58 protein-coding genes and 1 tRNA gene (1 of these 59 cut by a window edge) are annotated in these 55,958 nt (G+C 70.1%); 23 read left to right on the plus strand and 36 right to left on the minus strand.

The annotated features are described in order from the left end of the window. The 3 genes from car to ACLBWP_RS03035 all read right to left on the minus strand — a co-directional run. Positions 1–2,430, minus strand: the 5' portion of a protein-coding gene (gene car / locus ACLBWP_RS03025) for a carboxylic acid reductase (RefSeq protein ID WP_447653985.1). 972 nt of this gene lie to the left of the window's left edge; the window shows 2,430 of its 3,402 coding nt (coding positions 1–2,430); its start codon is at positions 2,428–2,430; its stop codon lies off the left edge, out of view. Positions 2,431–2,504: 74 nt separating this feature from the next. Beyond that, positions 2,505–3,164, minus strand: coding sequence for a 4'-phosphopantetheinyl transferase family protein (locus ACLBWP_RS03030; protein ID WP_447653986.1), 660 nt, complete (start codon positions 3,162–3,164; stop codon positions 2,505–2,507). 119 nt (positions 3,165–3,283) lie between these two features. Next, positions 3,284–3,760, minus strand: coding sequence for a MarR family winged helix-turn-helix transcriptional regulator (locus tag ACLBWP_RS03035; protein ID WP_447653987.1), 477 nt, complete (start codon positions 3,758–3,760; stop codon positions 3,284–3,286). 154 nt (positions 3,761–3,914) lie between these two features. Between ACLBWP_RS03035 and ACLBWP_RS03040 the strand changes: the two genes are divergently transcribed. Beyond that, positions 3,915–4,778, plus strand: coding sequence for a bacteriorhodopsin-like (locus tag ACLBWP_RS03040; RefSeq protein WP_447653988.1), 864 nt, complete (start codon positions 3,915–3,917; stop codon positions 4,776–4,778). A gap of 100 nt (positions 4,779–4,878) precedes the next feature. On the opposite strand, the gene ACLBWP_RS03045 is transcribed toward ACLBWP_RS03040, so the two are convergent. After that, on the minus strand, positions 4,879–5,394 hold the full coding sequence (locus tag ACLBWP_RS03045) for a hypothetical protein (RefSeq protein WP_447653989.1): 516 nt from the start codon (positions 5,392–5,394) through the stop codon (positions 4,879–4,881). Between the two features lie 109 nt (positions 5,395–5,503). Beyond that, positions 5,504–6,379 (minus strand): cyclase family protein, encoded by an 876-nt coding sequence (locus tag ACLBWP_RS03050; RefSeq protein ID WP_447653990.1) that lies wholly within the window; start codon positions 6,377–6,379, stop codon positions 5,504–5,506. Positions 6,380–6,502: 123 nt separating this feature from the next. Here ACLBWP_RS03050 and ACLBWP_RS03055 point away from each other — a divergent pair, with 123 nt between their 5' ends. After that, on the plus strand, positions 6,503–6,949 hold the full coding sequence (locus tag ACLBWP_RS03055; RefSeq protein ID WP_447653991.1) for a MarR family winged helix-turn-helix transcriptional regulator: 447 nt from the start codon (positions 6,503–6,505) through the stop codon (positions 6,947–6,949). 57 nt (positions 6,950–7,006) lie between these two features. Here ACLBWP_RS03055 and ACLBWP_RS03060 read toward each other — a convergent pair whose 3' ends face one another. Both ACLBWP_RS03060 and ACLBWP_RS03065 read right to left on the minus strand, forming a co-directional pair. Then, the gene (locus tag ACLBWP_RS03060) at positions 7,007–8,149 is read right to left on the minus strand and encodes an SGNH/GDSL hydrolase family protein (protein WP_447653992.1); all 1,143 of its coding nucleotides are present in this window, start codon (positions 8,147–8,149) and stop codon (positions 7,007–7,009) included. Between the two features lie 186 nt (positions 8,150–8,335). Next, positions 8,336–8,956 carry a DinB family protein gene (locus tag ACLBWP_RS03065; protein WP_447653993.1) on the minus strand — a complete coding sequence of 207 codons (621 nt, stop codon included), beginning with the start codon at positions 8,954–8,956 and terminating at the stop codon, positions 8,336–8,338. Between the two features lie 142 nt (positions 8,957–9,098). On the opposite strand from ACLBWP_RS03065, the gene ACLBWP_RS03070 reads away from it, so the two are divergent. From ACLBWP_RS03070 to ACLBWP_RS03080, 3 genes are all read left to right on the plus strand, one after another. Continuing rightward, on the plus strand, positions 9,099–9,242 hold the full coding sequence (locus ACLBWP_RS03070; protein WP_447653995.1) for a hypothetical protein: 144 nt from the start codon (positions 9,099–9,101) through the stop codon (positions 9,240–9,242). 2 nt (positions 9,243–9,244) lie between these two features. Then, positions 9,245–10,111 (plus strand): DUF2303 family protein, encoded by an 867-nt coding sequence (locus ACLBWP_RS03075; protein WP_447653996.1) that lies wholly within the window; start codon positions 9,245–9,247, stop codon positions 10,109–10,111. Between the two features lie 74 nt (positions 10,112–10,185). Next, positions 10,186–10,572, plus strand: coding sequence for a hypothetical protein (locus ACLBWP_RS03080; RefSeq protein ID WP_447653997.1), 387 nt, complete (start codon positions 10,186–10,188; stop codon positions 10,570–10,572). A 20-nt stretch (positions 10,573–10,592) separates the two neighbouring features. On the opposite strand, the gene ACLBWP_RS03085 is transcribed toward ACLBWP_RS03080, so the two are convergent. Then, positions 10,593–10,895, minus strand: a complete 303-nt coding sequence (locus ACLBWP_RS03085) for a hypothetical protein (RefSeq protein WP_447653998.1) — start codon at positions 10,893–10,895, stop codon at positions 10,593–10,595. A gap of 820 nt (positions 10,896–11,715) precedes the next feature. Between ACLBWP_RS03085 and ACLBWP_RS03090 the strand changes: the two genes are divergently transcribed. Beyond that, the gene (locus ACLBWP_RS03090) at positions 11,716–11,874 is read left to right on the plus strand and encodes a hypothetical protein (RefSeq protein ID WP_447653999.1); all 159 of its coding nucleotides are present in this window, start codon (positions 11,716–11,718) and stop codon (positions 11,872–11,874) included. A gap of 115 nt (positions 11,875–11,989) precedes the next feature. On the opposite strand, the gene ACLBWP_RS03095 is transcribed toward ACLBWP_RS03090, so the two are convergent. From ACLBWP_RS03095 to ACLBWP_RS03105, 3 genes are all read right to left on the minus strand, one after another. Continuing rightward, the gene (locus ACLBWP_RS03095) at positions 11,990–12,460 is read right to left on the minus strand and encodes a COG4315 family predicted lipoprotein (protein WP_447654000.1); all 471 of its coding nucleotides are present in this window, start codon (positions 12,458–12,460) and stop codon (positions 11,990–11,992) included. 17 nt (positions 12,461–12,477) lie between these two features. Continuing rightward, complete coding sequence (locus ACLBWP_RS03100; RefSeq protein ID WP_447654001.1) at positions 12,478–12,942, minus strand: hypothetical protein; 465 nt, start codon at positions 12,940–12,942, stop codon at positions 12,478–12,480. A 191-nt stretch (positions 12,943–13,133) separates the two neighbouring features. Continuing rightward, positions 13,134–15,032, minus strand: a complete 1,899-nt coding sequence (locus ACLBWP_RS03105) for an ABC transporter ATP-binding protein (protein ID WP_447654002.1) — start codon at positions 15,030–15,032, stop codon at positions 13,134–13,136. 188 nt (positions 15,033–15,220) lie between these two features. Between ACLBWP_RS03105 and ACLBWP_RS03110 the strand changes: the two genes are divergently transcribed. From ACLBWP_RS03110 to ACLBWP_RS03140, 7 genes are all read left to right on the plus strand, one after another. Beyond that, positions 15,221–16,213, plus strand: a complete 993-nt coding sequence (locus ACLBWP_RS03110; RefSeq protein WP_447654003.1) for a squalene cyclase — start codon at positions 15,221–15,223, stop codon at positions 16,211–16,213. Between the two features lie 4 nt (positions 16,214–16,217). Further along, complete coding sequence (locus tag ACLBWP_RS03115) at positions 16,218–16,595, plus strand: holo-ACP synthase (protein ID WP_447654004.1); 378 nt, start codon at positions 16,218–16,220, stop codon at positions 16,593–16,595. A gap of 114 nt (positions 16,596–16,709) precedes the next feature. Beyond that, the gene (locus ACLBWP_RS03120) at positions 16,710–17,000 is read left to right on the plus strand and encodes an acyl carrier protein (protein ID WP_447654005.1); all 291 of its coding nucleotides are present in this window, start codon (positions 16,710–16,712) and stop codon (positions 16,998–17,000) included. Beyond that, complete coding sequence (locus ACLBWP_RS03125; RefSeq protein WP_447654006.1) at positions 16,997–18,235, plus strand: acyl-CoA dehydrogenase family protein; 1,239 nt, start codon at positions 16,997–16,999, stop codon at positions 18,233–18,235. Before ACLBWP_RS03120 ends, ACLBWP_RS03125 begins: the two co-directional genes overlap by 4 nt. Continuing rightward, on the plus strand, positions 18,232–19,188 hold the full coding sequence (locus tag ACLBWP_RS03130; protein WP_447654007.1) for an amino acid--[acyl-carrier-protein] ligase: 957 nt from the start codon (positions 18,232–18,234) through the stop codon (positions 19,186–19,188). The genes ACLBWP_RS03125 and ACLBWP_RS03130 overlap by 4 nt, the downstream gene beginning before the upstream one ends. Continuing rightward, the gene (locus ACLBWP_RS03135) at positions 19,185–20,771 is read left to right on the plus strand and encodes an alpha/beta hydrolase (protein WP_447654008.1); all 1,587 of its coding nucleotides are present in this window, start codon (positions 19,185–19,187) and stop codon (positions 20,769–20,771) included. Before ACLBWP_RS03130 ends, ACLBWP_RS03135 begins: the two co-directional genes overlap by 4 nt. Before the next feature lie 17 nt (positions 20,772–20,788). Then, the gene (locus ACLBWP_RS03140; protein ID WP_447654009.1) at positions 20,789–21,328 is read left to right on the plus strand and encodes a hypothetical protein; all 540 of its coding nucleotides are present in this window, start codon (positions 20,789–20,791) and stop codon (positions 21,326–21,328) included. On the opposite strand, the gene ACLBWP_RS03145 is transcribed toward ACLBWP_RS03140, so the two are convergent. After that, a complete protein-coding gene (locus tag ACLBWP_RS03145; RefSeq protein WP_447654010.1) occupies positions 21,264–22,259 on the minus strand; it encodes an alpha/beta fold hydrolase in 996 nt (331 codons plus the stop codon). The genes ACLBWP_RS03140 and ACLBWP_RS03145 overlap by 65 nt on opposite strands. 65 nt (positions 22,260–22,324) lie before the next feature. Further along, complete coding sequence (locus ACLBWP_RS03150) at positions 22,325–22,813, minus strand: peroxiredoxin (protein ID WP_243560505.1); 489 nt, start codon at positions 22,811–22,813, stop codon at positions 22,325–22,327. 244 nt (positions 22,814–23,057) lie between these two features. Here ACLBWP_RS03150 and aceE point away from each other — a divergent pair, with 244 nt between their 5' ends. The 6 genes from aceE (at position 23,058) to ACLBWP_RS03180 (ending at position 30,813) form a co-directional block, all read left to right on the plus strand. Continuing rightward, complete coding sequence (gene aceE / locus ACLBWP_RS03155; protein ID WP_447654011.1) at positions 23,058–25,802, plus strand: pyruvate dehydrogenase (acetyl-transferring), homodimeric type; 2,745 nt, start codon at positions 23,058–23,060, stop codon at positions 25,800–25,802. 8 nt (positions 25,803–25,810) lie between these two features. Then, the gene (locus tag ACLBWP_RS03160) at positions 25,811–27,037 is read left to right on the plus strand and encodes a PucR family transcriptional regulator (protein WP_447654012.1); all 1,227 of its coding nucleotides are present in this window, start codon (positions 25,811–25,813) and stop codon (positions 27,035–27,037) included. A gap of 78 nt (positions 27,038–27,115) precedes the next feature. Further along, positions 27,116–28,063, plus strand: coding sequence for an ACP S-malonyltransferase (locus tag ACLBWP_RS03165; protein ID WP_447654013.1), 948 nt, complete (start codon positions 27,116–27,118; stop codon positions 28,061–28,063). A 104-nt stretch (positions 28,064–28,167) separates the two neighbouring features. Continuing rightward, positions 28,168–29,121 (plus strand): beta-ketoacyl-ACP synthase III, encoded by a 954-nt coding sequence (locus ACLBWP_RS03170; RefSeq protein ID WP_447654248.1) that lies wholly within the window; start codon positions 28,168–28,170, stop codon positions 29,119–29,121. A 105-nt stretch (positions 29,122–29,226) separates the two neighbouring features. Beyond that, the gene (locus ACLBWP_RS03175; protein WP_056125310.1) at positions 29,227–29,475 is read left to right on the plus strand and encodes an acyl carrier protein; all 249 of its coding nucleotides are present in this window, start codon (positions 29,227–29,229) and stop codon (positions 29,473–29,475) included. Positions 29,476–29,568: 93 nt separating this feature from the next. Continuing rightward, the gene (locus ACLBWP_RS03180; RefSeq protein WP_447654014.1) at positions 29,569–30,813 is read left to right on the plus strand and encodes a beta-ketoacyl-[acyl-carrier-protein] synthase family protein; all 1,245 of its coding nucleotides are present in this window, start codon (positions 29,569–29,571) and stop codon (positions 30,811–30,813) included. A gap of 991 nt (positions 30,814–31,804) precedes the next feature. Here ACLBWP_RS03180 and ACLBWP_RS03185 read toward each other — a convergent pair. From ACLBWP_RS03185 to ACLBWP_RS03210, 6 genes are all read right to left on the minus strand, one after another. Continuing rightward, positions 31,805–32,305, minus strand: a complete 501-nt coding sequence (locus tag ACLBWP_RS03185; protein ID WP_243560510.1) for a DUF3145 domain-containing protein — start codon at positions 32,303–32,305, stop codon at positions 31,805–31,807. 185 nt (positions 32,306–32,490) lie between these two features. Beyond that, complete coding sequence (locus ACLBWP_RS03190) at positions 32,491–33,306, minus strand: DUF1684 domain-containing protein (protein ID WP_447654015.1); 816 nt, start codon at positions 33,304–33,306, stop codon at positions 32,491–32,493. Further along, positions 33,303–34,406 (minus strand): AI-2E family transporter, encoded by a 1,104-nt coding sequence (locus ACLBWP_RS03195; RefSeq protein WP_447654016.1) that lies wholly within the window; start codon positions 34,404–34,406, stop codon positions 33,303–33,305. The genes ACLBWP_RS03190 and ACLBWP_RS03195 overlap by 4 nt, the downstream gene beginning before the upstream one ends. Before the next feature lie 40 nt (positions 34,407–34,446). Continuing rightward, positions 34,447–34,521: transfer RNA gene (locus tag ACLBWP_RS03200), tRNA-Ile, on the minus strand. A 12-nt stretch (positions 34,522–34,533) separates the two neighbouring features. Beyond that, a complete protein-coding gene (locus tag ACLBWP_RS03205) occupies positions 34,534–35,736 on the minus strand; it encodes a glycosyltransferase (RefSeq protein WP_447654017.1) in 1,203 nt (400 codons plus the stop codon). 173 nt (positions 35,737–35,909) lie between these two features. Next, the gene (locus ACLBWP_RS03210) at positions 35,910–36,827 is read right to left on the minus strand and encodes a multidrug DMT transporter permease (protein ID WP_243560516.1); all 918 of its coding nucleotides are present in this window, start codon (positions 36,825–36,827) and stop codon (positions 35,910–35,912) included. A gap of 39 nt (positions 36,828–36,866) precedes the next feature. On the opposite strand from ACLBWP_RS03210, the gene def reads away from it, so the two are divergent. Continuing rightward, positions 36,867–37,442 (plus strand): peptide deformylase, encoded by a 576-nt coding sequence (def, locus tag ACLBWP_RS03215; RefSeq protein WP_447654018.1) that lies wholly within the window; start codon positions 36,867–36,869, stop codon positions 37,440–37,442. A 127-nt stretch (positions 37,443–37,569) separates the two neighbouring features. Here def and ACLBWP_RS03220 read toward each other — a convergent pair whose 3' ends face one another. Then, the gene (locus tag ACLBWP_RS03220; protein WP_243560520.1) at positions 37,570–38,061 is read right to left on the minus strand and encodes a hypothetical protein; all 492 of its coding nucleotides are present in this window, start codon (positions 38,059–38,061) and stop codon (positions 37,570–37,572) included. Between the two features lie 398 nt (positions 38,062–38,459). Here ACLBWP_RS03220 and ACLBWP_RS03225 point away from each other — a divergent pair, with 398 nt between their 5' ends. Further along, positions 38,460–39,314 (plus strand): tyrosine-type recombinase/integrase, encoded by an 855-nt coding sequence (locus ACLBWP_RS03225; RefSeq protein WP_447654019.1) that lies wholly within the window; start codon positions 38,460–38,462, stop codon positions 39,312–39,314. A 66-nt stretch (positions 39,315–39,380) separates the two neighbouring features. Here ACLBWP_RS03225 and ACLBWP_RS03230 read toward each other — a convergent pair whose 3' ends face one another. Next, positions 39,381–39,632 (minus strand): DUF3263 domain-containing protein, encoded by a 252-nt coding sequence (locus ACLBWP_RS03230; RefSeq protein ID WP_447654020.1) that lies wholly within the window; start codon positions 39,630–39,632, stop codon positions 39,381–39,383. Positions 39,633–39,790: 158 nt separating this feature from the next. Here ACLBWP_RS03230 and ACLBWP_RS03235 point away from each other — a divergent pair, with 158 nt between their 5' ends. Together ACLBWP_RS03235 and ACLBWP_RS03240 are read left to right on the plus strand one after the other, a co-directional pair. Further along, positions 39,791–40,066, plus strand: a complete 276-nt coding sequence (locus tag ACLBWP_RS03235) for a hypothetical protein (RefSeq protein WP_447654021.1) — start codon at positions 39,791–39,793, stop codon at positions 40,064–40,066. 78 nt (positions 40,067–40,144) lie between these two features. Then, positions 40,145–40,510: a hypothetical protein gene (locus ACLBWP_RS03240; RefSeq protein WP_447654022.1), complete on the plus strand. Its 366-nt coding sequence runs from the start codon at positions 40,145–40,147 to the stop codon at positions 40,508–40,510. On the opposite strand, the gene ACLBWP_RS03245 is transcribed toward ACLBWP_RS03240, so the two are convergent. The 15 genes from ACLBWP_RS03245 to ACLBWP_RS03315 all read right to left on the minus strand — a co-directional run bounded on the left by ACLBWP_RS03245 (position 40,488) and on the right by ACLBWP_RS03315 (position 55,952). After that, the gene (locus ACLBWP_RS03245; protein ID WP_447654249.1) at positions 40,488–41,720 is read right to left on the minus strand and encodes an O-antigen ligase family protein; all 1,233 of its coding nucleotides are present in this window, start codon (positions 41,718–41,720) and stop codon (positions 40,488–40,490) included. The two genes, ACLBWP_RS03240 and ACLBWP_RS03245, sit on opposite strands and share 23 nt — an antisense overlap. Before the next feature lie 200 nt (positions 41,721–41,920). Next, positions 41,921–43,354 (minus strand): SGNH/GDSL hydrolase family protein, encoded by a 1,434-nt coding sequence (locus ACLBWP_RS03250; protein WP_447654023.1) that lies wholly within the window; start codon positions 43,352–43,354, stop codon positions 41,921–41,923. 13 nt (positions 43,355–43,367) lie between these two features. Then, the gene (locus ACLBWP_RS03255) at positions 43,368–43,769 is read right to left on the minus strand and encodes a hypothetical protein (protein ID WP_447654024.1); all 402 of its coding nucleotides are present in this window, start codon (positions 43,767–43,769) and stop codon (positions 43,368–43,370) included. Between the two features lie 50 nt (positions 43,770–43,819). After that, the gene (locus tag ACLBWP_RS03260; protein ID WP_447654025.1) at positions 43,820–44,266 is read right to left on the minus strand and encodes a hypothetical protein; all 447 of its coding nucleotides are present in this window, start codon (positions 44,264–44,266) and stop codon (positions 43,820–43,822) included. Next, complete coding sequence (locus tag ACLBWP_RS03265; protein ID WP_447654026.1) at positions 44,263–44,763, minus strand: hypothetical protein; 501 nt, start codon at positions 44,761–44,763, stop codon at positions 44,263–44,265. The genes ACLBWP_RS03260 and ACLBWP_RS03265 overlap by 4 nt, the downstream gene beginning before the upstream one ends. Next, on the minus strand, positions 44,763–45,209 hold the full coding sequence (locus ACLBWP_RS03270) for a hypothetical protein (protein ID WP_447654028.1): 447 nt from the start codon (positions 45,207–45,209) through the stop codon (positions 44,763–44,765). The genes ACLBWP_RS03265 and ACLBWP_RS03270 overlap by 1 nt, the downstream gene beginning before the upstream one ends. Before the next feature lie 18 nt (positions 45,210–45,227). Continuing rightward, positions 45,228–46,331: a M15 family metallopeptidase gene (locus ACLBWP_RS03275; RefSeq protein ID WP_447654029.1), complete on the minus strand. Its 1,104-nt coding sequence runs from the start codon at positions 46,329–46,331 to the stop codon at positions 45,228–45,230. Further along, positions 46,328–46,522, minus strand: coding sequence for a hypothetical protein (locus ACLBWP_RS03280; RefSeq protein WP_447654030.1), 195 nt, complete (start codon positions 46,520–46,522; stop codon positions 46,328–46,330). Before ACLBWP_RS03280 ends, ACLBWP_RS03275 begins: the two co-directional genes overlap by 4 nt. 66 nt (positions 46,523–46,588) lie before the next feature. Next, positions 46,589–47,572, minus strand: coding sequence for a hypothetical protein (locus ACLBWP_RS03285; protein WP_447654031.1), 984 nt, complete (start codon positions 47,570–47,572; stop codon positions 46,589–46,591). Positions 47,573–47,581: 9 nt separating this feature from the next. After that, the gene (locus tag ACLBWP_RS03290) at positions 47,582–48,733 is read right to left on the minus strand and encodes a Gp37-like protein (protein WP_447654032.1); all 1,152 of its coding nucleotides are present in this window, start codon (positions 48,731–48,733) and stop codon (positions 47,582–47,584) included. An 18-nt stretch (positions 48,734–48,751) separates the two neighbouring features. Beyond that, positions 48,752–49,804, minus strand: a complete 1,053-nt coding sequence (locus tag ACLBWP_RS03295; RefSeq protein ID WP_447654033.1) for a phage distal tail protein — start codon at positions 49,802–49,804, stop codon at positions 48,752–48,754. A 22-nt stretch (positions 49,805–49,826) separates the two neighbouring features. Continuing rightward, on the minus strand, positions 49,827–54,392 hold the full coding sequence (locus ACLBWP_RS03300) for a phage tail tape measure protein (protein WP_447654034.1): 4,566 nt from the start codon (positions 54,390–54,392) through the stop codon (positions 49,827–49,829). Positions 54,393–54,407: 15 nt separating this feature from the next. Further along, positions 54,408–54,833 carry a hypothetical protein gene (locus ACLBWP_RS03305; RefSeq protein ID WP_447654035.1) on the minus strand — a complete coding sequence of 142 codons (426 nt, stop codon included), beginning with the start codon at positions 54,831–54,833 and terminating at the stop codon, positions 54,408–54,410. Positions 54,834–54,898: 65 nt separating this feature from the next. Then, positions 54,899–55,228, minus strand: a complete 330-nt coding sequence (locus ACLBWP_RS03310) for a hypothetical protein (RefSeq protein WP_447654036.1) — start codon at positions 55,226–55,228, stop codon at positions 54,899–54,901. A gap of 91 nt (positions 55,229–55,319) precedes the next feature. Beyond that, positions 55,320–55,952, minus strand: a complete 633-nt coding sequence (locus ACLBWP_RS03315) for a hypothetical protein (RefSeq protein WP_447654037.1) — start codon at positions 55,950–55,952, stop codon at positions 55,320–55,322. Positions 55,953–55,958: the final 6 nt, after the last annotated feature.

Genomic DNA, 55,958 nt, shown 5'->3' on the forward strand with positions numbered 1-55,958 from the left:
CAGGTCGAGCCACCGCTGGTCGTCGAGGCCGAGGTGGTGTTCGCTGACGTCGCCGGCCAGCACCTCGAGCGACCCCGACAGGTCGGCGAAGCGCGCGGCGAACGCCGGATCGGCAGCGAACGCGGCCGACAGGCGGCGCCGGGCGTCGGCATCGTCCGCGCCACGCACGATGCACACCAGCGTTCCCCCGACCGGGGCGAGTCGTTCGAGCCAGTCGATGGCCATGAACCGGCCGAGGTAGCCGTTGGCTCCGGTGAGCAGGACGGTGCGGAGTCGCGACGGCGCTGCCGTGGCGCGGGCGACCGGTGTCGGTGCGCCGCCGAGCATCCGCTCGAGCCGCAGGTCGCTGGCGTGGAGCGTCGACGGGCTGGCACCGTGCACGCGGGTCACGGTCGGCCGGTCGTCGGAGGCGGAGCGCTCGACGAACGCGGCGACGGCGGCCAGGTCGTTCGTCGGGTCGGTGATCACGCCGACGGGGACGTCGGTGTCGAACACGTCCTCGAGGATCCCGGAGAAGGTCAGCGCCGAGAGCGAGTCCCCGCCGAGGTCCGAGAAGCGGGCAGCGGCGGCGGTCGCCGGCGGCACTTCTGCGCCGAGGAACTCGCGGGCCGCTCGGACCACGGTGTCGACCGTCGGCTCGTCGTCGGCGCGTTCGCGCAGGGCGGCGACGAGTGTGCCGCTCTGCTGCGCGTCGATGGCGTCGTACAGGGCGGTGACGCGCTCGCCGTACCGCTCGGTGATGCGCGGGCGCAGGAGCTTCCGGGCGTCGGAGTGCAGCCCGTTCTCGATGGTGAAGGGCTCTGGTTCGACGATCACGCCGCGGGGCACCTCGTAGGGGGCGAGACCGTGCTCGCGGGCGGTGCGCTGCAGGGCCGCGAGGACCTCGCGCTCCGACGACCCGGCGACCGACGGCACCACGACCGCGACCAGGAACGCGTGTCGGCTGTCGCCGTGCAGTGCGATCTGGTGCACCTCGGGAGTCCCGCCGTACGTCGCCTCGAGTGCGGCCACGGCGACGAACTCCCCTTGGGAGAGCTTGATGACGTTGTTCCGGCGGTCCAGGTACTCGTACGTGTCGGGTCCGGTCTGCGCCATGATGTCGCCGGTCCGGTAGAAGCCGTCCTGGTCGAAGACCGTGGCGGTGACGTCGGGCCGCTGGAAGTACCCCGCGATCACGGCGGTGCTCTTCACGAGCAGTTCACCGCGCGGGTGCGGGCGGTCGGTGACGTGGTACCCGAGCTCGGGGACGTCGACGAGCTTGTGTTCGGTGACGGGAGGCTGCTGGACGACTCCGTCCCGCAGGATGCTGCCCGCCTCGGTCGAGCCGTACAGGTCGTGCAGCGGGGTCCCGAGGCACTGCTCGATGTACGTGCGGAGCTCCGGGGTCAGCGGGGCGCTGGCGCAGATCGCCTGCCGGATCCGGCCGCCGAACGCCCGCTCGCGCAGGTCGGCCTGCACAGCGGCCCGGATCGCCGCCGTGTCCGTGCCGCCGGCTGCGAGTCTGCGCTGTTCCTCGCGGTCGCCCTCCTGCCGGACCATCTCCGCAACGCGGGGCACGAAGACGAACTCCGTCGGCGAGAAGGTCCGGAGGTCCTCGAAGAGCGTGGACAGGTCGGTCGAGGTCGCGAGTGCGACCGTTCCACCGCGGCCGAGGGTGGCGAGCACCGCGGCGCGGCCGGTGAGGTGGCTCATGGGGAGGTACGCGTAGCCGACGGTGTCCGCGGCCGCGGCCGTGTTCGTGGCCGTGTCACCGTTCTCGGCGGGGTCGGGCCGGAGCGCGTGCCACAGCCGCTCGACCATGGAGCGCGTGTACATCGCCCCCTTCGGCGTGCCGGTGCTGCCGGACGTGTAGAGCAGGAGTGCCAGGGGGTCCTCACCGCGCGCGGGGTGCCACGGCGTCGGACGCGGCAGCTCGGCACCCTGGGTGACGAGGTCCTCGAGCGTCAGGTCCATCCCGGAGCCGTCGCCGGTGCCGGTGCCGGCGCCGGTGCCGGTGCCGGTGCCGGTGCCGGTGCCGGTGCCGAGCAGCATCGTCCGCACGGAGCCGTCCGAGGTCGCGGCGACCGCCTGCGCCGTCGCAGACAGTTCCGCGGTCGCGGCGATCCAGACCGGCGCCGTCTCGTCGACGATCGACTGCAGTGCCCCGACGGGTGCGCTCGCCTGCAGCGGAACGCTCACCGCACCGAGGATCCACGACGCCAGGTCGAGTGTGATGACCTCGGCCGTCGCCGCACCGAGCACCGCGATCCGGTCCCCCGCCGACACGGTTCCCCCCAGCGCCGCTGCGAGCGCGGCGGCCCGGTCCCACAGCTCGCGGAAGCTCGTGTCCGTGACGGTCGCTCCGGACCGCTCCCGCAGCGCCGTGTGGTTCGCGTGCTGTACGAACACCGTCTCGATCGACGTGTCCTGTTGCTGCTGCTGACCCACCATGGTCGTCCTCTCCTCGTTCCTGTCGGCGCGCTCTTGCACACCGACTCCTGCGCACCGGCTTCAGCGCACCGGCGTCAGCGCTCGGCGAGCACGATGCCCGCCAGGGCCTTCCCCCGATCCAGCACCCACCTGCCGGTCCCCGTGAACTGCGGCCCGCGGCGCGCACGGGCGGTGAACGAACCGTCTGGCCGAAGCGCGACGTCCGCGCCGTCGATGCCGTACCACCCGCCGTGCGCCGACGTCCGTGCCTTCGCGACGGCTTCGGCGGCGGCGAACAGCACGCTGTCCGGACTCTCAACCCCGGAACGCCAGAGCGCTCCGAGGCCTGCGACGACGGGCGCGTTCCCCAGGTCCGCCACACGCGCGAGCACCCCGTCCGGCAGGGGCCGGGCAGGAGTTGCATCGATGCCGATCCCGGCATGGTCCGCACGTCGTCCCACCGCACACGCGCGGAGTCCGGCGCAGTGCGTGATGCTGCCGACGACTCCAGCCGGCCAGACCGGCGCTCCGCTCCGTGCGACCGGGATCGAAGCCCGTCGGAAGCCCATGACCGCCAGGGCCTGACGTCCGAGCACCCGTCCCGTCACGAACTCCGCGCGCCGCTCGGGCAGCGCGGTCGCGACCGCGTCACGCTCGTCGACGGCGAGGGGCCCGTCCAGATCGTCGTCGGCAGTCGTGACGACTACCGAGGCCGGGAGGACGGTCCTCCAGGGAGACCGCGCAACTAGTTGCATGATGCAATTAGATTCCCGTCACCTCGACGTTCCCCGGGTCCCCGGCGTGGAGCAGTCACGGTGGCCCCGTCGGCCATGCGGTGAACGCAGCGGGAGGCCCGACTCGGGCAGACCTGGGCTCAGTGCGCGGGCGCACCACCTGCACGAGCGCGCTCGGCCAGGCGTCGTTCGAGGGCGTCGAGGACCCGGCGCGCGGTCTCGAGCTCGTCATCGTCGATGGCGGTGCCCGCGGCTGACAGCATCACGCGGAAGTCGTCGTGCGCCACGCGCATCGCCTCGTGGCCCGCGCGCGTCAGCTCGAGGTGCAGGCTGCGGCGGTCGGCGGGGTGTTCGGCCCGGCGGACGAACCCGGCGTCGACGAGCCTGGTCGAGAGACCGGTGATGGCCGCCTTGGTGACCGCGAGCTCGACGGCGAGCTGCTTCGGGGTCATCGAACCGACTGCCGAGATGCGGAAGAGGGCACGGAGATCGAACTCGGACAGGCCGTGCCGCGCGGCCACGCGAGCGCGTTCGGCCTCGAGCGCCCGGAAGAAGCGCAGCGCGCTGTCGGGGAAGCCGTCGAGGACGTGTCGTTCGACGTCGTTGCGGTCGTTCATGGTCGTTCCGTCATCTACTTCGGTGATGCACCGACGATACCGGGAGGAAGATCGCGGGAAACCCTTTCGTACACGAGCTTGACAGTTTAGCATCTGTACCAAACGGGTCGAAGCCGGGGTACCCCTCCCCGACCGCCCGGATCAGGAGGACATCGTGATCCCCGACGCACTCACCCAAGGCCAGTTCGACACCGTCTACAACTTCCTGTCGCTGGTCATCGCCGCGCAGCTGTTCACGGCCGTGTTCCTGCTGGTCTCCCTTCCGCGGATACTCCCCCGCTACCGGCAGGCGATCACGGTGGCGATCGTCGTCTGCGGCATCGCCGCCTACCACTACTTCCGCATCTTCGACTCGTTCAAGGAGGCGTTCGTCACCAAGTCCGTCGGCGGCACCGGCACGTACACGCAGGCCGTCGGTGCCGGCTTCAACGAGGGCTACCGGTACGTCGACTGGCTGCTGACCGTCCCGCTGCTGCTGGTCGAGCTGGTGGCCATCCTTGCCCTCGCCCGCAAGGTCGAAGCCGGGCTGCTCCTGCGGCTCGTCCCCGCCTCGGCACTGATGATCCTGCTGGGGTACCCCGGCGAGATCAGCGGCGACAACGGGCTGCGCGGACTGTTCGGCGCCCTGTCGACGATCCCGTTCGCCTACATCCTGTTCATCCTGTTCTCGCAGCTCAGCAAGTCGCTCGCGACCCAGCCCGTGGCGGTGCGCGGCACACTCAGCCGTCTGCGGTTCCTGCTGCTGCTGAGTTGGGGCGTGTACCCGATCGCCTACCTCCTGCCCCTGCTCAACATCTCCGGGGCCGACGCCTGGGTCGCGAAGCAGGCGGGGTACTCCATCGCCGACATCGTCGCGAAGGCCGTCTACGCGCTCATCATCTTCCACGTCGCCAAGCTCAAGTCCTACGACGACGAGCCAGACTTCCGAGCGGTCGAGGGATCGAAGGCCGACGCCGTCGCGGGGAGATCAGCGCGACACGATGCGGACGTGCAGCACGACCACCCGGTGGACGCCTGACGCGCACGCGACTGACGATCTGTCCGCACCACCGTGACGGACGGGAGGCCCGGTGCCAGCTGCCACCGGGCCTCCCGTCCGGCGGTGGTCGCGAGCAGCGTCAGTGCTCGGATCCCCGCGTCACGACGAACGTGTCGAACAACGCCCGGCCGGAGGTGTCCCGGGTGCTCGCGTCGAGCATGATCCCGTCGCGACCAGCAGGAACGTCGATCGGGATGCGCACGGTGGTGCCGCAGCGCACGTCGGCTGCACCGATCTCCGAGCGGGGGTCGAGGGAGTCACCGTGCCCGCTGTGCTTCGCGGTGAAGTCGCGGATCGTGACGTGCACGGTCGTCGTGGACCGGCACACGACGAGCACGTCGTACGGGCCGGCGAGCTCGTCCTGCAGCGCGATGGCTGCTCGCGCTTCCTTCGCGTCCGCGTCGTCCACCTCGAGGCGTCCCCCGCCACCACCGTTGTCACCACTGAACCGTGTCGACATCTGGTCGAGCCAGTCGTGCCCGTAGTCCTTCGGGAGTCCGTCGTCGTGTCCGCCACTGCCGGTGCAGCCGCCGAGCAGGAGTGCAGCGCCCACGGCGAGTGCGGCGGTCGTCAGTTGACGGCGGGTGTTCTGCATGTGCCGATCATCCCGTGCAGGGCGCGCACCCTGCCACCCCGTCATCGCGGGGTCCAGCCTGCGGGGACGTCGACCAGGGCGCTGGTCGCGCCGACCCGAGGAACCCCGCCTAGAAGACCGCGATCGGGTTGACCGGGACGCCCGTCAGCCCCGGCAGGCGAGGTGGCGCGACGCTCAGCAGGAAGTGGAACCGCTGCAGCCGGTCGCACGTCGCGGCGAGGCCGTCGACGGCGGCGCTGTCGACCAGGGGCATCCCCAGCCGCGCCAGTCCCACCATGTGCAGTGGCATCGGGACGGTCGGGTCCACCGGGGGGAAGCTGTCGCTGACGTCACCGGCGTAGAGCGCGACGCCGTGGTCGTGCATCCAGGTGACCGCGTCGACGGTCATCCCGGGGCCGGGCTCGCCGTGGCCCCACGAGAACGTCCAGCCGCTCCGGACCACGAGGGCGTCCCCGGGTTCGACGGTGACGCCTTGCCGTGCGGCTGCCGCGTCGAGGTCGGCACCGGTGATCGGGTGCGAGGACGGCAGCGTGCCCTCCGGCGCCAGGTCGAGGAACACCCCGCGGGTGACGATCCCCTCCGCGAACGCCGACGTGGATCCGTGCTGGACCCCGCCCGCCGTCACGGCATCGCCGATCGGTCGGTTCGGGTACACGTGCCCGTCCACCGGCATGTGCGCCACCGCGTCCAGGTGCGTCAGCCCGGGGTGGTGGGGCGTCACGACGAGCACCTCCGACATCCCCATCGGCGGTGTGCCCGTGTGGAGCAGGGCCTGCTGCACCGGGGGCGACGGGGGTGCGGGTGCGGCGAACGGCCCGCCGAGCATCGACGCGGGTTCGGTGGCGAGCGCGAGCGACACCCACTCGCCGGTGTGCACTGCGGCGGCTGCGCGTGCGCGTGATGCGTCGTCGATCAGGTTGAGCGTGCCGAGTTCGTCGTCGGCACCCCACCGTCCACGGTTGTCGGGGAGGTCGGTGTGGGTCATGAGGTGGTCCGTCGTCTCGGTTCCGGCCCGCGAGCGCGAGCGCTCCGGGTACGATGAAGTAACAGGAACCTGCAACCTACTCCAAGTAACAGGAACCTGTTTGTGACGAACGGGAGGCGCAGCATGAGTGACGGTCACCAGCACGGTCTGGACGCGATCCTGGGGTGGAACGCCGTCAAGGTCGCACGGCTCATCGGCGCACAGATCACGTCGTCCTTGGCCGAGCAGGACCTGTCGCTCGTGCAGTTCGGTGTCCTGTCGACGCTGGCCAGCGGCGACGAACCGCTCACGACCGCGGAGATCGCCCGGGCGGTGTTCGTCCGGCCGCAGACGATGGCCGAGGTGTTGGACGGCATGGAGCGCCGCGCACTGATCAGCCGGCTCGGCACCCGCGCGCGCGGTCGGCGGAACCCCGTCGTCATCACCGACACGGGGCGATCCGCCTTCGACCAGGCGTACGCGATCGCCCTGCGCACCAACGACCTCAGCGGGTTCGGCCTGACTCCCGACGACAGCCGGAGGCTCAACGCGCTGCTCACGTCCGTCATCGACGGGGACACGTCCCGGTAGCCCACGCCACCAACGGGCGGGGACGGTTCCCCGGTGTTGCCCGTTAGCGGTTGTGTGTCACGACGGAGGCACCGACCTCACTCCGCCGATCGGCCACGTGTGGCAGTGCGCCCGGACGATCGCCTGGACGGTCTGGTCGCGCAGGTACGCCACACCAGCAGCGTTCGGGTGCAGCGCCCCGAACCTCAGCCCGTACGTCGTCCCGGTGACCGGCGTGCTACTCCCCGGCGTCACGTGATCCGTCAGGGTCAGCCCGGCGATCCAGGCCGATCCACCCGGAGCGCAGGCCGTGTGCGCCGCCGAGCCCGCAAGCGTCGGGACGTACGTGAACCCCCGGGCCCGTGCGGCTGCCTGGATCGCTGTGTCGAGCTCGACCTGGGTCGTGTTGAAGTAGGCGGTGTCGACGGCCGTGAACGGGAAGGCATTCTGTGGGAAGGGCGGCTCGAGCCCGGAGTCACCGATGATGCTCGAGAAACACCCCTTCGGCGACTGCGCCGAGCTCGGCGCGATCATCGGGTACCCGACCACGAACACCTTCGCTCGCGGCGCACGCTGGGCGATCAGCCGGAACGTCTGCGCGAGCCGAGGCGCGACCGTGTCGTGGATGCGCGCGGCGAGACCGTCCCGCTCGACGCCGTCGACCACCGGCGCGTAGTGGTCCTTGCAGTGGTCGTAGCTGACGCCGTCGATGTCCGACAGCAGCGGGCCGTCCGCGCCCAACGCGAGACACTTCGTGATCACGTCGGTGAACCCGAGGTCGTTCCCACCGATCGAGATCGTGACGACGTCGGTGCTGGCCGACAGCGCGTCGACCTGCGCGGGCGCGATCCCGGCACCGGTCGGCTGCGGCACGTGCGTGACGTTGTCCGTCGTGGCGCCGGCGCAGGCTCGGTCGTCGAGTTCGAGCCCCAGCGATGCCGCCACCTGGTGCGGGTAGTCAGTCGTGGACTGGTAGCAGCCGACCGCCGGGCCCGCGGTGTACGGCGCGACACCGAAGCCGCCCGCGTACGAGTCCCCGAGCGCCACGTAGTGCAGGCCACGGGACGACGGCGCAGATGCCACCGACGGGCCGTTGCCAGCGGAGTCGGCAACAGCCGCGGCAACCGGCCCGGTCACCCCGAGGGCGAGCGACGCAGCCGTGAGGATCCAGCCGGTGACCAACAACACCCTGGTCGGATGCAGACGAGGAGCGTGGCGCATGAGGAGTATCCTTCCGAGTTCCACTTCCGCCAGACGATCGTCTGACGTGGTCACGGTACGGACGGCGTGTCTCCCAGCGCAATGAGAGCCCCACAAGCTTCGGTAGCCCCATGACGGACGGGAGGCCCGGTGCCAGCTGGCACCGGGCCTCCCGTCCGTCATGGGGTGGAACGCCGGCGGCCAGGCTCAGGTGAGCGACGCGCGGTGCGCGTACAGATCGCGCAGCAGCGCGATCTCGGCACCGTGGTGCAGCACCTCCTGGTTCTGCCACCAGACGTTGCCGAGGAACAGTTCGTCGGCATCACTGCCGTAGGGGTAGCTGCTCAGGCCCGTCCGGTCGTAGTCGGACTCGTCGACGCCGAGCATCGCCAGCCGCCACGCAGCAGCGGCCTGGCGGAACTGCTCGACGGCACCGACCGCGTCGGCCCGAGACTCGTACTCGGCGCGGGCGAAGCTCCGGCTGCCGCCGAGGTGGTCAGCACGGCCCAGCAGGGTCTCGGACAGGTGGTCGAGACGCCAGGCGATGGTCGTGATGGGTGGCGGGGACGGCGCCTTCGGTGCCGCGTCCCTGCCCCACGCCCCTGCGCCCAACAGCTTCAGCGCCCCGCGACCCGGACCGTCGGCTCGGCTCCGGACGGACCAGCACCCGTCCACCGGTTCCCAGAGGTGCTCCGCGTCCGTCAGTGGTGGCACCTCGACCGCGTCGCCGTCCCCGGAGTCCACGGTCGGGCCGGTGAGCCGCTCGAGCAGCCGCTGGACCGCGAGGTCGTACTGCTCGAGGAGTGGTTGCAGGCGGCTGTTCGTCACGGCATGACGGTAGCTCAGCATCGAGCTCCGCGGAACCGGAATCGGAACCGACTCCGGATCCCGCACCATTCCCGATCTGTCCCGTGCAGCGCCTGGGTATCGGCGTCCAGGTCCGCCTGGCCAGCGTGCTGGGCCCGGACCCGTGTGCATCAGTGTGTGGACCGCCGACTGCGACCACACCCTGTCCCGTCGTGACCCGTCGTCGATGCCCTTGTTCGACGACGACGACATCCGCAACGCACCCGCCCACGACCCCGCCACCGGGGAGATCAAGGAGCTCGACTGAGCATGACTGACTACACCGACACCCCCGAAGCGGCCGTCGTCGCTGACCTCGCCCGCCAGGCCGCCGAGCCGCATGCTGTCGACGTCGGCGAAGTGCTCGCCCTGCCGGGCTCTGATGGCTCCTCCCGGATCGTCGACAGCGACCCCTGGGCTGACAGCCCTCGTCACATCGCGGCGGCTCGCACCGTCGGCGATGCTGAGTCGTTCGTCCGGTACGTCACGAAGCACGCCATCGACGGGCACTCCGAGGTCTACGCCGACACCCCCTCGTCGGCCGTCGTCGCCGTGCTCGACTCGCAAGACGCCGGCCAGGGCGGGTGGCAGAAGCACACCGCCCGCCTCGAGCTGCGGCACACGAAGTCCTGGGAGGCATGGAGCAAGGCCGACGGGAAGCTCCTCGAGCAGACCGACTTCGCCGAGTTCATCGAGCAGCAGGCCCTCGACGTCCGCACGCCGGACACCGCGGTCCTCATCGAGCTGGCGCAGTCGTTCCAGGCGAAGACGTCCGTCGACTTCGAGGGCGACGAGCGGCTCGACTCCGGGCAGGTGCGCCTCAACTACAAGGAGACCGTCACCGCGCGGGCCGGGCAGAAGGGCCACATCGAGATCCCGACGGAGCTCGAGCTGCTCCTCCGCCCGTACATCGGCGGCCCGGTCTACCTCGTCGTCGCGCGGTTCCGCTACCGGCTCCGTGGGTCGCAGCTCGGTCTCGGCATCGTGCTGCAGCGCCCGCAGGAGATCCTCGACGCCGCGTTCGCCGACATCGTCACCGAGATCCGCGACGGGAAGACCGTCACGAAGGACGGCGAGTCGACCCAGGTGCACGACGGCATCCCCGCGAGCGTCCCAATCTTCTCGGGCCGCCCGTAACTCAGCCGGGGCGGTGGCCGACTGCAACGGCCACCGCCCCACCCACACTCGATCCCCTTGCGAGAGACACCAGCATGGAACCCCAGACTCCCACGTCGCGGCCCCGCCGCTCGAACAGCAGCGCTCGGAAGGCCGGGCAGATGTTCGAGCGCAGCGTCGCGAATTACCTCCGCGACGAGCTCGACGACCGCATCGACACCCGTCCGAAGAACGGCCGCGACGACCGCGGCGACATCGGAGGCGTCCGCACCCCTCGCGGTGAGCGCGTTGTCCTCGAGTGTAAGAACCACCAGTCGATGAGCCTGGGGTCCTGGCTCGCCGAGGCCGAGCGCGAGCGCGGCAACGACAACGCCCGGATCGGTCTCGTCGTCCATAAGCGTTGCGGCGTCGGCGACCCGGGCGAACAGTTCGTGACGATGACGCTCGCCGACCTCGTGCTTCTCCTGGACGGCACAGCATGAACGCGACGGCACGGCGCCGACTAACTGTCGTTGAGGTGCCCGCCTCGCTCGTGTTCGCGCAGTCGACCTATGAGAGCAGTCAGCTCCGACTCTGCCTCGTTGAGTCGCTTGATCAGCGGCCCCCGAAGATCTTCGTATGCGGAACCAACACGCACCCATCCGGCTATAAGCGAGAATGCGTGCGTAGCGCCCTGCGAGAGCAGCGCTTCGCGGGTTCGCGGCAGCTCGTCCTCATCTACATTCATCGCTGCCTGGACATCTTGAACGACGAGCGCCGCCTTGTTCGCATCGTTCGGATCGATACGACTGATGAGCTCGGCCACCATTCGGCTGCGCGCGATGTCTGCTGGACCGCGACCGATGGAGACGGGGCACCCCGGGTCGGTGTGCCAAGCAGCCTCGATGAACTCGCGGACCGCCAGGGCGAACGTGCGACGATCCTCCACCTCACGGAGGTCCCGCTCGGAGGCAACACGAGCCGCATCTGCATCCGCAACGGTTTCGCGATGGCATTGGACCGAATTGCAGCTCGGGATGCTGCCTCTGCGAATCGATTGGAACGGAAGGCGACGATCACGGCCGCTACTGCAACTGCAACGGAGCCAACACCAACGAGAGCAGGAAGTCCAATATCACGCCACCAGGCGTACATATCGGGGGGTTGCCGGTTTGCCCGCTGCAAGCAAGATATCGATCACTGCCGAAGCGTATCTCGCTCAACGGGAACACCGTGATTATCCCAAAGATCGCGAAGCCATCGGCTGCGGAAGAGGCTCGCGCCTACGGGATCGCGACAGAGCGGGACAGCGAGCTGTGCCAGCGGTGTCTGCGCGCTCGGGACACGGTACGGACGGCCCGTCTTGCAGCGCAATGAGAGCACCACCAGGTTCGGAGACCCCACGCCGGTCGCACTCGTGGGGGATCCGTCGGATGCCATCCCGGGTGGCGGCGAGGACCCCGGGGCGCGAGGATGCTGGTGTGAGCACCGCACCGGATCCAGGCCCCCCACGAGGCGCCTGGGTCCTCATCGGGCGCTCCGAGCCCCGAACGGCGCTCCGAGGCCTCCACGGCAGGGTCGTCGACGACCCACCACCGACCGGAGTCGCATCCAGAGCGGTCACGCTCGACGAGGTGCATGGTCACGTGGCACGACAGCTCCAGAAGCTCCGCGAAACGGAAACGGGATCCCACACCGCGAGTGCCAGCATCCGCGACGGCTGGGTGATCGAGAGCACGCACCTCGTCCCGGTCGTCCCGGGCGGTGCCGGCGGTTCGACGGCCGGGATGTTCCTGCCGTTCTGACCGGGCACTGACGGGGGCACTGACACGGCCGCGCGCTGCGGACCGCTCTTGACGCCGCCAGAGCACCGGACAGGAGGCGCGGTTCCAGCTGACACCGCGCCTCCCGTCCGTCACGTCACTTGTGCTCGGACCCGTCGGGGTCGACCACGTACCAGACGCCCTTGTCGCCCTGACCGGTCACGTCGCCGGGCCGGTGGTCACCCACGAAGGTGTAGATCGGGCGACCGTCGATCGTGACCTGGGGCTTGCCGTCCACGCCGGTGATCGTGCCGACCGTGCCGGTGACACCCGACACGCTCGGCGTGCTGGACGACGACTCGATCGCCGGCCACGCGGTGGCGCAGGCGTCCGTGCAGGCGCTCGTGCCGGACCCCTTAGTGTCGGCGTCGAAGTAGTACGCCGTCATGCCCGCGCCGTCGACGACGACCGTGCCGAGCGAGGTCGATCCGGTCGTGACGTCGACCTTCGGGGTGGCAGCGGACTTGGCGGCCGCTCCGGTCGGAGCGGGCGACGGGGACGGCGTCGCCTGCTGCGTCGCGCACCCGGTCACACCGAGACCGACGAACAGCAGCACTCCGGCCGTCATCGACCTCGTGGTCGCGGTCACAGGGCACGCTCGCCGTTGATGCGGGCGATCACCGAGAGCGTGTCGGGATCCACCAGGCGCGCGTGCCACCGCAGGGTCGTCGTCCCGCGGGGCAGGTCGGGGAAGTCGGCGGTGAAGGAGAAGTTCCCGTGCGCGCTGACGTCCGGGTCACCGTCCCGCACCTGCGCGATGTGCAGCGTGAGCGGGCCGTGTGCGCGTCCCGGAGCGTCGTAGTAGACGATCACGAGCGCGCCGGGCTTCGCGGTGCCGGCGAACCGCAGTCCGGCGAACGATCCCTTGTCGGTCCCGCCGTAGGTCCTGACGGTGAACTCCGGCGCGGTCGACGCCGTGGCGGTCACGGAGGACGCGCGTGTGACCGTGTGCGGTGTCGGAGTCGACGCGTGGGCGGGCACGGCGGAACCGACGACGAGGGCGACGCCGACGGCACAGGCCGACAACGTGGTGCTGGTGAGGGTGCGCATGGAGGTCCTTCGTTCGTGCGTGACGGCCGGGGGGCCGATCACCTGTGGAGATCCGTCGGAAGCACCGTAGGTCGCAGCCCAGACGATCGTCTAGCGAAACCACCAAGCTGTGCCATGTCTCAGCCCCATGACGGACTGGAGGCGCGGTGCCAGCCGGCACCGCGCCTCCAGTCCTCCCGGGGTCGGGACCGTCAGATGCCGCTGAGCGCCGCGTCGTCGGCTGCGGCCTTCTGCACCGCGAACTGGGTGCGGTGCAGCTCCTCGTACCGGCCGCCCGCGGCCAGCAGTTCCTCGTGCGTCCCGCGCTCGACGATCGAGCCGTCCTCGACGACCAGGATCATGTCGGCGCTGCGGATGGTCGACAGGCGGTGCGCGATGACCATCGCGGTCCGGCCCTCGAGCGCCTCGCTGAGTGCCGCTTGCACCGCCGCCTCGGACGTCGAGTCCAGCGCGGCGGTCGCCTCGTCGAGGATGACCACGCGCGGCTGCGCGAGCAGCAGCCGGGCGATCGTCATCCGCTGGCGCTCCCCGCCGGACAGCCGGTAGCCGCGCTCCCCCACCATCGTGTCGAGCTGGTCCGGCAGCGAGCGGATGAGCGGCTCGAGCCGGGCCCGCCGCACGGCGTCCCAGACCTCGTCGATCGACGCCTCGGGCCGGGCCAGGCGCAGGTTCGACAGGATCGTCTCGTGGAACAGGTGGCCGTCCTGCGTCACCATGCCCAGCGTGTGCCGCATCGAGGCGAAGGTGACGTCACGGACGTCCGTGCCGCCCAGACGCACGGCACCGCTGTCCACGTCGTACAGGCGCGACAGCAGTTGGGCGACGGTGGACTTGCCCGCGCCGGACGTCCCGACCAGGGCGACGGTCTGCCCGGGCTCGATCCGGAACGACACCCCGTGCAGCACCTCGTCGCCCCCGCGGGTGTCGAGCGTGGAGACCTCCTCGAGCGACGCCAGGGACACCTTGTCCGCTGACGGGTAGGCGAAGCGGACGTCGTCGAACTCGACCGCGACCGGGCCGTCGGGCACGGTGCCCGCAACCGGCTTCTCCTGGATCAGCGGCTTCAGGTCGAGCACCTCGAAGACCCGCTCGAAGCTCACGACGGCGCTCATGATCTCGACCCGAGCGTTCGCCAGGCTGGTCAGCGGCGCGTACAGACGGGTGAGCAGCAGCGCCAGGGTGACCACGTCGCCGGTGTTCAGCCCGCCACCGAGCGCGAGCGACCCGCCGACCCCGTAGACCAGCGCGAGTGCGAGCGCGGAGACCAGGGTGAGCGCGGTGACGAAGACGAACTGCAGCAGTGCGCTCCGGACCCCGATGTCCCGGACGCGGGCGGCGCGGACACGGAACTCCTCGGCCTCCTCGTCGGGACGGCCGAACAGCTTGACCAGGGTGGCGCCGGGTGCCGAGAACCGCTCGGTCATCTGCGTGCTCATCGCCGAGTTGTGGTCGGCGGCCTCACGGCGCAGTGCAGCGAGACGGCTGCCCATCCGGCGTGCGGGGATCAGGAAGACGGGGAGCATGACCACCGCGAGCACCGTCACGAGCCACGAGGTGCTGAGCATGACGACCAGGGTGAGGACCAACGCCACGATGTTCGTGACCACGCCGGACAGCGTGCCGCTGAAGGCCTGCTGCGCGCCGATCACGTCGTTGTTGAGCCGGCTGACGAGCGCACCGGTGCGGGTGCGGGTGAAGAACGCGATCGGCATCTTCTGCACGTGGTTGAACACGGCGGTGCGCAGGTCGAGGATGACGCCCTCACCGATCCGTGCCGAGTACCAGCGGGTCACCAGTGACGTGGCGGCGTCGGCGACGGCGACCAGGGCGATGACGACCGCCAGCCAGACGATCGTGCCGACCGCGCCCCGGGCCGCGATGACGTCGACCACCTGGCCGGCGAGCACCGGCGTCGCGACCGCCAGGAACGCGCCCACGACCGACAGGACGATGAAGACCACCAGCTTGGCCCGGTAGGGCACCGCGAACGTCATGATCCGCCGAACGGACTCGCGGGAGATGCCGTGCTTGCCGTCCCGGGCGGTGGAGATCTTGTAGAGCGAGCTCCAGGCCACGCCTTCCATGCTCATTGCGGTTCCTTCCGTGGGCACCAGGTCGCGCTCAGGCGGTGTGGTGCCCGGGCTCGGGCTCCGTCGCGGTGACGGCGAGCCGGGAGCAAGGATACGGCGCGGTCGGCGCCGCCGACGGGCCGGTGTCCGCAACGGGTCGGCGGCGGCGCGGTTCCGCCGTGGGCCCGCCGCGGGTAGTCTGGCGCGCCATGACGGACGACACGGTGGTCGCATGGCTGCTCGACTCGGATCCGGCCCTGCGCTGGCAGGTCGAGCGGGACCTGCTGGGCGCCCCGGCCACGACGTGGCAGGCCACCCGGGCGCGAGTCGCGACCGAGGGCTTCGGCGCAGCGCTGCTGGCCCACCAGGACCCGGACGGCCAGTGGGCCGGCGGCGCGTACTTCCCCGCCGACCCCGAACCCGAGGGTACGGCGGGCCAGCCGTACACGGCGACGACCTGGTCGCTCAACACGCTGCGCGACTGGGGGCTCGACGCCGCCGTGCTCGGGGACACCGCGGCGCGCCTCGACGCGAACAGCCGATGGGAGTACGACGACCTGCCGTACTGGGGCGGCGAGGTGGACTGCTGCATCAACGCCTTCACCCTGGCCAACGGCGCCTGGCTCGGCGCGGACGTGGACGGCGTCGCCGACTGGGTGCTCGAGCACCAGCTCACCGACGGCGGGTGGAACTGCGAGTGGGTCGACGGGTCGACGGTGTCGTCGTTCCACTCCACCCTCAACGTGCTCGACGGGCTGCTGCAGCACGAGCAACTGACCGGCGGCACGCACCCCCGTGCCGCGGAACTCCGCGCGGCGCGACACCGTGGGGCCGAGTACCTGCTCGAGCGCCGACTGCTGTACCGGAAGTCCGACGGCGAGCTCGTCGGGCCGTGGGTGCGCCGCTTCGCGTACCCGTCACGATGGGTCTTCACGGCGCTGCGCGCGACCGATCACCTGCGAGCCGCCTGGTTGCAGGACGGCACACCACCGGACCCGCGTGCCGCCGACGCGGTCGAGCTGGTCCGGGGTGCCCGGAACCCGGACGGCACCTGGACCCAGGGCGAGCGACCACCCGGCCGGCAGTGGTTCGAGGCCGACGTGCCACCCGGTCAGCCCTCGAAGTGGCTCACGCTCATGGGCACCCGCGTGCTGCGGTGGTGGGACGACGCAGCACTGCCGGACGGTGCCGCCGTACGCTGACGCCATGACCCAGATCCGCACCGGCTGCGACCTGGCCTCGGCGGACGACGTCCGCGCGGGCATCACCGCCCACGGCGAGCGCTACCTGTCCCGCGTGTTCACGCCGCGGGAGCGTGCCGACACGGGGGACGACCCGGAGCGCCTGGCGGCGCGGTTCGCCGGCAAGGAGGCGGTGGTCAAGCTCCTGCGTCCGTCGCCGTCCGACGCGGTGCCGTTGCAGGACGTCGCGATCGTCCTCGACGAGCACGGTGCGCCCGTCGTCGAGCTCTCCGGCGCAGCCGCCGACCTGGCCGGATCGGTGGGCATCTCGTCCATCGACGTCTCGTTGTCCCACGAACGGGGGCTGGCGCTCGCGACGGCCGTTGCCCTCTCGCAACGCTGATCCGCCGAGGCCCCGGCGAGCCTGTGGTCCCGCTCAGGGACGCGTCCCGACAGTGCGGGTTCCCGCACCCGCACGGCGGTTTCCCGAGGCACCCCGCTCCCTATCGTTGCTGCCATGCACCAGGACCAGAACACCGCAACGACCTCGGATGCCGTCACTGACCCGTCTGTCGAACGGGCCGTCCGCCAGGCCCTCGCCGACCACGGACGCCTGACCGTCGACGCCGCGGAGGTCGCACCGACCGCCGACCTGTACACGCTCGGGCTCACCTCGCACGCCACGGTGAACGTCATGCTCGCGGTCGAGAACGACCTCGACGCGGAGTTCCCGGACAGCGTGCTGAACCGCGCGACCTTCGCCTCGGTGGACGCCATCGTCGCCGCTGCCGCGCTGGCGACCTCGTGACCATCACGCAGGCGGACGGCGCGGTGCTGGCGCCCGTGACGGTCACCGCCGACCGGTTCGCCGAGCGCACCGCGGCGGTCGCCGCGATCGCCGCGCAGCACGCGGACGAGGTCGACCGCGACGCCCGACCCCCGCGCGAGGCCATCGCCGCGATGCGCGAGTACGGCCTGCTCGCCGCAGCCGTGCCGACCGACCTGGGTGGCGAGGGCGCGACCGTGACGGAGCTGTCGACGATCGCGACCGAGCTCGGGCGTGCCTGCGCCGCGACCGGCATGGTGTTCGCGATGCACCAGGGCCAGGTCATGGCGCTCTGGCGACACGGTGGCGACGGCGCCGGCGTGCTCGCGATGGTCGCAGCAGTCCGCGACGGTGCCCTGGTGGCCTCGTCGACGACCGAGAAGGGCGTCGGCGGTGACGCACGTCGTTCCACCTGCGCCATCGAGGCGGTCACGTCGACCGACGCACACGAGCTCGGCACGCACCGCGACGACCTGGTCCAGAAGATCCGCCTGCGCAAGGACGCGCCGGTGATCTCCTACGCCACCGAGGCCGACGTCGTCCTGGTCACCGCACGCCGTGGCCCCGACGCCGCGGGTTCCGACCAACGCCTGGTGGGGTGCTGGACGAAGGACACCGTCCTGACCCAGACGTCGACGTGGGACACCATGGGCCTGCGCGGCACGTGCAGCAACGGGTGGGTGCTCGACGCCGAGACCACCTCGGACGCCGTGTTCCGCGACGACTACGCCGCGATCTCCGCGCAGACCGTGCTCCCCGTCTCCCACGTGCTGTGGGCGTCGGTGTGGCTCGGCATCGCCGCGTCCGCAGCCGAGCGTGCCCGGGCCGCGGTCCGCAAGCAGGCCCGCGCGTCGGTCGGCACCACGCCGCCGAGCGCCCTGCGCCTGGCCGAGCTGCTGGTCGACCTGCAGTCCCTCGCCGACACCGTGCGCCACGCCGCGGAGCGCTTCGACGGCGTCGCCGACGACCCGCAGGCGCTGGAGTCGAGCGCGTACGCCCTCGCCGCGAACGCGCTGAAGATCGGCGCCTCGGAACGGGTGACCGACCTCGTCACCAAGGCGCTGCGCATCGTGGGGATCGCCGGGTACGCCGCGTCCGGCCCGATGAGCATCTCCCGACACCTCCGAGACGCCCACGGTGCCGCCGTCATGGTGAGCAACGACCGTCTCCTGCAGAACGACGCCGGACTGGCGCTCATGACCGGAGTGATCCTGTGACCATCACCGAACCCACCACCCGCACCGGGTCGACGAGCACCCCGCTCGACGCCGCCCGTGCGGACCTGCGCGGGCGGCTGCTCGCCGACCGGGTGCTCTTCGACCTCGGCTCCCCCGGGCTGTACGGGCGCAGCGCCGTGTTCGAGCGGGTGTACGCGGGCATCGACGCCGCCGGGGTCCGCGCGATGGCGGACCTCGACCTCGAGGTCGTCCGCTTCCCGCCCGTCGAGCCGCTCGCCGCGTTCGAGCGCACCGACTACATCGCGTCGTTCCCCGACCTGGCCGCGTCGATCTCCGGGTTCACCGGCGACGACCGCAAGCACCGTGCGCTGCTGGCCGCCCGCGAGCGCGGCGACCGGTGGGAGGACTTCCTCGACCCCGTTGACCTGATGCTGACGCCCGCCGTCTGCCACCCGCTGTACGGCACGCTGACCGGCACGATCCCGCAGCAGGGGCGCACGTTCGACGTCCTCGGCGACTCGTTCCGCCGCGAACCGTCGCTCGACCCGATGCGCCTGCAGGCGTTCCACATGCACGAGTTCGTGCACGTGGGGACGCCGGCGTCGGCCCGCACACACCGCGACGACCGGATCCCCGTGATCCGTGACCTGCTGACGTCCTTCGGCCTCGAGATCGACGTGGTCGCCGCGAACGACCCGTTCTTCGGCCGCGTCGGCACGATGCTCGCCCGCAACCAGGTCGAGCAGTCGCTCAAGTACGAGTTCGTGACCCCGGTCTACGGCGACGCCGGCGAACCGACTGCGATCGGCTCGGCGAACCTGCACGAGGACCACTTCGGCACCTCGTTCGACATCCGGACCGCCGACGCCCAGGTCGCCCACAGCGCCTGCGTCGCCTGGGGTCTGGAACGCGTCACGATCGCCCTCTTCGCCGCGCACGGCACCGACCCGGCATCGTGGCCGGCCGACGCCCGCCGCGCGCTGGACCTGTGACCACGACGCACGGGTGGTCGGGTTCCCCGGCCGTCCGTGTCGCGGTGCAGACGCCGCCGTCAGCCCGCGCCGGCGTCGTCCTGTGCACCCCGCTCGGCCAGGAGGGCGTGATCGCGTACCGCACGCTGCGCCTGCTGGCAGACCGTCTGGAGGCCCGTGGCATCGCCTCGGTGCGCTACGACCCGTCCGGACGTGGGGACTCCGACACCGACACCGACCCCGACGCGCTGGTGCGGTCCGCACAGCACGCGGCGGCCGTGCTCCGCACGACCGGCATCGCGCAGGTCGTCTTCGTCGGGCTGGCCTCGGCGGCGCTCGTCGCGTCGGCTGCGGCCACGGACGACGACGCCCTGGTGCTCTGGGACGCGCCTGAGTCCGGCCGCGCCTGGCTCCGCCGTCAGCGGGCGCTCGCGACCATGACGATCGGCCCCGACCGCACGGTCGACGGGGTCGAGACCCTGATCGGCATCGACCTCGACACCGACCAGGTCGCTGCCGTCGCTGCGCTGCGCCACGGCCCGCGTGCCGACCGCACCCTCGTGCTCGTGCGCCCCGGTGCCCGTGCGCCGAAGGGCCTGGGCGACGTCCCGGTGGTCCAGGTCCCCGGCAGCGCCGAACTGCTCGACGCCACGAGCATCCACGCCCGCATCCCCGCGGCAGCCGTCGACACGGTGGTCGCCTGGGTCGACGAGCTCGTACCGGACACCGCGGTGCCGACGTCCACGCCCGACGTCGCAGCCGTCCTCGACCTGGACGGCGGCGTGTCCGAACACGTCGTGCGGCTGGGACCCGACCAGCTCTTCGCGGTGGAGACCGTGCCGGCCGGCGTCGGCGAGGACGCCCCCGTCGTCGTCCTGCACAACGGCGGCGCCGAACACCGTGTCGGTGCCGCGGACTACCAGGTCGCCCTCGCACGCGCACTGGCGCGCGACGGAGCCCGTGTCGTGCGGGTGGACCGCCGTGGGACGGGCGAGAGCAGCCCGGTGGCGGCCGACGAACGCGACTTCCTGTTCGCGCAGGAGTGGGTGGACGACCAGTCCGCCGTCGTCGCGGCGCTCGATGCCCCGCACGACCGACTCGCCCTGGTCGGGATGTGCTCCGGCGCCTGGGTGGCCGGCCGGTCTGCCACCGAATCCCCGCGGCTCGTGGTCGAGATCAGCCCGAACGACTACCGGCGACGTCCCGCGCAGCCGGGCAGTCACAGTGACGCGGTCCGCGCGGTGGACTCCCCCTCGCCCGCGCGGCAGTGGGTGCGCGACCGGTACAACGTCGTCGTGCCGAAGGCGGTCCGCGAACGCATCGCCCGTCGTGACCGGGTCGGCGGGGTGCTCGAGCACGTCCGACCGCTCGTGACCAACGGCACCGACGTCGTGCTGATCGCCGCCGACGAGGACGCGGCGCTGTTCGCCCGGCTCGGCGGTCCCGCCGCGCTGCAGCGCTACGCGCCCGGTGGCCGGGCGGGTTCGGTCACGATGGTGCACGTCCCCGGTGGCGACCACGCCCTGTTCTCACCCGGCATGCGGCGGGCCGTGGTGTCCGAAGTCCGCGCACGGGTCGCGGCGACGTTCCCGGTGCGCGCCTGAGCGTGTAGGCACGAGGGGTGCGACGAGCGACGGTGACGGTGATGGCGGCGGCGCTCGTGGTGCTGCTGACGGGGTGCTCGGCACCGCAGGGCGCTCCGCCGTGGCCGCGTCCGACCGACCTGGCTGCTCGCGCCGAGGCCGCCGGCCTGCACGACGTCTGGGGGCAGCGGCTCGCGGAGCACATCCACACGCACCTGACGATCACCGACGGTGACGACCCCGTCGTGGTGCCGGGCAACATCGGGCACTCGGAGTCCTTGAAGTTCGCCGCCGAGATCCACACGCACGACACGTCGGGCATCATCCACGTCGAGTCCCCCGAGCGACGGCAGTTCACACTCGGGCAGTTCTTCGACGAGTGGGGCGTGTCCCTGGGCCCGGACCACGTCGGTGGACTGCACGGGGACGTGACGATCTGGGTCGACGGCGACCGGTTCTACGCCAACCCGCGGTCGATCCCGCTGCGCGACCTCGAGCAGGTCGACATCGTCGTCACGACGTTCGGGCAGGCGCCGCACCGACCTGCGGCGTTCGACTGGCCGCCGCAGTACCACTGACCCCTCCGGGTCCGGTGAGGGCGTCGACGACCGCCTGCGGGTGCTCGACGTGCGCGAAGTGCCCGCAGTCGTCCAGCAGCACGGTCCGGACGTGCGGCAGCACCCGGGTCAGCGCCGCGAGGTCGTCGACGCGGGCGAACACGTCGTCGCGCCCGGCCACGGCGGTCACCGGGCAGCGGATCGTGCGCCAGCGGTCCGTGTCGTAGCAGGCGGCTGCCGATGCCGCGCCGAGGAACCCGAGGGGGCGGAACTCGTCGACGAAGGCGTCGAGCACGCTCCGGTCCAGCGCCCGCACGTGCGTGAAGACCGGCGCGGCGAGCAGTCGCAGCAGCCCGACGCGCGCCAGTCCACGCAGCATCGACACCGCCGCGCCGCGGGTCACCGCGAGACCGGCACGCAGCAGGGCGAAGGCCGGCAGGGACAGGAGCCCGCGGAGTGGATGACGGGCGGCATGGACAGCTGCGAGTGTCGTCCCCGAGACGATCCCGATCGACCTGACCCGCTCCGGGGCCACGACCCCCAGGTGCAGGGCGATGAACGCGCCCATCGAGTGGCCGACGACGTCGACGGTCGTCACGCCCAGCGCGTCGAGGACCTCGGTCAGCACCCGGGCGGCGTCGTCGACGTCGAGTGGGATCGCGGGCGCCGGGGACGAACCCCACCCGGGCAGGTCGACCAGCACCAGCCCGCGGTCGCCGAACCCGTGCGCTGCCCGCAGCAGGGGCGTCCACGTGGTCCACGACCCCGCGACGCCGTGCAGCAGCAGGACCGGGCGGTCACCGGGGCGCGCGTGCACGACCACCGGGCCGGACGAGGTCGCCACGACCGACCGCGTCAGCGACCACGCGCCGGGGTCGGACGTCAGCGGGAACGGTGCGTACGCGGTGGCGGCGACCACGTCGCGGCGCTGCCGGTCGTCGACGCTGTGCACCGTGCCTCCTGTCCGGTGCGGACCGCACCCTGCACAGGGTTCGGAACCGACCGCGTCAGCGGTGGCTAGGCGGCGGCGACGGGAGCGGTGCAGGCGGCCAGCCGGTCGAGCGCTGCGCGGTACTCGGTCACGTCCCGGGCCACTCCGGGCTCGGAGATGATCGACGCGCGGACCCGGCCGGTGACGTCGATGACGAACGTGGCGCGGTTCGCGAAGCCCTTGTGCTCGAGGAACACGCCGTACTCCTTGGCGACGGCGCCGTGCGGCCAGAAGTCCGCCAGCAACTCGAAGTCGTAGCCGTTCTGGTCGGCGAACGAGCGGAGCGTGGCCTTGGAGTCGACCGAGATGCCGATGAGCTCGATGCGGTTGTCCTGGAACATCGCGATGTTGTCGCGCAGGTCGCAGAGCTCGGTCGTGCACGTCGACGAGAACGCCAGCGGGAAGAAGACGAGGGCGACCGGGCGGGTACCGCGGAAGTCGCTGAGGCGGACGTGCTCGCCGAACTGGTTCGGGAGCTCGAAGTCCGGCGCGAGTGAGCCGATCTCCAGTGCCATCGGTGCGTACTGCTTCCTCGGGCTGCGGGTGTGCCCGTCGATCCACGCCCCCGCAGGTTCGCGTGGGCACGATCGGCAATCGTACGCCGACGACACGCGAATGCAAGCGGTGCTCGGGATGCGTCTCATCAGGTGACTGGTCGGTGGTGGGGCCTAGAGTGGACGGCGGCCCCACCGCCGGTCGCGACCCGATCGATCGGTGGACCACACATGTCCACCACCACGAGAACGAACGAGGTCAAGGGTGACGGTGAACGACCAGGACCCGCGCAGCATCGCAGGGACCGACCAGGACCCGGAAGAGACCGCAGAGTGGCGTGAATCGCTCGACGGACTCGTCGCGACGCACGGCCACCAGCGGGCCCGCGAGATCATGCAGAGCCTGCTGAAGCGCTCGAACGAGCTGCACCTCGGCGTGCCGATGGTCCCGACGACGGACTACGTCAACACGATCGCGCCGGAGAACGAGCCCGAGTTCCCCGGGGACGAAGAGCTCGAGCGCCGCTACCGCCGGTGGATCCGCTGGAACGCGGCCATCACGGTGCACCGCGCGCAGCGCCCCGGCATCGCGGTCGGTGGCCACATCTCGACGTACGCGTCGAGCGCCGCCATGTACGAGGTCGGGTACAACCACTTCTTCCGCGCGCAGGACCACCCGTCCGGCGGCGACCAGGTCTTCTTCCAGGGCCACGCCTCCCCCGGCATGTACGCCCGCGCCTACATGGAAGGGCGCCTCGGCGAAGACCAGCTCGACGGCTTCCGTCAAGAGCAGTCGCACGCCGGCGGCGGCCTGTCGTCGTACCCGCACCCGCGGCTCATGCCCCACTTCTGGCAGTTCCCGACCGTGTCGATGGGCATCGGCCCGATCAACGCGATCTACCAGGCGCAGCAGGCCAAGTACCTGTCCAACCGCGGCATCAAGGACGCCATGGACCAGCAGATCTGGGCGTTCCTGGGTGACGGCGAGATGGACGAGGTCGAGTCCCGCGGCCAGCTGCAGGTCGCGGCCAACGACGGCCTCGACAACCTGAACTTCGTCATCAACTGCAACCTGCAGCGACTCGACGGACCGGTGCGCGGCAACGGCAAGATCATCCAGGAACTCGAGGCGTTCTTCCGCGGTGCGGGCTGGAACGTCATCAAGGTCGTCTGGGGCCGCGAATGGGACGACCTGCTCGCCCGCGACACCGAGGGCGCGCTCCTCAACCTGATGAACCAGACACCGGACGGCGACTACCAGACGTACAAGGCCGAGAACGGCGCCTACGTCCGCGAGAACTTCTTCGGGCGCGACCCGAAGGCGCTCGAGCTGGTCAAGGACTACACCGACGACCAGATCTGGAACCTCAAGCGCGGTGGCCACGACTACCGCAAGGTCTACGCGGCGTTCAAGGCGGCGACCGAGCACAAGGGCCAGCCGACCGTCATCCTCGCCAAGACCGTCAAGGGCTACGGCCTGGGCCCGAGCTTTGAGGGACGCAACGCGACCCACCAGATGAAGAAGCTCACGCTCGACAACCTCAAGCAGTTCCGCGACGAGATGCGCATCCCGATCTCCGACGCGCAGCTCGAGGAGAACCCCTACACGCCGCCGTACTACCACCCCGGTCACGACGACGAGGCGATCCAGTACATGCACGAGCGCCGTCGGGCCCTCGGCGGCTACGTGCCGGAACGCCGGACCAAGTACACGTCGATCACCCTGCCGGACGACGCCAAGTACCAGGTCGTCAAGAAGGGCTCCGGCAAGCAGGAGATCGCCACCACCATGGCGTTCGCCCGACTGCTCAAGGACCTGCTCCGCTCCCCGGACTTCGGCAACCGCGTGGTGCCGATCATCCCGGACGAAGCGCGCACCTTCGGCATGGACGCGTACTTCCCGACGGCGAAGATCTACAACCCGAACGGGCAGCACTACACGTCGGTGGACCGTGAGCTCCTGTTGGCCTACAAGGAGAGCCCGCAGGGCCAGATCATCCACGTCGGCATCAACGAAGCCGGCGCCATGGCCGCGTTCACCGCGGTCGGCACCTCGTACTCGACGCAGGGCGAACCGCTCATCCCGGTCTACGTCTTCTACTCGATGTTCGGGTTCCAGCGCACCGGCGACGCGATCTGGGCCGCCGGCGACCAGATGACCCGTGGGTTCATGATCGGCGCCACCGCGGGTCGCACCACCCTGACGGGTGAGGGCCTGCAGCACGCCGACGGGCACTCGCTGCTCCTGGCGACGACGAACCCGGCGGTCGTGTCCTACGACCCCGCGTACGGCTACGAGATCGGGCACATCGTGCAGGCCGGCCTCGACCGGATGTACGGCACGAACGAGGACGGCTCGCCGAAGCACGCCGACCCGAACGTCATGTACTACCTGACGGTCTACAACGAGCCGATCGTCCAGCCGGCCGAGCCCGAGGGCATCGACGTCGACGGCATCGTCAAGGGCATGTACCTGCTCAAGGCGAGTGAGCACGACGGCCCCAAGGCCCAGCTGCTGGCGTCGGGTGTCGCCGTGCCGTGGATCCTCGAGGCGCAGCAGCTGCTGGCCGAGGACTGGGGCGTGTCCGCCGACGTGTGGAGCGTCACGAGCTGGGGCGAGCTCTACCGCGACGGTCTCGCGGCCGAGCAGCACGCGTTCCTCAACCCGAACGAGCAGCCGCGCACGCCGTACGTCACCGAGCGTCTGCTCGGCACCGAGGGGCCGGTCGTCGCCGTCAGCGACTTCATGCACCAGGTGCAGGAGCAGATCCGCCCGTTCGTGCCGACCGACTACGCCACGCTCGGCGCCGACGGCTTCGGGTTCTCGGACACCCGTCCGGCCGCACGCCGCTTCTTCCACATCGACGGCCCCTCGGTCGTCGTGCGGACGCTGCAGCAGCTGGCCCGCCAGAACAAGGTCGACGGTTCCCTCGTCCAGCAGGCGATCGACAAGTACCGCCTGCACGACGTGACCGCCGGCACCACGGGCAGCGCCGGCGGCGAGAGCTGACACTGCCTGTGACGACACCCCGCACCGACCCTGCCGCGAGCCAGCAGAACGATCGCGAACGCGCGCTCTCCTGGCTCCGGCAGGTGTCGGGCGAACTCTCGACCGCCACCATCAAGCGGCTCGAGGACACCCTCCCCTGGTACAGCGAGATGCCACCCGGTCGGCGGTCCGCCGTCGGCATGGTGGCCCAGGCCGGCATCACGTCGTTCATCTCGTGGCTCGAGGGCAGCGCGTCGACGCCGTGGATCGCCGCCGCCGACGTCTTCGGCTCGGCGCCGCGCGAACTGCTGCGTTCGGTGAGCCTGCAGCAGACGCTGCAGCTCATCCGCGTCGTGGTCACCGTGGTGGAAGAGCGCGCCAACGACGACGAGATGCTGCAGGAAGCCATCCTGAAGTACTCGCGCGACATCGCGTTCGCCGCCGCCGACGTCTACGCGCGTGCCGCCGAGGCCCGTGGGCTCTGGGACGCCCGGCTCGAGGCACTGGTCGTCGACTCGATCCTGTCCGGCGAGTACGACGACGAACTGCCGTCCCGGATCGCCGCGCTCGGCTGGCACGGACACGGCGAGGTCGCGGTGCTGGTCGGCACCGCGCCGAAGCAGCTCGAGGTCGACCAGGTCCGGCGCAGCGCCCGGCACATGGACGCCGACGTGCTCATCGGCGTGCAGGGATCACGGCTCGTCGTGGTGATCGGGCGGTCGACCCCGCGCGACGACGTCCCCGACGGCGAAGAACCCGTGTCGTTCATGGCCATCGCGCAGGCCCTCGAACCCCTGTTCGGCGAGGGCCACCTGGTGCTCGGCAACGAGGTCTCGGGCGTCGTCGACGCGTCGACCTCGGCCAAGGCGGCACTCGCCGGGTTCGCCGTCGCACGTGCCTGGCGCGGGGCGCCCCGACCGGCACTGGCCGACGACCTGCTGCCCGAGCGTGCCCTGGCGGGCGACCCACTCGCCCGTTCGGCACTGGTCCAACGCATCTACGTCCCGCTCAAGGACCAGTCCACCGAGCTGCTGCAGACGCTCTGGTGCTACCTGGACACCGGCCGCTCGCTCGAGGCCACCGCGCGCGAGCTCTTCGTGCACCCCAACACCGTGCGGTACCGCCTGCGCCGCGTCGCGGACATCATCGGGTGGGACGCCACCCATGCCCGCGACGCCCTGATCGTGCAGTCGGCGCTCATCCTCGGCGCGATGTCCGAGTCGGCATCCGGCCGACGGCGCCCCGTCCGCCGGTAGGGGTCCCACAATGTCGCGGCCCGATCTGTGTCGGGAGTCCACACGGGTGTCGATCGACACGCCAGACAGGATTGTCCGGTGATCGTCGTCGTCGCGCCCGGACAGGGCTCCCAGACCCCCGGCTTCCTCGCCCCCTGGCTCGAGGACGCCACCGTCCGCGAACGCATCGGACAGTGGTCCGAGTCGATCGGCGTCGACCTGGCCCACCACGGCACCGAGTCGGACGCCGACACGATCAAGGACACCGCCCTGGCGCAGCCGCTCATCGTCGCGGCGGGGATCATCACCGCCGACGCGCTGCTGGCCGACGGCCGACGCGCCCTGGTCGGCGGCGTCGCCGGACACTCGGTCGGCGAGTTCACCGCCGCGGCCGTCGCCGGAGTGCTGCAGCCGACGGACGCCGTCGCGCTGGTCGCCGAGCGGGGTCGCGCGATGGCGGCCGCCGCCGCGCTCGAACCGACGTCGATGGCCGCGGTCCTCGGCGGTGACCCGGACACGCTCGCGCAGGCGCTGGACGCCCACGGGCTGGTCCCCGCGAACCACAACGGCGGCGGCCAGACCGTCGTCGCCGGCACCGCCGAGGCGATCGCCGCGCTCGCTGCCGACCCCCCGGCCAAGGCCCGTGTCGTGCCGCTCGCCGTCGCCGGTGCCTTCCACACCCGGTACATGGCGTCCGCGGTGGACCGGGTCGCCCCCGTCGCCGCCCGCACCACGGTCACCGACCCGTCGCTGCCCCTCTGGACGAACGCCGATGGGTCCCGCGTGGACGACGGTCGGCAGTTCGTCGACCTGATGGTGCGCCAGATCGCCAGCCCCGTGCACTGGGACGCCGTCATGGCGTCGTTCCAGCAGGCCGGCGTCTCCGGGGTCATCGAACTCGCTCCGGCCGGCGCGCTCGTCGGACTGGCCAAGCGCGGCCTGCGTGGCACCCCCACGGTCGCGATCAAGTCGCCCGACGACCTGCCGGCCGCGATCGAACTGCTGCAGCGCGCCCAGGGCGCCGAGACCACCGAGGTGACCGCGTGACGGACGCAACCAACGACGACGGCCCGGCCACGAGCCTCCAGGCCGACGCGACCCCCGCAGGCCGACCGGTCCTCGCGCAGCGCCGCGGCCACGAGTTCAGCCGCATCCTGGGATTCGGAGCCGCGCGCGGTGACCGCACCGTGCCGAACGACGACCTGATCGGACCGATCGACTCGTCCGACGAGTGGATCCGCCAGCGCACCGGCATCGTCACCCGCAAGCGTGCCGGGTCCGACGTCGAGGCCGTGGACCTGGCCCAGGCCGCTGCGCTCGAGGCGATCGCGAAGGCCGGCATCGCGCCCGAGCAGATCGGTGTCGTGCTCGTCAGCACCGTCACGCACACCGTCGCCACGCCGTCGATGGCGTCGCTCCTCGCCGAGCGCATCGGCGCCACGCCGGCCGCCGCCTACGACATCAGCGCCGCGTGCGCCGGGTACGCGTACGGCATCGCCCAGGCGGACTCGTTCGTCAAGTCCGGCATCGCCGACCACGTGCTGGTCGTCGGCGCCGAGAAGCTCAGCGACGTCGTCGACCCGACCGACCGGTCGATCTCGTTCCTGCTCGGTGACGGCGCCGGCGCTGCGATCGTCGGCCCGAGCGACTTCCCCGGCATCGGTCCGACCATCTGGGGATCCGACGGCTCGAAGTGGGACGCGATCGGCATGACCGCGACGTACAACGAGTGGGCCGCCGGCGCACCGCGCCCGACCATGCGGCAGGCCGGACAGACCGTGTTCCGCTGGGCCGTCTGGGAGATGGTCAAGGTGGCACGCGAAGCACTCGAGGCAGCCGGGGTCCGCCCCGACCAGCTCGCTGCGTTCGTGCCGCACCAGGCGAACATCCGCATCATCGACGAGTTCGCCAAGCAGCTCGGCATCCCCGAGTCCGTGATGATCGCCCGCGACATCACGACGACGGGCAACACCTCCGCCGCGAGCATCCCGCTCGCGACGCACCGCCTGCTCGAGGAGCACCCGGACCTGTCGGGCGGCCTCGCCCTGCAGATCGGGTTCGGCGCCGGACTCGTGTTCGGTGCGCAGGTGGTCGTCCTGCCCTAGGACGCGCTCGACTTCCCACAGAGCCGCCCGGCGGCGGGCGCGGAACCACCCCGTGCCCTAGGCTGGTCCACGGTCAAACGACACCCCCCTCAAGGAGACACCATCATGGCCCTGTCCAACGAAGAAGTCCTCGCCGGCCTGGCCGAGCTGATCAACGACGAGACCGGCATCGCGACCGACACGGTGCAGGCCGACAAGTCGTTCACCGATGACCTCGACATCGACTCGATCTCGATGATGACCATCGTCGTCAACGCCGAAGAGAAGTTCGACGTCAAGATCCCCGACGAAGAGGTCAAGAACCTCAAGACCGTCGGTGACGCCGTCGACTTCATCGTCAAGGCCCAGGCCTGACACGAACTTCCCGAGCGCCGTGGTCCGGCCTGACCTGATCGGTCCCGGGCCGCGGCGCTCACCATGTCCACCTCAGCAGAAACCAGTCGTTCCATGACCAACAAGACCGTCGTCGTCACCGGGATCGGTGCGATCTCCCCCCTTGCTGCGACCGCCTCGGAGACCTGGGACGCCCTGCTCGCGGGCAAGTCCGGCATCACCAAGATCGAGGACCCGCGCTTCGCCGCCCTCGAGCTCCCGGTCGAGTTCGCCGGCCAGGCCCGCCACTGGATCACCGACCAGCTCACCCGACCCGAGACCAAGCGCCTCGACCCGTCGTCGCAGCTCTCGCTCATCGCCGCGCGCGAAGCCTGGGCCGATGCCGGCATCGACAACGCCACCGTCGTGCCCGAGCGGCTGATCGTCGACTGGGCCACCGGCATCGGTGGGGTGAACACCCTGCTCGACGCCTGGGACACCCTGCGCGAGAAGGGCCCGCGCCGCGTCCTGCCGATGACCGTGCCGATGCTCATGGCCAACGGTCCGGCCGCGGCGATCGAGATGGAGTTCGGCGCCCGTGGCGGTGCCCGCACGTACCTGTCGGCCTGCGCGTCCTCGACCGAGTCGCTGGCTGAGGCCTACCGCCACGTCGCGACCGGCGAAGCCGACATCGTCATCGCCGGTGGTGCCGAAGCCGCGCTCCACCCGATGCCGCTGGCGTCGTTCGCCGCGATGCAGGCGCTGTCGCGTCGCAACGACTCACCCGAGACCGCGTCGCGTCCGTATGACGTCACGCGCGACGGCTTCGTGCTCGCTGACGGCGCCGCGGCGCTGATCCTCGAGACGAAGGAACACGCCGAGGCCCGCGGCGCGACCATCTACGCCGAGGTCGCCGGTGCCGGCATCACCTCGGACGCGTTCCACATCACCGCACCCGACCCCGAGGGCAGCGCTGCCGCCCGTGCCGTCCTGATGGCGCTCGAGCACGCCGGTGCCGCGATCCAGGACGTCGCGCACGTCAACGCGCATGCCACGTCGACGCCGGTCGGGGACATCGCCGAGTACCACGCCATGCGCCGCGTGTTCGGCGACCACCTGGACTCGGTCGTCGTCTCCGCCACCAAGGCGTCCACCGGGCACCTGCTCGGCGGTGCCGGCGCACTCGAAGCCGCGTTCACGGTCCTGGCCCTGCACAACCGGGTCGCCCCGCCGACGATCAACCTGACCGAGCAGGACCCGGAGATCGTCATGGACGTCGCAACGTCCCCGCGCCAGCTGCCGGCGGGCGACCTGCTCGCGCTGAGCAACTCGTTCGGCTTCGGTGGGCACAACGCGGTCGTCGCGTTCCGCTCCGCCTGACACGGTCGTCCCGCCCCGGGCACGGCGCCACGCGATCGCGTGGCGCCGTGCCCGTTCCGCGTCGCCTGGTCGCCGTTCCCCGTTCCCCGTTCCCCGTTCCCCGTTCCCCGTTCCGCGTTCCCCGTTCCCCGTTCCCCGTGCCCTGCTCAGCCCTGCCGTGCTGTGCTCAGCCCTGCCGACCGGTCGCAACACCCCGCTCACGTGCGCCGAGTGGTCACGTACCGTCGGTCGGGGGCGGGACGAGCGACAGAACGCGACCAGTGAGCGAACCGGCGGCGGGGAGTCGTGACCAGTCAGGTCGGACGGGAGGCCCGGTGCGCCTCCGCCACGCGGGCTCGGCCCCGCACCGACCGCGGCCCCGGGCACACGGCCCGGGCCCGGCGTCGGCACCGGGCACACGGCCCGGGCCCGGCGATCGGCAGGGGACCCCCACGCGAGTGGTCACGACACCCCGCTCAGGTGCGCCGAGTGGTCACGTACCGTCGTCGGCGCGCCTCGCGAGCGACGAATCGTGACCGGTGGACGAATGGGGAGCAGGGAGTCGTGACCAGTCAGAGCCGGACAGGAGGCCAGGGGCTGCCCCGCCACCCAGGCCCGGCCTGGCCCCGCACGCGGCCCCGGCCACGGCCCGGGCCCCGCGTCGGTCCCGGCGATCTCGGCCGGGGACGCCCACACGAGTGGTCAGGACTCCCCGCTCAGGTGCGCCGAGCGGTCGCAACACCCCGCTCAGGTGCGCCGAGCGGTCGCGACACCCCGCTCGGGTGCGCCGAGTGGTCACGATCCGTCGGTCAGGGGCGGGACGAGCGACAGAACGCGACCGGTCAGCGAACCGGCAGCGGGGAGTCGTGACCAGTCAGAGCCGGACAGGAGGCCCGGTGCGCCTCCGCCACGACGGTTCGGGCCCGGCACCGACCCCGGAAACACGAGACGCCGCCGTGTTCGGCGGCGTCTCGCGGGTTCGGAGGAGTCGAGTGTGCTCGTGCGGCGGCGGTCAGCCCACGCGGTGGAGCCAGACGACGGGATTGCCCTCGGCGGCGTGGCGGAACGGCTCGAGCTCGTCGTCCCAGGCCTGGCCGAGCGCCAGACGGAGTTCACGGTGCAGTTCGAGGGCGTTGCTGCCCGCGACCTCCATCGCGTAGCGGACGCGGTCCTCGGGGATCACCATGTTGCCGGTGACGTCGGTCTGCGCGTAGAACACACCGAGGTCGGGCGTGTGCATCCACCGGCCGCCGTCGGAGGCCGCGGTGGGTTCCTCGGTGACCTCGTACCGAAGGTGTTCCCACCCCCGCAGCGCCGACGCGATCGACGCACCCGTGCCGACCTGGCCGGTCCAGGTGAACTCGGTCCGACGGGCGCCGTCCTGAGCCGGCTGATCGAGCCAGGAGAAGTTCACGGCGCGACTCATCGCGCGACCTGCTGCCCATTCAACGTGGGGGCAGAGCGCGCGTGGGGAGGAGTGCACGTAGAGCACTCCCGACGCAGTCCCGGTCATGGTTCCTCCGATCATCAGGTGCGACTTCCCCATCGACCTGTGCAGGAGGCCCCTCGGCCAGTGCTGGAGGACCCGTGGACGACGCTGAGCGGCGCCGCGAGACCATCGATATGCGATTGTGATGTCCTGTCGGACACGCCCATTATGCAGCGCGCCCGCTGGGAACAGCAAGGGCACGGGCGGGATCAGTGGAAGACGGCGCCGTCGACGTCGAGCGGGTGCCGCTCCCCAGCCGTGATCCGCACGCGCAGGCGGTTCTCCGGCGGCGGGATCGGGCACGCGTACTGGTACGAGAACGCACACGGCGGCAGCACGAGTCGGTTCCAGTCGAGTTCGACGTCGGCCTCGATGTCAGGGTCCGTGATGAACAGGAACCGACCCATCGAGTACGAGCTGTCGGGGTCGGTCTCCGGCAACGCACTCGTGCCGTCCTGCACGATGAGCTGCAGTCGTGCGCTCCCACCGAACGGCGCTGAGCGCACCGCGACGAGTTCCGCAGCCTGCCCGCCGATGGTGGTCGTGACCGTACCCGCGACCACGAGCGGATCGCCGGCGGCGTCGAGGACGTGACCCGGAGCCTCCAGAGCGGACACCGGGACGTACCTGCCGGAGGTGACGTACTCGTCCGACACCGGGAACCGGTCGATGCGCGCGAAGCGGGCGATCGACTCCGAAGCGGGGTCCCAGACACGCAGGGTGTGCCCGTCACCGGAGCGTCCGACGGTCCCGGCGCGCCCCTCGGGGAACGTCACGGTCGACGGCACCACGGCGTCGTCGCCCGCCACCAGGACGGTGCCGTCGACCGGCACGCCGTCCACGACCACACCGTCCTCGGGGAATGCGGTCACCGCCAGTCCACCGGCGGCCGGAGCCCAGCGGCCGGGCACGGGCCACACCTGCTGCGGCTGGTCGACGCGCTGGGCATTGACCAACGCGAGCGGCCCCCGCGCGCTGCGTGCCCACCGGTCGCGAGCCGCCGCGGCGTCGTCGAGCTCGGTCACGCCAGTTCCTGGCGCGGGTAGATGACCTTCTGCACGATGATGATCACCGATGCGGCGACCGGCACCGCGACCAGTGCACCGAGCACCCCGCCGATCGTGGCTCCGGTGACCGCGGCGATCACGACGAGCGCACCGGGCACCTGCACCGCGCGGGACATGATGCGCGGCGAGATGATGTACGACTCGACCTGCATGTAGATCAGGTAGTAGATCGCCGCGGCGAGGGCGGTGGCCGGCGACGCGAACAGGCACAGCAGCGAGATCACCACCGCAGCGCTGACGGTGCCGACGAGCGGGATGAGCGATCCGAGGAACGCGAACGTCGCCAGCAGCACCGGCAGTGGCGCCCCGATGATGAGCAGGAAGACCAGGCTCAGGATCCCGTTGATGCCGGCCTGGCTGATCTGGCCGACGACGTAGCGGCCGACCGACGAGGTCACCTCTTCGCTGACGTCGATGTAGTTCTGCCGACGTGACGCCGGGACGAAGCGGTACATCATGCGCTTCATGCCCCGCATCGAGGCGAGGAAGTAGAGCATCAGGATGATGACGATGAGCGCGCCGGTCAGTCCGGAGAGGATGCCGGTGCCCACCGCCAGGATGCCGCCGCCGAGGCTCAGCAGGTTGCCCGGGTCCTCGACGAAGGTCTGCACCGACTGCAGCGCGTGGTCGACGTCGAACGAGCCGGCGAACTGCTGCGACAGGTCCTGGACCCACTCGAGCTGCGAGATGTTCCGCACGATGTCCGGGAAGTTCTGCACCAGGTTCGTCGCCTGGTCGATGAGGATCGGCAGCACGGCGAAGACCACGCCCGCGAACCCTGCCAGCACGACCACGACGACACCCAGGATCGCCAGCCACCGCGGGATGTAGCGCTCGAGGAAGGTGACGAGCGGGTCGAGCCCCAGCGCGATGAACAGGGCGACGCCGATGTAGACCAGGACGGTCGACAGCTGCCCGACCAGGGATCCCGCCAACAGCGCGAGCAGCACGCCGATGCCGCCCATGAAGCCGATCCGGAAGGCGTTCACGCGCACGCCGGTGGCCCCCTTGGAGGCCTCGAACGTCACGTTCGGGGTGGGGCCTTGGCTGTCGGCCACGTCGTGTCCGTGGCTCTTGTTCTTGCGTCGCAGGTGCACGTGGGGCGGGCGGGACTCGAACCCGCGAATCGTTCCGTTATGAGCAGACTGCCTTGACCAGCTTGGCTACCGCCCCTCGTCGGCAGGCCTAGGCCACCGGCTCCCCACGATACAGCGCCTCGAACGTGGTGAGCGTGCGGTTGATGTCGTGCGCCTCGATCATGGCCAGGCTGCGCTGCCGCATCGCGACGTAGTCCTCGTCCGACGCCGTCAGCACCTGCCCGAGCTTGTCGGCGAGGTCACGCTCGCTGCCCGGCGTGAACAGGAACCCGTTGCCGTCGATCAGGTGCGGCAGCGCCATCGAGTCCGCCGCCACGACCGGCAGTCCAGAGGCCATGGCCTCGAGTGACGAGATGCTCTGCAGTTCGGCGGTCGACGGCATCGCGAACACCGCAGCGTCCGTCAGCGCCCGGTACTTGACCTCGTCCGACACGAACCCCAGGAACCGGACGCGGTCCTCGACGCCCAGCTCCTTGGCGAGCGCCGTCAGCTTCGGGATCATCTCGCCGTCGCCGACGATCGTGATCGTCGCGTGCAGTTCGGCGGGCAGCAACGGCAGCGCCCGGACCAGCACGTCGAGGTTCTTCTCCGGGGCGACGCGACCGACGAACACGATGTCGTTGTCAGCGGGCCGCCCCTCACGCGCCTGGTAGTGGGTGGCGTCGATGCCGCACGAGATCGCCAGCACCCGCTGCCCGGCGATCGCCCGCCGCAGGTAGTCGGCCGCCAGGTTGGTCGGGGTGGTGATCGCGTCGGCCAACCGGTAGGTCTTGGCGGCGTCACTCCAGGCGATCTTCAGCGCGATCGGCAGCGTGAAGCGGCCGAACGGGGTGTACTCGAGCAGGTTCTCGGGCATGAAGTGGTTCGTCGCGACGATCCGGATGCCGCGGTCGTGGGCTTCGCGGGCGAGCCCGCGGCCGACGATCAGGTGCGACTGGATGTGCACCACGTCGGGCTTGAGGGCGTCGACGATCGGTGCGACGTGGTGGCGGACCCGCCAGGGCCACGCGAACCGCAGCCAGGCGTGCAGCGGCCACTTGTAGGACGGCAGACGGTGCACCACGAGGGTGACGCCGTGCAGCTCTTCGTCGTAGGTGCCGTGGTGACGGTTGGCGGCCGGTGCGATGACGTGGACCTCGTGGCCGCGCTGCGCCAGGCCGACGGCGAGCTGCTCGGTGAAGGTCGCTGCACCGTTGACGTCGGGCGCGAAGGTGTCGGCGGCCATCAGCACCCGCAGTGGGCGGTGCTCCGTCGGGTGGTCGAGCGGGGCGGGGGTGGCGTCTCCTGACACGGCGGGCGTCGTCCTCTCCTGGGCCTTCGTCCGGGACCCGTCGCTGGTACGGGTACCGGGCTGGTCGGGGTGAAACGCTACCGTACGCCGATCCACGGGCGCGTCCGCCGCGCGGCGGACACACCCCCTGCCACCGGAGGACACTGCTGACGCCGTGTCGCCTCGGGGTACTGCTAGCGCCGTGCCGCCTCGGGGTGGTGCTTGGCGAGCAGGAACACCCCGGTGACAGCGATCGCGCCCGCGACGACGAACCCGAGGACCGCGACGACCGGCGCGCCTGTCGCTTCACCCAGCACGACCACGCCGATGCCGACGGCGACGATCGGGTCCACGACGGTCAGGCCCGCGATGACCAGGTCGGCCGAGCCCGTCGAGTACGCGTTCTGCACGAAGTACCCGCCGAGCGCTGCCGCGACGACGACACCGACGATCGCCAGGACCGTGACCCCGTCGAACGTGTGGTTGACGAACCGGTTGAGCGTGACCTTGGCGAGCGTCGCGACGAAGCCGTAGAGCACCCCCGCGCCGATGATGTAGTACAGCGCGTTCTTGCGCTTGGCGACCAGTCGGAACGACACCAGCACCAGGACGAGCACGACCGCCAGGATCACCAGGACGGTGACCAGCTGCGACTGGGTGATCGGGCTCTCGTGCCCGACGAATGCCGCGATCGCGACGAAGATCCCGACGCCGATGATGCAGGTCCACACGGCCCGGCGAGCCCGCTGCCCCAGGGGGATGCCCGACGAACGCGACGAGAACCAGGTCGTGATGACGAGCGCGACCGCCCCCAGGGGCTGGACGACGATGAGGGGGGCGAAGGTGATGCTGATGAGCTGCAGGACGACGGCGATCCCGAGCATGAGCGTGCCGAGCACCCAGTACCCACTGCCGAGCAGGGCCATCACGTGCCCGATGCTCAGGCCCGTGGACTGTTTGCCGAGCTTGGCCTCGACCCGCTGCACCCCGCGCGACTGGAACTGCGCACCGAGCGACAGGAACACGGCGCCGATCAGGGCGACCGGGATCATCAGCGCCTGGAAGGGCGTGAGGTTGCTCACTGCCGCGGGCAGCTGGAGGTCCGTCGTCACGCGTCGAGGCTAACCGACAGGGCCGGATAACCTGGGTGAATGGCCGTCCTTGCGATCCGGATCACCGGTGAACCCGTCCTGCACGAACCCGCCACCGAGGTCACCGACTTCGACGACGAGCTGCGCGCCCTGGTGGCGGACATGTTCGAGACGATGGACCTGGCACCCGGTGTCGGGCTGGCCGGGCCCCAGGTCGGCGTCGGCAAGCGGCTGTTCGTGTACGCATGGACCGATGATGACGGCGTGCTGTGGCGCGGGGCGGCGATCAACCCCGTCCTGTGGATCACTCCCCCGCAGCCCGAGTCGGTGGAGGAGCTCGACGAGGACGAGGAGTCCGAGGGCTGTCTGTCGATCCCGGGCGACCGGTTCCCGCTGCGGCGGAGCGAAGGCGCCCTGCTGCGCGCGTTCGACGAGCACGGGGAGCCCTTCGAGATCGAGGCCCACGGGTGGCTCGCCCGGGTCTTCCAGCACGAGTACGACCACCTGGACGGCATCCTGTACGCCGACCGGCTCGTGCACCCGTGGGCGAAGCAGTCGCTGAAGTCGATCCGGAAGCACAGCTGGGGCGGCCCTGGTCAGTCGTGGCTGCCCGGCCGCGACCACCCCGAGGGCTGAGCGCACCGAGGACTGAGCACCGCACGGTCTGAGCACACCGACAGCGCCGCAGCGCGAGAACCGGACAGCAGGCACCGGACAGCGGGCCCCGGCCAGCAGGTGCCGGCCAGCTGCCTGGAGGCCCGGCTCAGCCCCGGTACGCCGCGATCGCGTCACGCAGGTGCGCCATCGCCGGATGCCCCGGGCAGTAGCGCACCAGGCCGTCCGCGACCCGCGCCTCGGCTTCGCTGGTCACCGCCGTCGTCCACGGTCCCCCCGAGGTCCGGGCGCAGACGGTGGCGAGCTCCTCGAGCGTCGCCGAACCACGCGTCGCCGCCACCGCGTCACGCTGCTGGTCGGACATCTCGGTGCCGGTGATCCGCCTCGCACGGCAGTCGACCGTGCGGTCGTCGTCCCACACCGCCGAGTAGGTCGTGAACGTCTCGGTCCGCCCGGACCCGTCCGTGCCGCACACGAAGGCGAACACGATCGGCGCGGTGCCCGTGGGGACGACCGCTGCCGACGCCGCGCTGTCGACGGAGTCGTCGGGTTCGGACTCGGCGGTCGTCGTGCACCCGGCCAGCACCACGGCGACGGCGAGCCCGAGCGCTGCGGCGGCGGATCGACGGAGGACGTGCACCTGTGAACGCTAACAGCTTCAACCGGAGTCCTGGCCGTGAACGACGGTCGACGACGACCCGCCCAGGAGAACGACGAAAAGGCCCCCACCGCGAACGGTGAGGGCCTGACGCTCCCCGAGTTGGACTCGAACCAACAACCTGCCGGAGAAGAGACTGCCGCGCCAGCACTGGCACCGGTCATCCCGCTCCCCCGTCGCACCCCCACGATGGTCGACGCTCAGGACGCGGCGATCCTCGCGTTCCCGTCCGCGATCTGACGCGCAAGTGCCGGACGATACGCCTTGCACATGAGCGGCCTTCAACGTTGCGTCACTACCGTTTCTGTCCTCCCAACCCCGTGCTCACCACACGGCCGCCGCTACTTCCCTCAGCGGCACAACACGAAGGACCAGAACCGATGAACCTCAAGGAGTTCCGCAACCACCTCAACGCCGCCGGCCTCGCACAGCGCACCGTCCACCAGCGCCTCTACCACCTCGAGGTCCTCCGCCGGACGCACCCCGACCTGCTCACCGTCACCATCGACGACCTCGAGCAGTTCCTCGCAAACCGGCGCCACCAGTCCGCCGAGTACCGGAAGTCGTTCCGGTCCACGTTCCGCTCTTACTACGCATGGGCGCACCGCCGCGGACTCATCGACACCGACCCCGCATACGGGTTGAAGCCGATCGCGATCCCGAAGCGGATCCCTCGAGTCGCCGTCGACGACGACGTCAGCTCCGGGCTCACCGACGCCGACGCCCGACAGACGGCGATCATCCTCCTCGGCCGCGCCTGCGGGCTCCGCCTCTCCGAGATCACGTCCCTCCGGATCCAAGACCGGCAGTACGCGAAGCTGATCGTTCGCGGCAAGGGCGACAAGGAGCGCGTCGTCCCGCTCGACGACCCCGAACTGATCGCCTCCCTCGACGCGCTCGAGCACGACCTCGGCACCGAGGGCTACTACTTCCCCGGACGGTTCGGCGGGCACCAGCACATCACCACGACCTACAAGGTCGTCCGGGACCGCGTCGGCATCAACACACACGCGCTCCGGCACGCCGCCGGCACCGCCGCGTACGACACGACGCACGACCTCCGCGCGGTTCAGGAGTGGATGGGGCACGCATCGTCGAAGACGACGGAGATCTACACGCACGTGTCCGGCGAGTCACTGCGAAGCGTCAGCCGGGCCACCACCTTCCGGCGAGCAGGCAACCTGGTCTCAGCGGGAGAGCCACCGCCCGGCAGCCACCTCCCTCTCGCGGCATAGCTCGAAGGCCACCGAACAGCTCATCGAGCTCGAGAGGGTCGGACTCCACCCGAAGGAGCCCGCCCCTCAGTCGGTCCCGGGAGTCACGAACGCTCGATCTGCGCGACGCCGCTGACCGAGCCGGACCTGATCCTGGATGCGGCTGACAAGTGCGGGGAACTCCGCTCGCGCCGCCGGCATCGCACAGAGGTGCAGCAGACGCTGCCGGTACCGTACCCAGGAGCAGCCGAACGTCGTCCGGATCCGCGCCTCCTTCGCACGGTCGTTCACCGGCCACTGCTCCTCGAACCGGAGAAGGTCGCGCTGCTCGTCGTCCACGGGGCACAGTCTCCGGATCACGTAGGACGTGCTTCATGCTGGTCAGCATGACGACGTGCGTGCACGTCCCGGTCCCCGCTGGACTCGACCCTGATGACGAGCGCGTCTGCGCACGCTGCAACACGCCGATGTCGGACGGCTGAGGCACCCTCTCCGACATGGCGCAGTATCAGTGGTCCCCACCGATCCACCCGGACCCACCCGAGGACCAGCCCTACGGCGTCGACGGCGTCGAGTGGTCCGAAGCCGTCAACCACGAACCCGTCTGGGTGCGCGTCGAGTTCTCCCGCACCGGCCGGCAAAAGCTGCCCGGCTTCGTCGAGGCGCAGACCGACGACCGCGTTTACGTGCAGCTCGTGCACATGGGCTTCGCACACCGGCTCTGGCTCGACCGTGACTGCGTCACCCGTCGGCAGCTGAAGACTCGCCGCTGACCGCCGGGAACGACGAAAACACCCCGCCTCCCTGAGATCAGGGGGCGGGGCTTCGACAGCGGCCTAGGATGTTCGTTCATGGGGAGAAGGATTGTCGCCGCGGCATGTGCCGCGCTGGTGGCAGTCGCAGGTGTGGGCTGCGCCCAGGAGACCGCACCCACCGCGACTGGCGACGTCTGTCTGGACCATGTGACGGAGTCGGTCGTCGCGAGTTGGGAAGCCAAGCACCAATCGTGGCCGTGGGGCGTAAGCCCCGGCCGGATCAGCAGCTCTGCCCGATCTGAGCAGAGCACGCTGTCGAACGTCGTCTACGAGGTCGAAGGAACCGCGCGTGTCACGACCGACCGCGGCGGTCATCAGGCCGACGTGAGCTGGACCTGCATCGCGCAGTACCCGAAGGCAAGCAATGCGACTGCGGTCATCACCGGCGTGCGGCTGCCGTGACCCTCGCTGAAGTGACGACCTGACGGCGTCCACGCGTTGAATCATCTCGACGTGGTCCGACTGCGAGCAGGACTCCCGCGGCCCACCAGAACGGCACAGCACCGAACGGCGCTTCCAGAACGACCCCTAGTGAGGCGACGGGAAGGATCGCTACGACCATCATCGCGGACGTGGCCACGACGTCGTCCTCCGCCGCGATGCGAAGGCGCCGGAACACGGTGACGACCAGGCTGAGAACCACCGCTGCGGCGAGTAGCAATCCCACGATGCCCATGCGTGCGTAGATACCGATGAACCAGTTGTGCGGGCTCCGCACGTTGTCGTAAGTCGTCCCTTCGAGGTAGGACAACGTTCCTGACTGGGTGAGGAAGTCGTTCCCGAAGCCGCTGCCGAACAGCTGACGCTGGGGGGTGTCATCCGTCCAGGAGATGACCTGCGTCCAGACGAGGCGCCGGGCGTTTTCCGTTCCGCGTGCGCTGAGCTGAGCGGAGGTGGATGCGGACGAAGCGTCGATCGTGGCGATGATCCGCTGACCGGGACCGGTCTGTGGGAGCACGACGAGCAGGACTCCGATCCCGACAGGAACGAGCATCTGCGAGAAGAGTCGCCGGCCGCTGGTCGGCGGAGTGCTGACGTAAAAAATCAAGTAGGCGACCAACATCGATACCACGACGCTGATGAGGCCAGCGCGAGACTGCAGCGAGAACACGTCGACGAGGGAGATGAGGATCGCGACGATGGACAGGAACCGCGTCTTGTTCCGGAAGGCCCGCAGGAGGAACGTGCCAGCCCCGATGCCCAGGATCGCCATGTCGACATCGGGGCGAATCTGGAAGACCCCTGCGGAGCCGCCAGGCAACGGGATGCCGGCGAACCCGGTGAAGATCGAGAACGTCGCCCAAGCCAGATGGAAGCAGAGCGCGACGAGGAACAGGCGGGCCGTGCGAGCGCGGCCGTCCCTGGTCGACCGTGCGATCGAGGCCGCGCTAACGTAGGCGAGGAAGATGTAGAAGAACGGCGCGGAGTCCCGGAGCCAGTCCGTCAGCGAGACGTCCTGCGTCAAGGCGAGCACAGAACGGATCAGCACGTACCCGAAGAATAGGTTCACCAGCATGCCGGGGCGGTCACGTGTGATGAGGGGGTCGCGTAGCTGCAGCCCTTGACGCTGGCGGGACACGAACCACTGTGCGATCCCCAGGAAGAGCAGCACGTCGGTCAAGAACAGGGGAGAGACACCGATGTACGAACCCCACCGCGAAGCGGCAAGGATCAGCGCTACTGCGAGAGTTCCAACCAGCGCCTGTGGCCGTCGTACGTCATGGGGCCCCGTCCGCATGGTGGCAAGTTAGCAGGTCGTGAACGACGAAACCGCCCCGACCGCCGGTAAAGGCGATCGGGGGCCGGGTGACGTCAGAGTCCGACAGCTCGCGCTGCGGTCTTCGCAGCGAGTGCGTAGCCGTCCTGGGTTGGGTGCAGGCCGTCAGACTGGATGAGCGCGGAGAGGCCGCGCGGGTCATTCGTGAAAGCACCGAAGAGGTCAATCAGACCCCAGTTCTGCGCGCCAGCGAGACTACGGAGCTCGTCGAGGCGCAGCTGGTGGCTGTACCCGTACGCGGCCTCGTTCGTCCACGCGGCCGTGTGGGGGTTCTGCAGGACCACCGCCACTGCCGCGAGCGGCAGACGCGCTGTCACCGCAGCGACCCACGCCCGGTAGGGCGCAATCCACCCGGCCGGCCCGCTGGCATTGCCCTCGTTGTGCGAGTCGTTGAACACGACGACCTGCTGCCCCCAGTTGGAGGTCTCGATTGGCAGCCGCGTCGCGTCGGTGTGGTAGCTCATCGCGCTTCCGGACCGTGATGCGTTCAGCAGCACGAGCGTCGGCGAACCACCGTAGGTCGGGCCGTTCGCGTCGCCGTAGCGCTCCCACAGCTCCGGTAGCACTGGCGCCACGGTGGGGCCGTTGACGCCGTCGCGGATCTCGACCTCGTACACGTTGCCCTGCGCTCCGCTCGCGCCAGGCTGCCACCCCTCAGCCCCGACCTCGAAGAACGCGGCCGACGCGTCGAACAGTGGACTCTTCGCGTACGGTCCGACCACGCCGATGTTGGTCCACGTCTGTCCATCCGGGGACGTGTAAAACGTTGCCGTCGCGTTGCCGCCCGAGTAAACGAGCGTCGCACGCAGCCACAGCGGGGACGTAGCGGCCGCGGTGATCACGTTCGACCGCCAGTTCTGACTGTCGAGCGAGGTCCCGTTCGTGGAGAAGTCCAGACGCAGCGTCCCGCCGCTCTCAAGCAGGAACCGGAACTGCTCGAGCGCGCTCGTCCCAGTCACACCGTCCGTGTCCACCCGGCGCCGGGCCACAAGCACCCGGTTCGTCGAAGCGACCCAGCCCGCATCCGGCTTGTACAGCACGCGGATGTCGAAGCTCCCGGTCGTGAACTTCGTCTTCGTGTAGTCCGCCGGCCGGTTACGGATCGACCGATCACCACCGAAGTGGACGAACCGCCGCCCCGGGCCGGTCGACTGCAGTGTGACAGCGGGGCCGTAGTTCGTCCCATCGCTGAGCAGCGACTTCGACACGACGTAGTAGTTCGGGTAGGCCGCAGCAATCGCCTGAGCGAGCCGTGTCGGTGTGCGCAGGTCCGCTGGGTTCGTGCCATCAGAGTCGCCGGTGGAGTCTCCGATCCACATGAAGCAGGCAGGTCGGCTGGCGTCAAGCGCCGAGCGGAGCGCACGGAACGGTGCGGATGGAGCGACGATCGACCTGCGGAGCGCATCGAGCACACCCGGCATCATCGGCAGCTTCGTGGTCGGGTCGAACGCAGTGAACTGGAAACTCATGGTGACCTCCTGGTCAGTTCGCAGTGATCAGGCCAGAGGCCGAGTCGTAGGTGATCGATGAGCCCGTCGGGACCGTGATGAGGCCCGTTGCAGGATCGAACGACAGCGGAGTGGACCCGCCGCCACCACCGCCCGCGGTGATCGCTTCTGCGAGGGCAGCGCCTTCCGGAGTAGTCGGGTCGGCGAGGTTGGCGGCGATCGTGAGCCGGACCTGGTCCGGCATCTGATTGGTCCCAGGATCTGCGGGGATGAGGTAGGGGCGGGCCGACAGCGGTGTGACACCGTCGCCTGCCCAGACCTTGCCCGAGTCGGAGGCGACGGCCAGTTCACGCTCAACGAGGACGGGGTCCTCATCGAGGAGTTCTGCCTCCGGCTTGCCCCTCTGCTGCATTCGCTTGAACTCGGTGCTGGCCACGTCGAGCTCCTCTCGGTCGTGCGCCGGGGCGCGGTACTAGGTGGGACTGGTCACACGGGTGGCGGCGGGGGTGGCGGTGCGTCTTCGCGGAGACGTTTTAGGGCGGCGCCACCGAAGGTGTCGTCGAGGTCCTGCTCGGTCAGCAGCTCCCGGACGTGCTCGTCGAGGGTGGGCGTCCCGGTGCCGAGGAGACCGCGGACTTCGCGGTAGAACTCGCGGAACGCTTCCTTGATGAGCGTGTACTTCTCCGACACCTTCGCCAGCGCACCCTCGAGCACAGCGATGCGCTGGTCCTGCCAGTTCATCCGGCCTTCGGCCCAGGTTCGGAACTCGCGGAACGTGTCGAGGCTCACTCGATCCGTCTCGGCGGCAGCGGTGCTCATCTCGGCCGGTGAGGACTTGCTGGCTCGGATCTGCGCGACCTTGACGGTCGCCCACGCGGCCGAGATCGGAGCGACGACGCCAACCACGAGGGTGACGATCAGACCCGGGTTCACCGCGGAGCTCCGCGCCACCCGTTCCGCTGCGCGTCCTTCGTGACATCGAGGATGCGCCACGCGAGCACCGGAACCAGTGCGACCGGGATGAACCCGACCGCGGAGCGTCCGAGATCGTCGGTGATGATGCCGGCCCAGATGAGCGCGCCGCCGTAGACGGTGAGCATGGACGCGAGGACGGCTTTGCCGGACCGTTCGACCTTCCAGAGGTGCGCGGGGAATGCGAGACCGATGAGGCAGCCGAGTGCGGCGGCGCCGAGTGCGGCGGACCACACCTCGGCGTACAGCGGGTCGAACACGTCTCGGAGAGCGGGGATGCCGGACAGGAACCCGCCGAGCCCGAACATGACGAGGGCGATGTCGACCGTGGGGAGTGCGACTCGGAGGAGGCCGCTGACGCGCTCGTCTGAGCGTCCGATGGCACCGGCGCCCCAGATCGATGCCGCCCGCAGCTTCTTCAGCACGCGCTGCTTCTGCTTCGGGGCGGTGGGACCCATCAGGCTTCCGAGTTGGTCACGCCGGAGACGACGACGGCGTCGCTGTCGCCGACGAGGTTGATCTTCGGAGTCGAGTCCTTCTGTGCGATGATCTCGTCGTTCACGCGGATGGAGACTCCGACCTGGACGGCGACGGCCTTGAGCGCGGCGGTGAGGAACAGGATCAGCGTCGCAGTGGTGAAGTGGCCGTCCGGCACGGCCGCGATCAGGGCGGAGGCGATCGCTCCGACGATGGCGGCGCCGGTCTTCAGCGCGCCGGCCCACTTGCCGGGGATGAGGGGCAGCCAGAAGGCGGCTCCGGTGGTGGCGAGGAGGATCACGAGCTGCGTGATGGTCTGCCAGCCGAGGAGGTTGGTGCCGGTGCGCTGGGCGGCGTCGAAGATGCCGAGGACGAGGACTCCGAGCGGGAGGAGCGCTGCGAGGTAGCGGGTCGTTGTCGCGTTCATGATGTGGTGTCCGTTCTGTCAGTCGCGAAGGCGGGCTGCGAGCTTGTCGGCGACGGCGTCGGCGATGTTGGTGTTGAGGACGTCGGAGATCGCGGCGGCGAGCTGCGGGACGTCGACCGAGGCGGTCGGGGACTGCGTCTTGACGAGTGCGGCGATGTCCTTCGCGGCCTGCCCGGAGAAGGAGGACGTGTTCTGCTTCAGCTGGTCGATGCCTCCGACACGAGCGGCGGCGGTCTGCTTGCCGTTCAGCGTGGGCACGTCGATGAGGGTGTTCCACACGGCGGCCGCGATGTCCTTCGCGTACTCACCGCGAGCGACACCGCGAGCGGTGTTGATGTCGGTCTCGGCGGTAGCGAACTCGACGGCGGCGATGTTCTCCACGTGGTCCTGCCACTTCGCGTTCGGGGGGAGGAGTCCCCATGCGCGTCCGATGCGGTAGATCTGGTCGGATCCCGTGACGCCCTTGATCTTGTTGTCGCCGGTGCGGATGACGCGGTCGGGGAACAGGAAGGCCACGAGGCCGTTGAGGGAGTTGCCGGGTTCGACGACGCGAACGAGTCGGGGCATGTCGTCCTCCAGGTTGATGTTGCTGGTGTCCGTGGCGGCGGGCGTCGCCTCGGTGCTGTTGGGGTTGTCGACGTAGGCGGGTACGACGACGGAGCGGGTGACGAGGTCGGTCCGGTAGGACCAGTGCCAGACCTCGGTGGAGACGTCGTTGACGAACCCGTAGGCGGCGGCGTTCGCGCGCAGCCAGGCGAGGTACTCACCGGAGGGATTGCCGATGCCTTCGACGGCGAGGTCTGCTGAGAGGCCCCAGCCGTGAATGGACGTGCCGGGGATCGCGGCGAGTGTCCAGCCCGGTTCGCGGTTCTGGTAGCGGGACCAGTAGCGGTTCTGCACGGTCAGAGGGCGGTAGCCCTCGCTGACGAGCAGTCGGCGGGCGAAGCGGACGAAGAAGGATCGCTGCATCCCGGACAGCTGTACGGCGGCTTCGGTCTTCATCGTGTTCGACCCGGCGGCGGCGGAGCCGAAGCCGGATCCGAGGGCGCTGTAGTTGGGGATCGCGTGCAGCGCGGCGGGCGGGACGGAGCCGTTGCGGAACCCACCCCAGGCGAGGCTCATCGGTCGCTCCCCCGGTCGATGCCGACGACGAGGTAGTGCACGCCGTCGGTGGCGCCGTGCTCGAGCGCGGCGTCGAGGGCGGCGTCCTGAGCCGTCGCCTCTGTGGGGACGTCGATGAGGACCGTCTTCGTCGTGGCGCCGGTGGGATCGGCGGTGTCCGCGAGGACGACGGTGTAGCGCTGCCCTGCCATGGGGCCTCCTTCAACGACGAACGCCGCCCCGGCTGGGACGGCGTGGGAGCGGTGCGTGATCGGCGGTTAGGCGGGCCAAACGTCGATCTGCGGGTTGTTGACGTAGACGCCGCCTGCGGAGTACTTGTCGACGCTGAGCTGCACGTCGACGGTGTGCATGCCGGGGTCGAGGGCGACGCGGACGCGGCGGTCGGCGGTGACGGGTGCGTTGCCGTAGGCGTTGATGTTGCCGACGCGGCGGGTGGTGCCGATGCGGTTGCCGTCGACGCGGATGGCGAGGTTCCCGGCCCAGTTGATGCGCTGGGAGGCGGTTGCGGCGACCTGCACGGCGGAGGTGAAGGAGATCTCCACGACTTGTGCGGCGTCGAGGCTGAGCGTGGTGAGCTTCGCGATCGACTTCGTGTCGTCGGGGTTGACGTTCACGGTGGCGGACGGGGTTCCGCTGTACAGCGGCGTGTCGGGCACGCCGGCGTCCCACTTCGGTGCCGACGCCGCGCCGAGCGCGACGTAGGTCGCGCCGGTCGTGAAGCAGTACGCCTGCGTGCCGCGGAGGAACAGCAGGGGGCTCAGCGCCTGAAGTCCTGCTGCCGTGTCCACGGCGATCGTGGGGCTGATGCGGGGCGTCGGCGAGTACCGGGAGGCAGCGGCGAGGGTCTGCCCAGATCCGCGACGGAAGAGGTGGATTGGCAGGAACTCCTGCCCGGCGGTGAGCGTCGGCTGCGGGTCGCCCTTCAGCACGACGATCTTGACCGGCAGGGCGCTGTTCTGCGGGTCGTAGAGCAGGCCGACCTGGTACAGGGTGGGCGTGGTGACAGCCGGGATGGGGAGGTTGACGTCGGCGTCGATCTGGTGGCCGAACCCGTTGACGACCGCGCGGGCCACACCGCTGGTGGTGGAGGGGCGGATCGTGATCGTGTCGTTCGTGTTGACGGTGACGGCATACGGGGATCCCCAGTCGTCGAGGATTCCGTTGCCGACGGCGCCGACGCTCTGCGCCCACATGGCGTCGGACATCTTCTTGTCGACGAGCGGGAACGAGGACTCGGTCATGGGGGCTCCTTAGATCGCCTGCAGTCGCTGCAGCGCCGTCAACGCCTTCGCGACGTCGGTGTTCTGTTTCGTGGTCCAGTTCGATGAGTCCCGGGAGCCGATGACGGCGCGGACGGTCTGCGTGGGTGATCCCTCTTGGACCTGCACGGTGGTGGTGACCTCGCGGACGACGTCAGTGAGGTCGAGGCCGTCGAGGACCACGCCGACGCGATCGCCGACGTTCCAGTCGCGGCGGTACTGCAGGTCGTTGGACGGGGAGACGGTGAAGGACACGGTCACGGGTGATGCGCCGTCGGTGATCGCGTCGGTGGCGGCGTCGGTGAGCTCGTCGAGGTCGGTGGTCTGCCGCTGGTCGATCAGCGTCTCCACCTTCATGCCCCATGCGGCTTCCGCGGCCGGCGAGGTCTGTTCGACGAAGATCCGGTTCACTCCCTGACCGCCGCCGGCGACGATCGCGTCGGTAGTGGTCGGCATCGAGAGTGTGTAGGACCAGTCGTCGTTCACGACCGCGCCGATGAAGCTGTTCGCCGTCCCGAAGCGGATGTCCGCCGACCGGTCGGTGACCAGGCGGACACGGGTCTGCAGGTACGGGGCGGCGTCCTCCGCGTGGATGATGTCGACGTGGAGGCCACCGGCTTCGGCGAGGTCAGCGACGGTGTCCGCGAGGATCCCGAGCCGGCCGGAGATCGTCGACTTCTTGCCGCGGCCCTGCGAGGTGGGGACGCGGAGGTTCCGGACTCTGCGGGAGGCGAGGGCGCCGGGCCCGGCGTTGGCGTTGATGTAGCCGAGGAGGACGGTCTCGGCGGGTCCTGACCGGTTGTCGTAAGCGGTGGGCTGCTGGGTGATCGGCTTGGTCGGGTCGGGGAAGATGATCCGTCCCCGCAGCGGCATGTCGGTGTCGCTGATCCCGGACACCGTGGACACGGAGCCGCCGCGCTGGATCGCGGTCACCGGGCCGGAGAGCACCTCGACGCCGTCCTCGAAGAGGATCACTCCCCCACCGGGGGCGAGCAGCCCCGTCAGCCCTTCGTTGAGCCCGGTGATCGACCAGGCCCCTTGCGCCGTCCCGGTGACGTTGTGACGTTCCACCACGGTCAGTTCGGACCAGAACCGGACCGGGTCGTACGCCCGCTCGAGGGCGGCGTTGCGTGGCTGGATCATCCACATGGGCTGCTCCGATCAGAATGCCGACAGGTACCGCTCCCGCCAGCGGACGGTCAGCGCCGTTCCCTCACCGGAGGTGTCGAGGGCGACGTTCATCAGGTTCGGGCCGGGCATGAGCGGCGCGAACGTGGAGGTCATCGCGATCTTCGACCACGCGACGGCGCCGTCCAGCCGTGCGGACCGTCGACGCGGTTCGGTGATGAGGACGAGCTCGGAGGCGTCCGGGATGGTGGACGTCATCCGGATGTCGGTTCCTGGGAAGGTGACCGATGCGAGCGACGCGGGACCGTCGACGATCATCTCGATCCACGCCGGCACCGTGCCCCGCACCTGCATCGGCATGCCGTTGCCGATGACGGTCGACGGCGACAGCGCACGCGGCCAGCCGTTGTCGTCGGTGGACGAGAGGAAGACCTCTCCGTCGGCGACCTGGAACGTGAACGAGGTGTAGTCGCGGTCGTGGAAGTACGCTTCCGCGGCGAGGAGCGACAGCCCGATCTTCTCCCACCGGGTGCCGGACTCGGTGCCGCCCCAGGAACCCGACCAGCCCTCCCGGTAGGTGACGTCGATGAGCCGTGTCCCGCGGGAGGAAGAAACCCCGAGGCGGAACAAGCCGGTCGTGCCGGGCTGGACCGACCACATGCCGGTGCTGATGAGGGTGCGGAACTCGTCGAGCTTGGTGAGGAAGTCGTCGTGGGACTGCTCGGAGGCGAACTTCAGCGGCAGGAAGATCTCCCGCTCGAGGACGTTGACCTCGTGCACGGTCGATCCACCGTCGGGGCCGGGGGTCTTGATCGTAACGACGTCCAGGGGCGGCATCTGCAGCCCGGTGGCGCCGCCGGTGAGGATCCGGTCGACGTCGACGTTCAGGGGCAGGATGGTCAGCCCGTCGAGGGACTCGAACCAGATCGTACGGGTGTCTTCGCGACCGAGGATCGGCGGGGACGTGGGTCCGCCGGGCCCGTCCGGGATGTTCCCGTCGACGTAGTCGTCGATGCCGATCGGGGAGGCATCGAGGATGTCCTCGATGTCCTCCCCGACCAGGCCGCCACTGATCAGAGTCGCCATGGTGTGACCTTCCTGTCAGCGGTCAGCCCGCCATCACTTCCCGCTTGTGCACCCACGCTTCGAACTCGCGGACGGATGCACGGTCGGGGTTCTGGAACACGGGCGCGTACGTCGGACCGGCGGGCTGTCCGGACCCGACGAGGTCCTGCAGCTTCCGCATCGGGAGCGCGAACTCCGGGTCCTTCGTGCGGTTCTCGATGATCGAGATCCCTCGGGGAAGGATGCCGCCTTCGTCGTAGAGGGTGGGAGTGATCCCGCCCACGACGCCGCCAGCGGCCATGCCCTTCGTCTTCGCGCCCTTGTACTCGAAGTGCCACGGCTCGCGTTGCGCGAACGACAGGCCCGTCGGGTACCAGCCGAAGGTCGGACCGTTCGCGCGCATCCACGCCTGCGAGCCGGAGCCCACGTCAGCGGCGAGACCGAAGCCGTGGATCGACGTGCCCGGTGTCGCAGCGAGGTTGCCGCGGCCGGACTTGTACGCGGCGTACCGCATCTGCTGGGACGCGAAGTCGCGGTACCCCTCGGTGAGGGACAGCTTCCCGCCGAACGCGCCCTGCATCGCCTCCCACGCTCGTGCGGCACCGGAACGGAGGTACCCGCCGATCGCACCGACGCCAGGACCACCGGTGAACCCGGAGACCTTCGACAGGGCCGACTTGGGCAGTTGCCCGTTCGACCCGTTTCCGCCGAAGTCGCCGACACCGTCGGTGTCGCCGAGCTTCTTCAGGGCCGAGACAGCACCGTCGAGCAGCTTCGTCCCCATCCCTGAGGCGACGTCGACCATGCTGCCGGCGCCGGGGATGTTCCCGATCGCTGATTTGACCAGCGCGCCGAGCGTGCCCATCGGGTCGGAGACGACCTTCGCGGCGGTCTCGGCGGCGTTCTTCGTCCAGTCCCATGCGTTGCCGGCTGCGCCCTTGGTCCAGTTCCAGGCGTCCTTCAGCGCCCCGCCGAGGCCGCCGCCGTCGGCGCCGTCGTTCTTCCCGACGACACCGCCCTTGGCGTACCCGGCAGCGGAGCGGACCGCTGCGACGCCGCCCCGGTTCCCGGCGGCATTCAGCCCGTGCACGAAACTCGGACCGAGCGCACGGACGACCTCGGGGACGAGGACACCCTCACCGCGGCGCATCGGCGTCATGACGTCGTCGCGCTTCGCGGCCTGGTACCCGGGGATCACGCCACCGCCGGCGAAGCCCTTTGGGAGTGAGATCGGGTCGATCTTCTTCGTCCCGAAGACGCCGGCGACCTTGTTGAAGTTGCCGATGAGGGCGTCGTTGATGACCGTGTTCACGACGAACTTGATCGGCGCTTTCGCGGCCTCCTTGACCGCGTTCCACGCCGTGCTGATCCCGTCCTTCATCACGTTGAACGCGTTCGGGATGGTGTTCTTCGCGAAGTCCGCGATCGTGTCGAACACCGGCTTGATGCCGGAGGTCCACACGGTCGAGATGACGGTCTTGATGCCGTCGAACACGGGCTTGATGACGTTCTGGTACAGCCACGTGAACGCCGGACCGAGGGTTGCTCGGAGGAACCCGACGACCGTGTTGAACACGGCGACGTTGCTTGCCCACCAGATCGTCACGGCGGCGCTGATCCACGTGAACACCGGCTGCACGACGGAGCTGTACAGCCAGGAGAACGCGGCACCGAGCGTGTTGCGGAGGAACCCGACGGCGACGTTGAACACGCCGGAGATCAGCCCCCACGCCCACTGGACGGAGGTGACGATGCCCGCCCACGCGACCTGCGCAACCAATGCGAGGCCGGTGAACACCGGTGCGAGGGCGAACTTCACGATCGCGACGACGAGGTCGACGATCGCGGAGAACGTGTTCCAGAACCAGCCGGCGACGGCGGCGATCCCCTGGAACACCGGCATCGTGACGTTCTGCCACCACCACGTGAAGACGGCGCCGACCGCCCGGACGACGCTCATGATGCCGTCGAAGGTCGGCTTCAGCACCGTCTGCCACGCCCACGTCGCGGCTGTCGCGATGCCGTTCCACACGGGGGTGAAGACGTTCTGCCACAGCCAGATCGCGGCAGCGCCTACGGCCTTCGCGCCGACGAGGATCCCGTTCCAGACCGCGTCGACCGCGGTGCGGAACCAGGTCCAGTGGTTGTAGGCGTAGATCACACCCGCAACGAGCGCCGCAAGTGCCGCGACGACCGCGACGACCGCGACGACGACCAGCCCGATGGGGTTCGCCGAAAGGGCCGCATTGAACGCCCACTGCGCCGACGTCGCGACACCGGTCGCGACGGTGTTCGTGATCTGCGCGCCGCGGTTCAGCATCAACGCGTACGTCCACCCCTTGGTGGCAGCGACGTAGGTGAACTGCAGCGCGGCTCCGACGCGGATCGCGGCGTTCCGGGCGTACAGCGCGGCGACACCGGCCGCGCCAGCGGCGCCCTGCGCCTGGAGGGCACTCTTCACGCCGTACGTGGCGAGGGCGTAGCCCTCCTGCGCGCGACGAGCGGCGATGGTGACGCCGGTCACGAGCGGGGTGAGTCGGAGGTACCCGGCGATGCCGCCGGCGTTGAGGATCGCCAGCGCCAGCTGCTGCGCCTTGTACGCGCCGACGAGGATCCCGACCGCGGCCGCGGCGGTGAGGACGACGCCCTGGTGGTCGCGGAGGAACCCGGTCGTGGCGACGAGTGCGGGGCCGATGACGTTGGCGAGCAGGAACGCCGCCGCGCGCAGCGCCGCGAGGAACACGCCGCCGAGGATCACGGCGACCGGGGTCAGCGCCGTAGCGATGTCACGGAGCGAGGGCAGCAGCTGCGATCGCACGAAGGTGCTGATGTCCGAGAACGCGCCGATCACAATCTCGCGGGCCTGCAGGATCGCCTTCACCTGCGGCGACCCGGGTACCCAGTTCGTGTTCGCGGTGAGATCCCCGGAGACGACGCCGGTGGCGGCGAGCTTTGCGAGTCCTCCGGCGGTGTCGAGGAAGTTCTGCACCTTGGTGCCGGCGCCGTCGAGGGACCCGGCGATGGCCGACACGGCACCGGTCAGCGCCGGGGTGACGGTCTGGTAGATGCCGAGGGCGATGTCCTCGAGCTGCGACTGCAGCTTGTCCATCGCGCCGCCAAGGCCCTGCATCTTCGCCTGCGCGACGGCTGCCGCGCCGCCCTGTCGGCCGACGGCCTTGGTCATCTTGTCGAAGTTGACCGCACCGGAGGACGCGAGGGCGGACACCGCGGCGAGGGGCTCACGGCCGAACGCGGTCGCCGCGTACGACGCGAACTGCTCCTGCGTCATCCGCTTCTGCGCGTCGGAGAGCTGGTCGATGACGGAGCGGAGGCCGACGAACCGGCCGGAGGAGTCGAACGCGTTGACGCCGAGCTTGTCGATCGCCTTCCCGGCCTGCTTCGACGGGGAGGACAGGGACGCGAGCATGCCGCGCAGCGCCGTGCCTGCGGTGTCGCCCTTCAGACCGTTGTTCGCCAGGAGGCCGATCGCGGACGCGGTGTCGTTGATGTTGATGCCGAGGGTGCGGGCGACGGGGCCGACGTACTTCATCGACGTCGCGATGTCGTCGACGCCACCGGCGGCAGCGTTGGCGGTGTTCGCGAGGACGTCGGCGACCATCGACGCGTCCTTCGCGGACAGGCCGAACTGGTTGATCGCGTTGGACTGGATCTCCGCCGCCCGGGCGCCGTCGACCTGCGCCGCAGCGGCGAGGAGGATGGTGCCCTTCGCGGCGTCCATGGCCTGCTGGGCTGTGAGACCACCCTTCGCGAGTTCGAGCATCACCGCGGCGGCGTCCTTGCCGGACGTCGCGGGGAGCGTCAGGTCGGAACCGAGCTGGCGTGCCTTCGCACCGAACCGGGCCAGCTCGGCGCCGGAGGTGTTGGTGACGGCGCCGAGCTCGTTGATCGTCGCCGTGTACTCGTTGCCGAGCTGGATGACCTTGCTCACGCCGATGATCGCGCCGAAGCCAGCCGCCATACCGGCGAGCGGCTTCAGCGTGTCAAGGGCGGTCACCGCGACGTTCTTCGCGCCGGCGGCGATCTTCCCGAGGCCGGCGGACAGTGGTGCACCAGCGGCGGCGAGGCGGGAAAATCCGGATCCCATCGCCGCGGAGGCGCGCGTCGTTCCGGCCTGCGCCGCGGAGAGCTGCCCGGTGATGAGCTTCTGCTCCGTGAACGCAGCCCGCAGCTGGTCCTCGACCGCGACGACCTTCAGCGCGGAGACCTGCTGACGGCCACGAGCGGTCGCGAGCTGCTGCTCGGCGCGGAGCGCCTGCGAGGACGTCGCGGCGAACTTCGCCCGCTGCTCTGCCAGGCGTGCTTCCGCCGCCTGCACGCCGACCGCCGCCGCCTTCTCGTCGGCGCGCGCCTTCTGGATCGCGGTCTTCTCCGCCTGCACGACGCGGGTGGCCCGCTTGGAGGCGGCTTCGAGCTCCGCGACCATCGCCTTCGCGCTGCCGGGCTGCGCGCCAGCGCTGATCCCGGCGGAGAACTGACGGCCCGCGACGGCACCGGCGGTCTTCGCCGCGGAGCCAGCCTGCTTGGACAGGGTGGAGCCGAACTTCGCCATCGACGGGAGGACGTCGAGCCATACAGCTGAACCGGCCACGACGCCCTCCCCTGTCTAGTTGTTGGCGAAGAGCCGTTCCTGCAGCTCGTCCATCTCGGCTTCGAGCTGCTCGAGGTACTCGGCTTCGGCGTCGTCCTGCACGGAGCGGCCCTCGACGAGCGGCGTCGGCAGGAACTGCGGCTTCGGGACCTTCTTCTCCGAGATGAAGTCCTGCAGCGTGTGCAGGAGGACTCGTTCGACGGAGTTGGTGCTGTGCGCGATGAACTCGGCGTCCGTCCAGTGGTGCCCGTTCAGGGCACGGTGCAGCGCTGAGGTGGGGGGTAGTCCTTCGACGAGGACCCGCAGTTGGCGACCGGTGATCCGGCCGGTGAGGAACTCGGCGACCGGGTCACGCGGCGGGTACTGGGCCTGCAGCGCGGCGTCGGCGGGTTCCTGGTGCTCACCGAAGAGCTGCAGCATCACCTCGGTGCGGACCTGCACGGCGACCGGGTGGTCTGCCGGCAGGTCCGCGACCGTCCGGTCGAAGTCGTCGAGGGCTACCCCGGTCAGTTTCCCCGGGACTCCTGCAGCTCCTGGTTGACGGCGATCATGACGAAGTTGAGGGCGTCGTCCGATCCCCCGGCGGCGATGAACCGGTCGTACTGCTCGTCACCGAGGAGCACGCGGGACGCGGCGGACTCGTCGTCGTCGTCGGTGTCCTTCAGCGCCTTCTTGGTGGCGGAGTCGTAGAAGTACGGGTGCGGGATGTAGAACGGCTCCCCGCCCTCTTCGACGAAGATCTCGATGGTGTCGCCGCCGACGGACTCCTCGACCTTCTTGCGCGCCTGCGCGAGGGTGAAGGAGGTGCGGCGGTTCTGGTCGGCCTTGCTGGTCATGGTGTTCTCCTAGTGAGCTTCGGTGAGCTGATGTGGGCAGGTGGCGGCGGCGCAGCTCACCAGACGTCGCCGCCACCTGGTCTTGGGCTGGTCAGCCGCCGTTGACGACGACGACGCCAGCGGCGGCGGTCTGGGCTTCCGTGTAGGACTTCCCGATGACGGGGTCGCGGTGGAAGGTGAACGTCCGGTTCACTTCCTCGACGTCGTCGCCGTTGAGGTTGCGGCCGTCCATGTCGGTCACCTGGGCGCGGTAGCCCATCTCGACGCGGAACACCGCTTCGGCGCCGACGCGGTCCTGCGCGAGGGTGAAGAGGCGGTAGTTCGGGTACTCGCGGTCCTCGCCGTCGTCGAAGATCCACGCGGCGTTCTTGTCGGTGGGCCACTCGGCGACGGGCAGGCCGTAGGCGAGTGCCTTCGTCCAGCCGTTCGTCTCGCCGAACGCGACCTGCAGGGTGTGGCCGCGGGAGGTGACGTCGGAGCGGACGGACTCCCGGTCCTGCAGCATGTTCGTCTCGTCGACGGAGATGTCGTAGCCGTGCTGCAGGCCGTCCGTGGTGATGTAGCCCATGTTCTTGAAGCCGGACGGCAGCGGGATCGGCTTGCCGTCGGTGCCGAAGAACGCTTCGGGGATGTCGGTGGAGACGTCGGCGATCGCGAGGATCGTCTTCCGCCACTTGTGGACGTTGCGGTTGTCGTCAGCGAGCTGGCTGATCACGTCGGGCATTGCTTC

This window comes from Microbacterium sp. M1A1_1b (assembly GCF_053345565.1).

What these genes read in the sequence shown, in the direction of transcription:
- ACLBWP_RS03030 (WP_447653986.1), bottom strand. Translation starts at nt 3,164, where the DNA reads ATGCAACTAGTTGCGCGGTCTCCCTGGAGGACCGTCCTCCCGGCCTCG.
- ACLBWP_RS03035 (WP_447653987.1), bottom strand. Translation starts at nt 3,760, where the DNA reads ATGAACGACCGCAACGACGTCGAACGACACGTCCTCGACGGCTTCCCC.
- ACLBWP_RS03045 (WP_447653989.1), bottom strand. Translation starts at nt 5,394, where the DNA reads ATGCAGAACACCCGCCGTCAACTGACGACCGCCGCACTCGCCGTGGGC.
- ACLBWP_RS03050 (WP_447653990.1), bottom strand. Translation starts at nt 6,379, where the DNA reads ATGACCCACACCGACCTCCCCGACAACCGTGGACGGTGGGGTGCCGAC.
- ACLBWP_RS03055 (WP_447653991.1), top strand. Translation starts at nt 6,503, where the DNA reads ATGAGTGACGGTCACCAGCACGGTCTGGACGCGATCCTGGGGTGGAAC.
- ACLBWP_RS03060 (WP_447653992.1), bottom strand. Translation starts at nt 8,149, where the DNA reads ATGCGCCACGCTCCTCGTCTGCATCCGACCAGGGTGTTGTTGGTCACC.
- ACLBWP_RS03075 (WP_447653996.1), top strand. Translation starts at nt 9,245, where the DNA reads ATGACTGACTACACCGACACCCCCGAAGCGGCCGTCGTCGCTGACCTC.
- ACLBWP_RS03080 (WP_447653997.1), top strand. Translation starts at nt 10,186, where the DNA reads ATGGAACCCCAGACTCCCACGTCGCGGCCCCGCCGCTCGAACAGCAGC.
- ACLBWP_RS03095 (WP_447654000.1), bottom strand. Translation starts at nt 12,460, where the DNA reads ATGACGGCCGGAGTGCTGCTGTTCGTCGGTCTCGGTGTGACCGGGTGC.
- ACLBWP_RS03100 (WP_447654001.1), bottom strand. Translation starts at nt 12,942, where the DNA reads ATGCGCACCCTCACCAGCACCACGTTGTCGGCCTGTGCCGTCGGCGTC.
- ACLBWP_RS03105 (WP_447654002.1), bottom strand. Translation starts at nt 15,032, where the DNA reads ATGAGCATGGAAGGCGTGGCCTGGAGCTCGCTCTACAAGATCTCCACC.
- ACLBWP_RS03110 (WP_447654003.1), top strand. Translation starts at nt 15,221, where the DNA reads ATGACGGACGACACGGTGGTCGCATGGCTGCTCGACTCGGATCCGGCC.
- ACLBWP_RS03115 (WP_447654004.1), top strand. Translation starts at nt 16,218, where the DNA reads ATGACCCAGATCCGCACCGGCTGCGACCTGGCCTCGGCGGACGACGTC.
- ACLBWP_RS03120 (WP_447654005.1), top strand. Translation starts at nt 16,710, where the DNA reads ATGCACCAGGACCAGAACACCGCAACGACCTCGGATGCCGTCACTGAC.
- ACLBWP_RS03150 (WP_243560505.1), bottom strand. Translation starts at nt 22,813, where the DNA reads ATGGCACTGGAGATCGGCTCACTCGCGCCGGACTTCGAGCTCCCGAAC.
- ACLBWP_RS03175 (WP_056125310.1), top strand. Translation starts at nt 29,227, where the DNA reads ATGGCCCTGTCCAACGAAGAAGTCCTCGCCGGCCTGGCCGAGCTGATC.
- ACLBWP_RS03180 (WP_447654014.1), top strand. Translation starts at nt 29,569, where the DNA reads ATGACCAACAAGACCGTCGTCGTCACCGGGATCGGTGCGATCTCCCCC.
- ACLBWP_RS03185 (WP_243560510.1), bottom strand. Translation starts at nt 32,305, where the DNA reads ATGACCGGGACTGCGTCGGGAGTGCTCTACGTGCACTCCTCCCCACGC.
- def (WP_447654018.1), top strand. Translation starts at nt 36,867, where the DNA reads ATGGCCGTCCTTGCGATCCGGATCACCGGTGAACCCGTCCTGCACGAA.
- ACLBWP_RS03225 (WP_447654019.1), top strand. Translation starts at nt 38,460, where the DNA reads ATGAACCTCAAGGAGTTCCGCAACCACCTCAACGCCGCCGGCCTCGCA.
- ACLBWP_RS03235 (WP_447654021.1), top strand. Translation starts at nt 39,791, where the DNA reads ATGGCGCAGTATCAGTGGTCCCCACCGATCCACCCGGACCCACCCGAG.
- ACLBWP_RS03240 (WP_447654022.1), top strand. Translation starts at nt 40,145, where the DNA reads ATGGGGAGAAGGATTGTCGCCGCGGCATGTGCCGCGCTGGTGGCAGTC.
- ACLBWP_RS03250 (WP_447654023.1), bottom strand. Translation starts at nt 43,354, where the DNA reads ATGAGTTTCCAGTTCACTGCGTTCGACCCGACCACGAAGCTGCCGATG.
- ACLBWP_RS03265 (WP_447654026.1), bottom strand. Translation starts at nt 44,763, where the DNA reads ATGGGTCCCACCGCCCCGAAGCAGAAGCAGCGCGTGCTGAAGAAGCTG.
- ACLBWP_RS03270 (WP_447654028.1), bottom strand. Translation starts at nt 45,209, where the DNA reads ATGAACGCGACAACGACCCGCTACCTCGCAGCGCTCCTCCCGCTCGGA.
- ACLBWP_RS03275 (WP_447654029.1), bottom strand. Translation starts at nt 46,331, where the DNA reads ATGAGCCTCGCCTGGGGTGGGTTCCGCAACGGCTCCGTCCCGCCCGCC.
- ACLBWP_RS03280 (WP_447654030.1), bottom strand. Translation starts at nt 46,522, where the DNA reads ATGGCAGGGCAGCGCTACACCGTCGTCCTCGCGGACACCGCCGATCCC.
- ACLBWP_RS03285 (WP_447654031.1), bottom strand. Translation starts at nt 47,572, where the DNA reads ATGACCGAGTCCTCGTTCCCGCTCGTCGACAAGAAGATGTCCGACGCC.
- ACLBWP_RS03290 (WP_447654032.1), bottom strand. Translation starts at nt 48,733, where the DNA reads ATGATCCAGCCACGCAACGCCGCCCTCGAGCGGGCGTACGACCCGGTC.
- ACLBWP_RS03295 (WP_447654033.1), bottom strand. Translation starts at nt 49,804, where the DNA reads ATGGCGACTCTGATCAGTGGCGGCCTGGTCGGGGAGGACATCGAGGAC.
- ACLBWP_RS03310 (WP_447654036.1), bottom strand. Translation starts at nt 55,228, where the DNA reads ATGACCAGCAAGGCCGACCAGAACCGCCGCACCTCCTTCACCCTCGCG.
- ACLBWP_RS03315 (WP_447654037.1), bottom strand. Translation starts at nt 55,952, where the DNA reads ATGCCCGACGTGATCAGCCAGCTCGCTGACGACAACCGCAACGTCCAC.